The sequence below is a fragment of the Shewanella olleyana genome (genome assembly GCF_023283825.1).
GTDB lineage: Bacteria > Pseudomonadota > Gammaproteobacteria > Enterobacterales > Shewanellaceae > Shewanella > Shewanella olleyana.
In genome coordinates, this window is the sequence record NZ_JAKILD010000006.1 from 57,672 (window position 1) to 115,342 (window position 57,671).

The 57,671-nt window shown below is 40.5% G+C and carries 47 protein-coding genes and 1 pseudogene (2 of these 48 cut by a window edge); 14 read left to right on the forward strand and 34 right to left on the reverse strand.

What is annotated here, in order from left to right; translation table 11 throughout:
- The 5 genes from suhB to L2735_RS05945 form a co-directional block, all read left to right on the forward strand.
- Positions 1-351, forward strand: partial view of an inositol-1-monophosphatase gene (gene suhB, locus L2735_RS05920; protein ID WP_248983826.1) — the 3' portion only. 453 nt of this gene lie to the left of the window's left edge; the window shows 351 of its 804 coding nt (coding positions 454-804); its start codon lies beyond the left edge, outside the window; it ends in the stop codon at positions 349-351.
- 204 nt (positions 352-555) lie between these two features.
- Positions 556-966, forward strand: a complete 411-nt coding sequence (locus L2735_RS05925; protein ID WP_248983827.1) for a phosphate-starvation-inducible protein PsiE — start codon at positions 556-558, stop codon at positions 964-966.
- A 142-nt stretch (positions 967-1,108) separates the two neighbouring features.
- Positions 1,109-1,411, forward strand: coding sequence for a PilZ domain-containing protein (locus tag L2735_RS05930; RefSeq protein ID WP_248983828.1), 303 nt, complete (start codon positions 1,109-1,111; stop codon positions 1,409-1,411).
- A 156-nt stretch (positions 1,412-1,567) separates the two neighbouring features.
- Positions 1,568-2,233 carry an AAA family ATPase gene (locus tag L2735_RS05935; RefSeq protein WP_248983829.1) on the forward strand — a complete coding sequence of 222 codons (666 nt, stop codon included), beginning with the start codon at positions 1,568-1,570 and terminating at the stop codon, positions 2,231-2,233.
- 544 nt (positions 2,234-2,777) lie between these two features.
- A complete protein-coding gene (locus L2735_RS05945; protein WP_248983830.1) occupies positions 2,778-3,113 on the forward strand; it encodes a VF530 family protein in 336 nt (111 codons plus the stop codon).
- 103 nt (positions 3,114-3,216) lie between these two features.
- Here L2735_RS05945 and L2735_RS05950 read toward each other — a convergent pair whose 3' ends face one another.
- The 3 genes from L2735_RS05950 to L2735_RS05960 all read right to left on the reverse strand — a co-directional run bounded on the left by L2735_RS05950 (position 3,217) and on the right by L2735_RS05960 (position 5,176).
- A complete protein-coding gene (locus L2735_RS05950; RefSeq protein ID WP_248983831.1) occupies positions 3,217-4,029 on the reverse strand; it encodes a hypothetical protein in 813 nt (270 codons plus the stop codon).
- Positions 4,030-4,119: 90 nt separating this feature from the next.
- A complete protein-coding gene (ribA, locus tag L2735_RS05955) occupies positions 4,120-4,734 on the reverse strand; it encodes a GTP cyclohydrolase II (RefSeq protein ID WP_248983832.1) in 615 nt (204 codons plus the stop codon).
- An 85-nt stretch (positions 4,735-4,819) separates the two neighbouring features.
- Entirely contained in the window at positions 4,820-5,176 is a 357-nt protein-coding gene (locus L2735_RS05960) for a YibL family ribosome-associated protein (protein WP_248983833.1), read from the reverse strand.
- Positions 5,177-5,480: 304 nt separating this feature from the next.
- Between L2735_RS05960 and L2735_RS19980 the strand changes: the two genes are divergently transcribed.
- Positions 5,481-6,080, forward strand: a complete 600-nt coding sequence (locus tag L2735_RS19980) for a type II secretion system protein (RefSeq protein ID WP_283104558.1) — start codon at positions 5,481-5,483, stop codon at positions 6,078-6,080.
- A gap of 39 nt (positions 6,081-6,119) precedes the next feature.
- On the opposite strand, the gene nrdG is transcribed toward L2735_RS19980, so the two are convergent.
- The 3 genes from nrdG to rssA all read right to left on the reverse strand — a co-directional run bounded on the left by nrdG (position 6,120) and on the right by rssA (position 10,003).
- Positions 6,120-6,602, reverse strand: coding sequence for an anaerobic ribonucleoside-triphosphate reductase-activating protein (gene nrdG / locus L2735_RS05970; protein ID WP_248983834.1), 483 nt, complete (start codon positions 6,600-6,602; stop codon positions 6,120-6,122).
- 98 nt (positions 6,603-6,700) lie between these two features.
- Positions 6,701-8,821, reverse strand: coding sequence for an anaerobic ribonucleoside-triphosphate reductase (gene nrdD / locus L2735_RS05975; RefSeq protein ID WP_248983835.1), 2,121 nt, complete (start codon positions 8,819-8,821; stop codon positions 6,701-6,703).
- A gap of 210 nt (positions 8,822-9,031) precedes the next feature.
- On the reverse strand, positions 9,032-10,003 hold the full coding sequence (gene rssA, locus L2735_RS05980; protein WP_248983836.1) for a patatin-like phospholipase RssA: 972 nt from the start codon (positions 10,001-10,003) through the stop codon (positions 9,032-9,034).
- Positions 10,004-10,338: 335 nt separating this feature from the next.
- Between rssA and L2735_RS05985 the strand changes: the two genes are divergently transcribed.
- The 4 genes from L2735_RS05985 (at position 10,339) to L2735_RS06000 (ending at position 13,463) form a co-directional block, all read left to right on the forward strand.
- The gene (locus tag L2735_RS05985) at positions 10,339-11,724 is read left to right on the forward strand and encodes a DEAD/DEAH box helicase (protein WP_248983837.1); all 1,386 of its coding nucleotides are present in this window, start codon (positions 10,339-10,341) and stop codon (positions 11,722-11,724) included.
- 71 nt (positions 11,725-11,795) lie between these two features.
- Positions 11,796-12,233 (forward strand): DUF3010 family protein, encoded by a 438-nt coding sequence (locus L2735_RS05990; RefSeq protein WP_248983838.1) that lies wholly within the window; start codon positions 11,796-11,798, stop codon positions 12,231-12,233.
- Positions 12,234-12,396: 163 nt separating this feature from the next.
- Complete coding sequence (locus L2735_RS05995; protein ID WP_248983914.1) at positions 12,397-12,996, forward strand: M48 metallopeptidase family protein; 600 nt, start codon at positions 12,397-12,399, stop codon at positions 12,994-12,996.
- Between the two features lie 32 nt (positions 12,997-13,028).
- Complete coding sequence (locus tag L2735_RS06000; RefSeq protein ID WP_248983839.1) at positions 13,029-13,463, forward strand: HNH endonuclease; 435 nt, start codon at positions 13,029-13,031, stop codon at positions 13,461-13,463.
- 67 nt (positions 13,464-13,530) lie between these two features.
- On the opposite strand, the gene L2735_RS06005 is transcribed toward L2735_RS06000, so the two are convergent.
- The 16 genes and pseudogenes from L2735_RS06005 to smc form a co-directional block, all read right to left on the reverse strand.
- Positions 13,531-14,829: a peptidoglycan DD-metalloendopeptidase family protein gene (locus tag L2735_RS06005; RefSeq protein WP_428848294.1), complete on the reverse strand. Its 1,299-nt coding sequence runs from the start codon at positions 14,827-14,829 to the stop codon at positions 13,531-13,533.
- Positions 14,830-15,236: 407 nt separating this feature from the next.
- Positions 15,237-18,962 (reverse strand): AAA family ATPase, encoded by a 3,726-nt coding sequence (locus L2735_RS06010; RefSeq protein WP_248983841.1) that lies wholly within the window; start codon positions 18,960-18,962, stop codon positions 15,237-15,239.
- A complete protein-coding gene (sbcD, locus tag L2735_RS06015; RefSeq protein ID WP_248983842.1) occupies positions 18,959-20,320 on the reverse strand; it encodes an exonuclease subunit SbcD in 1,362 nt (453 codons plus the stop codon). The genes L2735_RS06010 and sbcD overlap by 4 nt, the downstream gene beginning before the upstream one ends.
- A gap of 61 nt (positions 20,321-20,381) precedes the next feature.
- Complete coding sequence (locus L2735_RS06020) at positions 20,382-21,143, reverse strand: TSUP family transporter (protein ID WP_248983843.1); 762 nt, start codon at positions 21,141-21,143, stop codon at positions 20,382-20,384.
- 256 nt (positions 21,144-21,399) lie between these two features.
- Positions 21,400-22,779 (reverse strand): SLC13 family permease, encoded by a 1,380-nt coding sequence (locus L2735_RS06025; protein WP_248983844.1) that lies wholly within the window; start codon positions 22,777-22,779, stop codon positions 21,400-21,402.
- A 516-nt stretch (positions 22,780-23,295) separates the two neighbouring features.
- Positions 23,296-24,210: a M14 family metallopeptidase gene (locus tag L2735_RS06030; RefSeq protein WP_248983845.1), complete on the reverse strand. Its 915-nt coding sequence runs from the start codon at positions 24,208-24,210 to the stop codon at positions 23,296-23,298.
- A gap of 225 nt (positions 24,211-24,435) precedes the next feature.
- On the reverse strand, positions 24,436-24,900 hold the full coding sequence (locus tag L2735_RS06035; protein WP_248983846.1) for a GNAT family N-acetyltransferase: 465 nt from the start codon (positions 24,898-24,900) through the stop codon (positions 24,436-24,438).
- An 88-nt stretch (positions 24,901-24,988) separates the two neighbouring features.
- Positions 24,989-26,974, reverse strand: a complete 1,986-nt coding sequence (locus L2735_RS06040) for an NERD domain-containing protein kinase family protein (RefSeq protein ID WP_248983847.1) — start codon at positions 26,972-26,974, stop codon at positions 24,989-24,991.
- 239 nt (positions 26,975-27,213) lie between these two features.
- On the reverse strand, positions 27,214-27,597 hold the full coding sequence (locus tag L2735_RS06045; protein ID WP_153915638.1) for a ribonuclease E inhibitor RraB: 384 nt from the start codon (positions 27,595-27,597) through the stop codon (positions 27,214-27,216).
- Between the two features lie 10 nt (positions 27,598-27,607).
- Positions 27,608-27,841: an RNA-binding S4 domain-containing protein gene (locus L2735_RS06050; protein WP_153915639.1), complete on the reverse strand. Its 234-nt coding sequence runs from the start codon at positions 27,839-27,841 to the stop codon at positions 27,608-27,610.
- Positions 27,842-27,946: 105 nt separating this feature from the next.
- On the reverse strand, positions 27,947-28,783 hold the full coding sequence (locus L2735_RS06055) for an NAD(P)-binding domain-containing protein (RefSeq protein WP_248983848.1): 837 nt from the start codon (positions 28,781-28,783) through the stop codon (positions 27,947-27,949).
- 108 nt (positions 28,784-28,891) lie between these two features.
- Positions 28,892-30,085 (reverse strand): HD-GYP domain-containing protein, encoded by a 1,194-nt coding sequence (locus L2735_RS06060; protein ID WP_248983849.1) that lies wholly within the window; start codon positions 30,083-30,085, stop codon positions 28,892-28,894.
- 277 nt (positions 30,086-30,362) lie between these two features.
- Positions 30,363-30,824, reverse strand: a pseudogene (locus tag L2735_RS06065) (DUF2919 domain-containing protein); the annotation flags it as partial.
- Positions 30,825-31,037: 213 nt separating this feature from the next.
- Positions 31,038-33,044, reverse strand: a complete 2,007-nt coding sequence (ligA, locus tag L2735_RS06070; RefSeq protein WP_248983850.1) for an NAD-dependent DNA ligase LigA — start codon at positions 33,042-33,044, stop codon at positions 31,038-31,040.
- Positions 33,045-33,113: 69 nt separating this feature from the next.
- Positions 33,114-34,190, reverse strand: coding sequence for a cell division protein ZipA (zipA, locus tag L2735_RS06075; protein WP_248983851.1), 1,077 nt, complete (start codon positions 34,188-34,190; stop codon positions 33,114-33,116).
- A gap of 20 nt (positions 34,191-34,210) precedes the next feature.
- Positions 34,211-37,660 carry a chromosome segregation protein SMC gene (smc, locus tag L2735_RS06080; RefSeq protein ID WP_248983852.1) on the reverse strand — a complete coding sequence of 1,150 codons (3,450 nt, stop codon included), beginning with the start codon at positions 37,658-37,660 and terminating at the stop codon, positions 34,211-34,213.
- A 186-nt stretch (positions 37,661-37,846) separates the two neighbouring features.
- On the opposite strand from smc, the gene cysZ reads away from it, so the two are divergent.
- A complete protein-coding gene (cysZ, locus tag L2735_RS06085) occupies positions 37,847-38,611 on the forward strand; it encodes a sulfate transporter CysZ (RefSeq protein WP_153915646.1) in 765 nt (254 codons plus the stop codon).
- A gap of 204 nt (positions 38,612-38,815) precedes the next feature.
- Positions 38,816-41,170, forward strand: a complete 2,355-nt coding sequence (locus L2735_RS06090; RefSeq protein WP_248983853.1) for a carbohydrate binding family 9 domain-containing protein — start codon at positions 38,816-38,818, stop codon at positions 41,168-41,170.
- A 203-nt stretch (positions 41,171-41,373) separates the two neighbouring features.
- Here L2735_RS06090 and L2735_RS06095 read toward each other — a convergent pair whose 3' ends face one another.
- Both L2735_RS06095 and L2735_RS06100 read right to left on the reverse strand, forming a co-directional pair.
- Complete coding sequence (locus L2735_RS06095; protein ID WP_248983854.1) at positions 41,374-42,606, reverse strand: response regulator; 1,233 nt, start codon at positions 42,604-42,606, stop codon at positions 41,374-41,376.
- A 20-nt stretch (positions 42,607-42,626) separates the two neighbouring features.
- Entirely contained in the window at positions 42,627-43,748 is a 1,122-nt protein-coding gene (locus L2735_RS06100) for a beta-ketoacyl-ACP synthase III (protein WP_248983855.1), read from the reverse strand.
- A gap of 363 nt (positions 43,749-44,111) precedes the next feature.
- On the opposite strand from L2735_RS06100, the gene cysK reads away from it, so the two are divergent.
- Positions 44,112-45,077, forward strand: coding sequence for a cysteine synthase A (gene cysK, locus L2735_RS06105; protein ID WP_248983856.1), 966 nt, complete (start codon positions 44,112-44,114; stop codon positions 45,075-45,077).
- A 177-nt stretch (positions 45,078-45,254) separates the two neighbouring features.
- Here the strand turns inward: cysK and L2735_RS06110 are convergent, their stop codons facing one another.
- Positions 45,255-46,889, reverse strand: a complete 1,635-nt coding sequence (locus L2735_RS06110; RefSeq protein ID WP_248983857.1) for an amidohydrolase family protein — start codon at positions 46,887-46,889, stop codon at positions 45,255-45,257.
- A gap of 196 nt (positions 46,890-47,085) precedes the next feature.
- Between L2735_RS06110 and L2735_RS06115 the strand changes: the two genes are divergently transcribed.
- The gene (locus L2735_RS06115) at positions 47,086-48,162 is read left to right on the forward strand and encodes a methyltransferase (protein ID WP_248983858.1); all 1,077 of its coding nucleotides are present in this window, start codon (positions 47,086-47,088) and stop codon (positions 48,160-48,162) included.
- 120 nt (positions 48,163-48,282) lie between these two features.
- Here the strand turns inward: L2735_RS06115 and yfcC are convergent, their stop codons facing one another.
- The 9 genes from yfcC to L2735_RS06160 all read right to left on the reverse strand — a co-directional run.
- Complete coding sequence (yfcC, locus tag L2735_RS06120; RefSeq protein ID WP_428848296.1) at positions 48,283-49,761, reverse strand: putative basic amino acid antiporter YfcC; 1,479 nt, start codon at positions 49,759-49,761, stop codon at positions 48,283-48,285.
- A gap of 245 nt (positions 49,762-50,006) precedes the next feature.
- Entirely contained in the window at positions 50,007-50,486 is a 480-nt protein-coding gene (locus tag L2735_RS06125) for an AAA family ATPase (protein ID WP_248983860.1), read from the reverse strand.
- A 152-nt stretch (positions 50,487-50,638) separates the two neighbouring features.
- Positions 50,639-51,898: a BamA/TamA family outer membrane protein gene (locus L2735_RS06130; protein WP_248983861.1), complete on the reverse strand. Its 1,260-nt coding sequence runs from the start codon at positions 51,896-51,898 to the stop codon at positions 50,639-50,641.
- Positions 51,898-53,214, reverse strand: coding sequence for a DUF4056 domain-containing protein (locus L2735_RS06135; protein WP_248983862.1), 1,317 nt, complete (start codon positions 53,212-53,214; stop codon positions 51,898-51,900). Before L2735_RS06135 ends, L2735_RS06130 begins: the two co-directional genes overlap by 1 nt.
- Complete coding sequence (locus tag L2735_RS06140; RefSeq protein WP_248983863.1) at positions 53,211-54,128, reverse strand: alpha/beta fold hydrolase; 918 nt, start codon at positions 54,126-54,128, stop codon at positions 53,211-53,213. The genes L2735_RS06135 and L2735_RS06140 overlap by 4 nt, the downstream gene beginning before the upstream one ends.
- A 1-nt stretch (position 54,129) precedes the next feature.
- Complete coding sequence (locus L2735_RS06145; RefSeq protein WP_248983864.1) at positions 54,130-54,993, reverse strand: virulence protein; 864 nt, start codon at positions 54,991-54,993, stop codon at positions 54,130-54,132.
- Positions 54,994-55,409: 416 nt separating this feature from the next.
- Complete coding sequence (locus L2735_RS06150; protein ID WP_248983865.1) at positions 55,410-55,808, reverse strand: hypothetical protein; 399 nt, start codon at positions 55,806-55,808, stop codon at positions 55,410-55,412.
- Positions 55,808-56,590 carry a class I SAM-dependent methyltransferase gene (locus L2735_RS06155; protein ID WP_248983866.1) on the reverse strand — a complete coding sequence of 261 codons (783 nt, stop codon included), beginning with the start codon at positions 56,588-56,590 and terminating at the stop codon, positions 55,808-55,810. The genes L2735_RS06150 and L2735_RS06155 overlap by 1 nt, the downstream gene beginning before the upstream one ends.
- A 158-nt stretch (positions 56,591-56,748) precedes the next feature.
- Positions 56,749-57,671: the final stretch of a methyl-accepting chemotaxis protein gene (locus L2735_RS06160; RefSeq protein WP_248983867.1), read on the reverse strand. Its footprint extends 1,069 nt past the window's final position; only the last 923 of its 1,992 coding nucleotides appear in the window; its start codon lies off the right edge, out of view; the stop codon is at positions 56,749-56,751.

Consider the following 57,671-nt stretch of genomic DNA (forward strand, 5'->3'; position numbering starts at 1 on the left):
ATGATTGGTACTGGCTTCCCGTTCAAATCACGTCAACACACTGAAACCTACATGAACATTCTAGGTGAAGTATTCCCTGTATGTGCTGACATTCGCCGTGCAGGTTCTGCTGCGCTTGATTTAGCGTATGTAGCGGCTGGTCGTTTAGACGGTTTCTTCGAAATCGGTCTTAAGCCATGGGACATCGCAGCAGGCGATTTAATCTGCCGTGAAGCTGGCGGTACTGTTACAGATTTCACTGGTAACCATAATTACCTAGCCTCTGGTAACGTTGTTGCAGGTTCGCCTAAAGTGACTTCAGAATTAGTCAAAATTATGCGCCCTTTGTTGAATGATGGCCTAAAGCGCTAATCACTCATCTAACAACATACCGTTAGAACATAAAACCGCCAGACTTAATTGTTGTTGGCGGTTTTTTTATGTCTGCGATTTATCAATGGCTTATTGTATAAATCATATAAATTTATCTTTTTTGATCTGGATCACTCAGCAAACTGGCGCCTAGCAGAATATACTGAATTATCAATTAGATTTATAACAAGAGATAACATCAATATGTCGCTCCCTATCCTTCGCCAAATAGGCATCAAAAGCCTAAAGAGTGTTGAACACGTCGTTTTATTTATTATTTCCGTTGCGACAGTGTTTGCTATCGGCGAAGAGATTCTGCATATGTTCGAAATAAGAACAGTAGAACTAGCTGATTTACTTCTATTATTTATCTACTTAGAAGTACTCGCGATGGTCGTCAATTACCTAGAGTCTGGTAAACTGCCGATCCGAATGCCGATATATATCGCCATTGTGGCCCTCGCCCGTTACTTAATTCTTGATATGAAAGGCATGGATGACTGGCGTATCCTAGCAATATCAATATCTACAATAGTATTAGCCTGTACAGTTATTGTTATTCGCTGGGGACAACTCAAACTCCCTTATCCAAAGAATAAAGATTTAGACCACTAACTAAAGCTGGTTCTATTTCGACAGTATTTATAAATTAAAGCGATAAGTGACTAACTTATCGCTTTTTTTATTGATTGTGATTAGTATAAATAAGTGCATTAATTATGCTCAATAAAAATAGCAAACACGGAGCGACGCGGCGATGTCTAATGAACCCACAGGATTTGAAGAAAAACGAAACTCACTACGAGTTGATATGGAAGCCGAGCGCATTTTATTGCATTGGATTAATGCAGAGGGAGAATCCCAAGAAGATTATGGTGTCTGCATTGATTTAGCCCGTAAAGGTATCTTGATAGATTACAAACAAGCATTTGCTCTTGGAGATTTGATCGCCATTACCTTTAACCACAACACAGAAAAACAGAATACCATTAAAGGGCAAGTTTGCCGTTGCTGTGAAGCAAACCCACAAAGTTTTCATATTGCATTGCAGTTACTTTGATACCTCGCCAATAGTAAGTTAGATTTCCATTTATAAAAATCTGATTATTGATATACAAATTTTATTACTTTTGATTTCAATACTTCTGATTTAATGAGTTATTTTCTACTATGCTTAATTTAGGCTTATACGTATCTCATCAAATAAGGGCGCGCTATGATAATACTGGTAGGTGGAGAAAAAGGTGGCAGTGGTAAAAGCTGTTTAGCTCAAAACCTCGCTGTGTACGTAACCCAAACCTTTAAAGCCAATGTATTAATGGTTGATTGTGACCCACAACGCACTACGTCTGATTGGATCCAAGCCCGAAATAACCAAACCGATTTAAAACCTATCAATTGCATTCAACTCTACGGCAAAATTCGTAACGATCTTTTGAGTTTAGGTGAACGCTTTGACTATGTCATCGTCGATTGTGGTGGCCAAGATAACCTTGCTATGCGTGCAGCCATGTCAGTCGCGAGCTACGTTATGATCCCATTACGGCCAAAACGTCGAGATTTAAAAACCTTACCACACATGGAAGACATGCTTAGTACCTGTAAGATGGTCAATCCTAAAATGGTTGCTACAGTCGTTATCAGCCAATGCCCTGCGCTACCATCACAATTCAAACGAATATTGGAGGCAAAAGATGTAGTGAAGTCATTCGGACTGACTGCACTAAATGCCGTTACCTTTAACCGTAATATTTATGATGATAGTGAAGAAAGTGGCTCATCTGTATTGGAAATAGATCCAGAGGGTAAGGCAGCTCAAGAAATTTCAGCAATTGCTGAAGAGCTTTTTGCGATTCCAGCCGACGATAGCTACGAATTTTAACGGTTAAAATAAACTACTGTTTTCCATAGCCTTATCAATCACTCAATAAGATTGATTTAACATAAGGTCTTGTCTTGCTCTGAAGTATCCTGAAACGCCACCCTAAAAATTGATCATTTTTCAGACACTGAATATTAGCCCCTTTAAAGCCTACTTAACAATAATGTTTCGTTAGTTATAGCTTTAGACTAGGGCGTGTTGATCTTTGCTGGTTGAATTTTGTTCGAGTTAAAAGTGTTTTAATTGAGGCGGATGGATCGATGCCTAGTCATCTAAGCGAAAATCATCCAACAAAGAGTAAAACACTTTTAGTCGAACCCTTTGGGCAGCGTTTGTTGACCATTTTTACTGCATTATCGACTTTTTATGTAGAATAACTACACCACAAAGTCTCTACCTTGTATAAATGGTCAACAATTCGCTGCAAAAACAACCTTGAAAGATCAACACGCCCTAATAACTTGTTCAGGCCTTTTTGTTCCGTATTCAGCTTTATTGCTGCTGATGTTATAATACCCTCAAATTAGTTAATTAAGTCTGAGTAATGACACAAGCAAATAACCCACTTCACGGCATTAAACTAGAAACAATCGTCAATGATTTGGTTGATAAATACGGTTGGGAAGAATTAGGCAGTCGCATTAATATCCGCTGTTTTAATGATAATCCGAGTGTGAAATCCAGTTTAAAGTTTTTACGAAAAACGGAGTGGGCTCGCGATAAAGTTGAATACTTGTGGCTAAAAACTAACAAGCTTCCATTACCAGCACCAAAGCCATATGTTGAAAGAAACACTAACACCAAAGATACGCCGGTAAATAAAGAGTCGAATAGCGATAAAAGTACTGAAGGGGTTAATGCGAGTATTTGGGGTAAATAAGGTAAAAGACCTTAAACTTCAGAAATCCCAGAACCACATTATAAACATATAAAAAAGGCATGAATTATCATGCCTTTTTATTAGGACTGCATGTCAATATTAACTACATCGGAAATTCAAAAATCAGTCGCCATACTTGTAACTCGCCGTCTGTTTGATAACTAATACCAAATCTGTCGGTACTAAACCAACCCCAACCAAATGGTTTTGATAAAGCCAAAGTTGCACCGATTTCGTAAGTGCTTGATGTTTGAACATCCTCATCTAACGGAGTGATAAATTTAAGCTTATTGAAATACCAGCGCCCTGCAACAAACAACCTAGGCTCTACTGTGTAATCCCCCCAATCCCAATGCTGACCAATACCAAAATCAATACCTGATTGCAGCACTGAATAACTTTCAGAGCTGTCATTAATACTGCTCTTATACCCTGCATAATAAATGCGGTTAACCCACACTGGAGAGTATTTGGGCTCCTCTAATTCATAGAGTGCAGATATACCCGTTGAGACTATCCCTACATTACTAGAGTTTGAGAAGTTGTGACCGTAACCTAAATCTAAATAGCTTTCGAGTGTCAATTGTTCATCATAGAGCCATTTATATTCAATCCCTGGCGTAATGGTCATTGTACCAACACCATCAGGTAGTTGGCCTTCGGGTAAATCATTAAAAGAATAGTCAAAGAAGCCCAATGAGATAGGTAATCTTAAGGTGAGAATATGATCTTCAGATTCTTCAATTTCAAACGCAAACGGAATATTAACAACAGCGGCCTTTTGCCCTGATGCTCGATAAATACCACTACCAATGTAATTTGCAAATGCGTAATGAGAAAGATCGGGATTATTTGCCTCATCAGCATTGCTGCTAGGTATGATAAAAAAACTAATAAAAAGCGCTGCAAATAACATTGCAACGCTTTTAGAATTGATTAAGCTAAACGCTTTCAATTTTGATAACCCACTTTTAAATGGCCACAGAGATGTTGACTTAATTAATTATTATTTATCGTCATCAACAAAATGATGCTCAGTCATCAAATGACCTAGCTCAGTTGACTTTGTTTTTAAATAATCTTCATTGTAGCGGTTTTTCCCCACCTGCAAAGGCACTCTTTCAGCAACTTTAATCCCGACTGATTGCATTGCTTTGACTTTACGTGGGTTGTTTGTCATAAGCTTAACGTTAGTGACACCAATTTGTTTAAGCATAGGCTCAATCATATCGTACTTACGCATATCAGCTTCAAAGCCTAAACGCTCATTGGCTTCTACGGTATTAGCGCCTTGATCCTGTAACTCATAGGCGCGGATTTTATTCAGTAAACCAATACCACGTCCTTCTTGACGTAAATAGAGAATAAAACCTTGACCATTTTCAGCAATGTTTTGCATCGCGGTTTGCAGTTGGAAACCGCAATCGCAACGTAAACTAAATAAAGCATCACCCGTTAGACATTCTGAATGAATACGACCTAACATAGGTTCGGTGGCGTTTAGCTCACCATAAGTTAACGCCACATGCTCTTTGCCAGTTTCTGTATCTTCGAAACCATGCATAGCAAATACGCCCCAAGGCGTTGGTAACTTAGAAGTGGCGATATATTTAATCGACATGGATAAACCTTTAAGACAACGCTCAATCCTTGAGACTTTTCATCCTTGAACTGACATTTATGTCATGACTATTTCGAATATTGGACTAGAATTTTGCTGGTGCAAAACCGGTGACAACAGTGATATTCATTTCACGGCCCATAGCTGTCATTGGATGAACAACTACAAGTCCTTTTACTGATTTTTTCAGCTTGCCCATATCAGCTTGTTCAGCTTTAGTCAGTGCGCGATTGAATTTTAGACCTTTAACTTCTTGGCCTTGCTTATTCAATTGGCGCGATTGCTGGTTTTTCAAACTTGCAATACGCTTAGTGACAGTGGCAATTTCTTTCTTAAACTGCATGATAATGGCTTTATCTTCACGAGCTTCAGCTGCAGCAAGCTTACGACGAAACTTCTCTGCTTTATCATTTAATGCTTGCAGTTCTTCTTTTAAATTCATTTTATTACCTTAATTCTTTCATGTTATCGATAGCAATGAGTTGTTTTGATATCGAACAACACTTTTTCGAACGCAAATTATATACCTAAAGGGGTTGAATTAGCTAACTTGAAAACTCGTTACAGCGCATAAATTTACCAATTTATCGGAACAGATACTGATCCATTGCCCAATGACTATAAATTGCACTATGATTACCATATTGTTTTTGTCATCTTTAGTTTCATTTCAATAGCATTCAACAAGTAAACATTCGCTCTAGCCCGCTATCTTTCTTAATTCAAAAACCTTGGACTCCTTGTTAATGAATAACAGCACATATTCCAATCATTCCTCTAACTCAGGCTTTACGTTGATTGAACTGGTCGTTGTCATTGTGATCCTCGGTATTTTGGCTGTGGTCGCTGCCCCTAAATTCCTTTCAATATCAGAAGAAGCGCACACGTCAGGCATTCAAGGGGTATCTGGTTCTTTTAAAGCATTTGATGATTTGGTGTTTGCAAAAGCAGCGATTCTAGGGATTGAGAAAAACGATCGTAATAGCAGTTCAAATTCTACTGACCTACAAGGCGGTTTTTTCCTTGATTCAGGCGAGTTTATTCAAACCATTTACGGTCATCCTTGGGTTTATAGTCAAGATGCATTGAATTATATATTAGAGGCGAGTTTGCAAGATGAAGGGGTTAACTTGCCCGATCAACAATGTGTCACCGGTGAAGATTTTTGCTTTATGTTATTTGAAGGTTCAAGCGGGCCAACAAGTATTGGCGTTCCCTACATTCCGGGGAACTCAGTGGTTGTTTATTACCCCGGATACAGCGTAAGCGATCAATGCTTTGCATACTATGTTTTTGATAGAACTGATAATGATGTCATTATTGGCGACAATATCACGGGTTGTTAACGCTGCAGTCGTGAGTTAGCTGGTCACTTTGGGCACTTCTCAATTTACAACGAGTAAATCACGGATATCGTGAATAACTTGATTACTACTGCCGCGCCATTTAAGGCTTGGGTCAGCCAAGTCCTGCTCAAATTTACCATCCACTAATACGTCTACATATGACAATATTTGTTGCTGCTTAAGTGACATTTCATCCAGTTTATAACCACTCCAAAGCCATATATCTTTATCAGGGCACTCAGCCTTAACCCGCTGAACCAAGGATAGTATTGCTGTTAGGTTTGCAGGAAATAATGGATCGCCACCAGACAAAGACAAGCCTCTGCGTTTGATTCGACTATCGTTTAAGTCAGCAATGATTTGATCTTCCATCTGTTTGTCTACTTCATGACCCGAGCGAGGATCCCAAGTCGACTGGTTATAACAACCACGACATTGATGCTCACAGCCAGAAACAAATAAGGTACAGCGAGTACCAGGGCCATTAATCACATCAACAGGATAATATTGGTGGAAATTCATCACATTTACCTTAAAGAGTCATTTTAAACGACAGTAAAACTTAAAAAATAAGGCGCTAATGAGCGCCTTATTTGATTGAGCAAGTTTAGCGAAATAGATTAAATATGCTTAACGCGACGCTTTACTTCTTCTTGTTTACCGTGGTTGAACGGTCTTGCATCAGGGCTACCTAAATAACCACATACTCGGCGTGTTACTGATACACGGCTCGGCTCATGGTTGCCACATTTAGGGCAGACAAAACCTTTACTCGTACAGTTAAATTCACCCACAAAGCCACAATCGTAACATTCATCAATTGGCGTGTTCGTACCGTAATAAGGCACACGGCTATAGCTGTAATCCCATACGTTCTCTAATGCTTCAATATTGTGCTGCATGTTAGGGAACTCGCCATAACAAATGAAGCCACCGTTGGTGATTTCTGGGTATGGTAATTCAAAGTCAATCTTGTCGTACGGGTTCACTTTCTTTTCAACGTCTAAATGGAAGCTGTTAGTGTAATAACCTTTATCAGTAACGCCTTCAACTACACCGAACTGTTTAGCATCTAGCTGACAAAAACGACTGCACAAGTTTTCACTTGGGGTGCTGTATAAACTAAAGCCGTAACCCGTTTCAGCCTTCCAAGACTCAGTAGCACGCTTCATCACGTTAATAATTTCAATCGCTTTAGTACGTAATAACTCGCTATCAAACACGTGTTCTTCAGTACCATACAGAGCATTGATCGTTTCATGTAAACCAATGTAGCCTAATGAAATTGACGCTCGGCCATTTTTGAAGATTTCAGAAATATCATCATCAGCGTTTAAACGAACACCACAAGCACCTTCCATATAAAGGATTGGCGCAACACGTGCTTTAACGCCAACTAAACGAGCAATACGCGTATCTAAAGCTTTACGAGCCAATGTCATTCTTTCATCAAGTAAGGCAAAGAAAGCTTTTTCATCGCCCTTAGCTTCAATCGCAATTCTTGGAAGGTTAAGGCTCACAACGCCTAAGTTATTACGTCCTTCATGAATAAGTTCGCCATTCTCTTCGTAAGTGCCTAAGAAAGAGCGACAACCCATTGGCGTTTTGAACGAACCAGTTACGCGCTCAACTTGTTCATAGTTAAGAATATCTGGGTACATGCGCATTGTTGCGCATTCCAATGCCAGCTTCTTCACATCGTAATTACTATCTGTCGCTTTATGGTTAACACCATCACGAATAGCAAATACCAATTTCGGGAATACCGCTGTTTTACGGTTTTTACCAAGGCCAGCCATACGTACTGTTAGAATCGACTTTTGAATTAAGCGTGACTCCCAACTCGTACCAAGGCCAAAACCAAACGTCACAAACGGAGTCTGACCATTGGCAGTATGTAGTGTGTTCACTTCATATTCTAAAGACTGAAATGCGTCATGACATTCTTTCTCAGTTTGCGCCATAGCAAATGCTTCAACATCGCTGACACCCCACTCTTTACCAATAACAAGCTGCTTTTGGTAACTCTTTTGCACAAATTCAGCTAGCACTTCATCGATACGGTTAATAGTTGTACCACCGTAGATGTGACTCGCCACTTGAGCAATAATTTGCGCTGTCACTGCCGTTGCTGTTGAAATTGATTTAGGTGTATCAATCTCAGCATTACCCATTTTAAAGCCATGGGTCATCATGCCAGCTAAATCAATCAGCATGCAGTTAAACATTGGGAAGAAAGGTGCGTAATCAAGGTCATGATAATGCAATTGACCTGACTCATGTGCCGCAACGATATCTTTAGGTAATAGATGTGATTTAGCGTAATGCTTAGCCACAATGCCTGCTAATAAGTCACGTTGAGTTGGAATAACTTTCGCGTCTTTATTGGCGTTTTCGTTAAGAATTGAGCTGTCGCTTTGCTCAACCAAACCACGAATTTCGCAATTAAGTTTACTTTTAGCTTCACGACAAATATCACGGTCATGACGGTACTCAATATAATGACGAGCCACCTCTTTATGAGGCCCTTCCATTAATAAGTTTTCAACCAGATCTTGAAGGTGATGAATTTGCACTTCTTCTTTGTTTGAGACCTGCTCTCTGATCACAGATGCAACCGTAGCAGCGTAATCTACATCCGCCATACCTGTAGCCGTTGCCATCGCAGCAACAATCGCATCCTTAATTCTAGACTCATCAAATAAAGTCCGACAACCGTCCCTTTTAATTACTACAGGCATTATTTTTACTCCATTTATGCACAGGATATAAACACTATATATCCACAGCAAGAAACCAACAAACACTAGATATGGTGTATTAGGCAATAATGAAGTCTATAAATCCATGATCTAGATCATAGTTTTACAAGGGTAAGTGAAATGAAAAATATTACTGCCAAGCTCTGCACTATTTCGAAATTCAGAGCTTGACCACGGTATTTAAAACCGCTAACGCCCCAAAGCTGAGTTGATTAAATGCGCAGTTTGGCGCACTGATTGACGGCCAGCTTCGATAGCTTCAGCCGCGCGATGAAATTCCATTGTGCCAATATCTGCCAGGTGCGGAACCAAGCAAACATCCGGTGGATCGCCCATCAATCTAGCCCGCTTATGGCGCTGCTCTAAAATGTCCATAGACTGAGACATCACCGCTATCATTCCCGGGTGTGACTTGGTTGACATCGAAAACTTTTCAGTGAGCCCAGTAATATATTCTTTGCCTTTACCCAAAATATCCATAAAGGGCGATTCCGGCTGAGTAGCTTCTTGTTGCTGCTTTTCAAGTTCGGTCGGGGCGCGACTTTTCATTTGTTGCGGCAACAAATGCATGCTATTTCGGCGATGACCATTCAAATCAACCGCGATAACGACATCCACATTCATAGCACGGCACATGGATACCGGTACGGGATTAACTACTGCACCATCCACCAACCAACGATCTGCCAATTGTACTGGCGGCAAAAATCCAGGCATTGAACATGACGCCCTTACTGCATGACGTAAATCCCCTTCTTTAAACCAAATTTCCTGGCCAGAATATAAATCTGTCGCAACGGCTGCAAACGGTTTTTTAAGCTGCTCAATATTAAGTTCGCCAATGCGGCTAGCTAATACATCGAAGACTTTTTCGCCGCTAATTAACCCACCTCTTCGCCAACTGAGATCCATCAAGCCTAAAACATCCCAACTTGAAAAACCACGCACCCAAGTTTCTAACTCATCAAGATGATCATTGGCATACGCCGCGCCAACTAATGCGCCGACAGAACATCCCGCCACTTTATCTGGATATACGCCCATCTCGGCGAGCTCTTTCAAAACGCCAATGTGAGCCCAACCTTTAGCTGCACCACTGCCGAGCACAACACCAATGCGTAATTCTTTCGTCTTGCTTGAGTCGTTGGCAACATCCGACATGTTTATCGACATCCTTAAACTGAAATTAATGGAAATTTAAATAACCTGAACTCGGGATAAGAAGTTAGTTAAACTTTTGAATTATAACACATTTCCCTTCAATCTTATTCTAGAGAGATATTTTTGCTTAGAACAAGGCAAATTTGTGCGTCAATAGCTGGCCTATTGCAAACAAATTTAACGCCGTTATCAGTAAAAATAACCTCTAGAAAGCAAGTTGTTATCCCGAGCTCAGGTTAAATAGTAAAAACGCAGCATAACTGAGCCTTAAGCTGTTGGCTATCTCAGGCTTACACGTTATAATATCTGGCTATCATTTTTTAGGGGATTTACCTTTGTTATTTACCGATTTTTCTTTAGACAAACGCTTACTTGAAAGTCTAAAGCATATGGGCATTTCTGAGCCAACTGAAATTCAGCAGCAAGCCCTGCCGATTGCCCTCGCGGGTAAAGATTTAATGGCATCATCAAAAACCGGTTCAGGTAAAACCCTGGCATTTTTATTACCTGCGCTGCAGCGTGTAATATCAACAAAAGCCTTATCTAAAAAAGATCCACGGGTACTTATTTTATTACCGACTCGTGAGCTTGCTCAGCAAGTGTACGGCCAGTTACGCTTATTAGTCGCCAACACCCAATATAAAGCGGTAAGCATTTTAGGCGGTGAGAACTTTAACGATCAAGCTAAGTCGCTATCTCGTGACCCTCACTTTATTGTTGCTACACCAGGCCGTATTGCCGACCATCTAGAACAACGCCACCTTTACCTAAACGGTTTAGAGTTGCTCATTCTTGATGAAGCCGATCGCATGCTTGATTTAGGTTTTGCACCGCAACTTAAAGCTATTAATGAAGCTGCGGATCACAAACGTCGACAAACATTAATGTTTTCAGCCACGCTTGATCATGACCATATCAATGATATTGCCGCGACCTTATTAAAAACGCCGAGCCATGTTGCTATTGGGGCCTCGCATAACGAACATAAAGATATTACACAGCGTGTATATTTAGTCGATCACTTAGATCACAAACAAGCACTCTTGCAGCATATATTGAAGAACGAACAACATAAGCAAGTGATTATCTTCACTGCGACTCGTTCTGATACAGACAGATTAGCAAAATTGCTTGCTGAACAAGGTTTAGAAACTGCCGCATTAAGTGGTGATTTAAATCAATCAGCTCGTAACCAAATTATGGATAAGTTCAGCCGAGGCCAACAAAAGATTCTGGTCACAACGGATGTAGCTTCCCGTGGCTTAGATTTATTAAACGTGTCATTAGTGATTAACTTTGATATGCCAAAATTTGCTGAAGAATACGTTCACCGTATTGGCCGTACAGGTCGTGCTGGTGCGAAAGGTGATGCGATTTCTTTAGTGGGCCCTAAAGACTGGGACAGCTTTAAGAAAATCCAAGTATTTTTACGCAAGAATTTCGACTTTTCGACCATAGAAGGTCTACAAGGCAAATTCAAAGGCTTAAAAGAAAAGCCTAAAGCAAACAACAAAAATGCTAAAACCAGCGATACTAAAGCAGCGAGCAAAAAACGCAGCACTGCCAATAAACCTAAAACCGCACCTAAGCGTGACAAACGCTTTATTACCGGTGTTGATATTGGTGATGCACCGATGCGACGTAAGGCGAAGCCTGTAAAAATTATCGAAAACGATAGCTCAATTGTTCAAGATGATGAACAAGAGCTTAGCGAAGATTAAACCCAATTTAAGCCTAATGCTGCTTTCGCTGCGTTAGGCAAAATCAAACTAGTACCAAAGTAAGGTGAAACATGAAAATTTGTGGCGTGGAATTAAAAGGTGGCGAAGCCATCATTAGCTTATTAACTTACGAAGTTGAAACATTCAATGTACCTGAGTGTCGTCAAATCTCATTCAGCATTTCTAAATCGGCTGAAACAGAATCAATCCGTGAGTTTCACTTTGCTTTCCACAAATTAATGGAAGACTACAAAGTTGACGAAATCGTCATCATTGAACGCGAGCAAAAAGGTAAGTTCGCAGGTTCTGCAACGAGCTTTAAAGCAGAAGCGGCAATTCAAATTACTGAATTACCTGTTAGCATCATCAGCCCAGTGATTATCAAAGAAGAGCTTAAGCGTAATCCGCCTCAAGCTGACTTAGAAACTTTAGGTTTAAAACGCGTGCAATTATCTGCTTTTGAAGCAGCATATGCGCAACAAAACCGTCGCATGTACGGCAAAGTCTAATATTCTGACTTTATCCAATTAGCCTATCTGTTTTAATGATTAACGTTTATCAGATAGGCTTTTTGTTATTCATCCACAACATCTCATCTAGCGAGCTAACCCCATGAGCTCAAATAAGCCTTCTAAAACACCTCGAGCTGCACCTCCTAAAGCACCGCCTAAAATGCCTATCAAGGCAAGCTCAGCTAAAGTTATCGCCGCAAGAGATACACTGGCAAGCCTTGTCACCAGTAAAGATGTTAAAGCAAAACAGCAACAACAAGCCCACCTTAAATATATTGCTGGTTACTCAACCAATACCATAGAACAAGTTAAGCGCCATATCGCCAATGACAGCTTAGAACGCTTATTGTTAAGCCGATATCCACGGGTCCATGAGATCCGCACTGATAAAGCCCTATATGACTATGCAATGGAGTTTAAGCAGCAGTATTTGAAGCAATCAGATCCATTATCAAAAGTCATTTTTGATGAAAAGATAAGCCTAAGTCATCAAGCTCTGGGGCTACATACTTATGCTAATCGCGTTCAAGGCAGCAAAGTTAAAGCCAAAAACGAAATACGTATTTCATCAAGACTTAAATATGTGCCAGAGCCATTATTAAGAATGGTGGTGATACACGAGCTCGCTCACCTTAGAGAAAAAGACCATAACAAAGCCTTTTATCAATTGTGCACCTATATGACTGCTGATTATCACCAGCTCGAATTAGATTTACGCTTACTACTAACATGTATTGAATTAGGTAAGACGCCGTATTAACCTGATTAAGTCATTATTATTGAGACGTTATTATGTATGTCGCTACTTATAGATCTGAAGGACGTAAAACTAAACGTTATAAATCAGAGAAATCTGCCCTAAAATCCATTCGTAACTGGTTAAAGCAACATGAGCAGCAAGGTTACTCTGTTGGCCTAATGGGGCCGGACATTCCCCCTACCGAATTTCATGATTGGGAATTAATGCCATTTGATGAGCCCAAAACGGTTTCGTTTTATAACAGCAAAAAATGGATTAATTTAAAAGCTGAAGCATTTGTTCGTTACGGGAATAAATGTGCTTGTTGCGGTCGCTCACCTGAAAACAATGTCATCATGCACGTTGACCATATAAAGCCACGCTCAAAGTACCCTGAGCTCGCATTAGACATAAACAACCTACAAATACTTTGTGAGCACTGTAATACAGGAAAATCTAACAAGTTTGAGACAAACTGGAGAGAATAAAAAAACCGCCTTTAATCAATGATTAAAAGCGTTTTTTTTAATTGATAAGAATAATTAAGCTAGTTGATTAACCTAAATCCATCATCATTTGTTTGCTACTGACTAATTGTTTGAATTCTGCCATTTGCTTCTTAGGTAATACAGACGCTTCCACAATACTCACTTTCATAGGGTTCGCTGGGCGACCATTAACATGGAATTCATAGTGCAAGTGCGGCCCTGTCACTCTGCCAGTATTACCTGTTAAGCCAATCACTTGGCCACGCTTAACTCGCTGTCCTTTACGTACTAAGAATTTAGACAAGTGTAAGTAACGGGTTCTAATATTATTATCGTGCTCAATCACAATATACTTACCCGCAAAGCGGTGATTAGTAATCATTGATACCACACCATCTCCAGGTGCAACCACTCGAGTACCAATTGGCGTTGCGAAATCGGTTCCATTATGCGGTGATACACGCCCAGTAACAGGATGCTTACGATGCGGGTTAAAGTGAGAAGATAGTCGGAATTGACGCTCTAGCGGAATACGCTGGAAAGCGCTGGCTAAACCTTGACCACGCTCATCATAAAAATTGCCATCAACGTTTTGAAAGGCATTGACGTTATTTCTTCGCGTATTAATTCTTACCGCTTGTAACTGTGTATTCCCAGTTGAAACCCCTTCAATGTATTGATCGTTCATCAATACATTAAAAGTATCTCCTGCGCGTAAATCTCGCGAAAAATCGAGCTTGCTAGACAGTAAGGTTTCAATGGTTTGAATGTTTGCGGCGCTGAGTCCTGCTCGCTGAGCAGATAAATAGAACGAGCCATTAATCTCGCCACTAATAATACGATTTTGCCAGATGCCTTCGATATTTATCTCTTCAACACCATAAGTGCCATCATCAAAGCGAGTGAATATCACTTGATAAGCTGGATTAAAATACAACTCAAGTTTGGTCAGGTTTTGTTGCTCGTCCTGAAAGAATTGAATTCGGTTGCCTAAAGACAATGTATCTAATGCCAGCACGTTTAAATCAGCCTCAAGCACCTTATACATGGTCTGTTGGCCAATGCCGGCTAGTTCGAATAAGTGACCTAAGGTGTCACCATTTTGAATCACACGCTCAAAATTAGGTTTGATTGGTTCAACAATTTCAAAAGTTGATGGCGTTTGTGTGATTAAGGATTCTATATCCAAAGCAACTGGAATGCGCTGAGAAGAAAACTCTTGCGGTGTTGGCCATAACAAAGCAGCTGCAACAACGAATACGCTGGCAAGTAATAGTTTTCGATGTAATGCAGGTAAGCTAGGCACTTTACTCAATCGTGCTTGTAACTCACCTCTGTTAGCTGAAAGCAATCTCGGGTCCGCCATTTATACGTAAAAAAGTAATACCTTTTAGCTAAGCCGAGTCGACAAGTTGTCAACCTACAGAATGCGTACTTAAGCACTAGAAGATATATTAGCGACCTGTTATACCAAATAAATAGCCTAATAAAAATATAAACTATCGTTTGAACTGCATAAATTTGAAGTAGACAAAGCCCGAGCGAACAGTATTTCTGCAGTCGATAAATGAAAGTAACATGCTTTGATAAAGTGTGTTATCAGAAGTTAGCGCAACCACTGATTGGTGAAACAAAGAACAAATTAACTGCCGCTTTAGAGTTAGCGAATTAAGTACGGTTTTAGCCAAAGCCATAAACCGCACTCAAAAATTATTTACAGACTCAAGAAATGGGTAACTGTCAGATCAAGTCTGAGCTACTACATATAAAAACTTAGCTTGCTGGCGCCTCGAACTTATATTCAGCTTGTAAGCGACTCACTCCGAGTCCATTCATCTTATCCACTTTGATTTGCACACTAATACGCTCTTTCATCGCTTCAATATGACTAATAACCCCAATCATTTTGCCTGAAGCATTAAGGTTATCTAGTGCATCTAACGCTGTGTCTAACGTTTGGCTATCCAAAGTGCCAAAACCTTCATCTAAAAACAGCGAATCAATACTGGTTTTATGACTGACCAAATCTGATAGCGCTAAAGCCAATGCTAAGCTGACTAAAAAGCTTTCACCTCCAGATAAAGTCCGCGTGTCACGCACCGCATCACCTTGCCAAGTATCCAAGACTTGAAGTTCAAGCGCCTCTGATTGCTTACGCTCTAACAAATAACGACCTTGCAACCTGTCCAGTTGACGGTTCGCCAACGTGACCAGATGATCCAACGTTAGCCCTTGAGCAAATTTACGGAATTTATCACCTCTTTGCGATCCAATAAGAGAATGTAAATAGGCCACATCATCATAGTCTTGTTTTGCTTGAGTCAGTTGCTGAATTAATTGCTGCTGATTAGCTCGTTTGCTCTCATCTTCTTGTAACTGATGCGTCACCTGCCATAACTGTTGCTTCACTTCTGCAAGACTCGTTTCAACTTGTTGAAGAAGCTCCCCCACTTGTTCTATGGTTTTATCAACATGTTCAAGCTGGTAATCCAGTTGACTGCCCTGAGCAGTTAATTCTAAAAATTGACTGTTTGCTTGCTCTACTAAGGTATTGGCTTTAACGATTTCTTGCTCTAACTGCTGTTTAAGTTGTTGTAGTGATTTACGTTGCTCGCTTGGCATTACCGCTTGCTCAAATTCAGCTTGGCTTGCAAACGGGCTTTGGGATAACGCCTTATCAAACGCGCTTTTCGCGTCATTTAATTCCTGAGTTAAGCGCTCAACTTGTTGCTGATTCGCTTGAAGCTGAGCAACAGCCTTATCAAGTTGCTGCTGCATACTTGCCCGCGTATCACTAACTTGAGTTAACGCTTGCTCGGCTTGTAGCAATAACTGTTGGCTTTTGTGTTTCTCATCAGTACATTGCTTATCGGCAAATAAATCAAAGCGTTGCTTAGAAATAATACCGAGCTCTGCGGTAACTTGCGCTAATTGAGTATCAGTCACGCCCAGTTGAGCACTAATATCTTGATGTTGAGTTAACAGGTTCGCCGCTTTTTGCTCGGATAACTTATGCTGCTGAGCTAATTGCCCTTGCTCCTCAATAGCTTGTAGCCATTGAGTTATCTGCCCCTCTAACTCTGCTAGCCAAGATCCAAACTGGTTCATTTCAGGCATAGTTAACCCTGCATTTTGCACGCTAGTTTGGCTATCAGCTAATAGCTGTGCAAGTTGCTGCTGAACGTCTTGTTGCTGTTGTTGAACTTGTTGCAATTTTTGCTGTTGAGTTTGGGTTTGCTGGGTCAGTAAATTTAGCTGATGCTGTTGCTGCTCCGCTTGAGATTGAGCCAGTTGGAATTGTTCAACTAATTGTTGATGTACACCATTATGCTCACGAACTTGACTAAGCTGTTGATGTAATTGCAGTTGCTGCTGCTCTGATTGCTCAACAAATTGGTTAAGTAATTGACTATCAATCACATGATTAACTGGCGCAAGGTGGTTTAAAGCTAGGCGTTCAATAATTTGCTGATACTCTGCTAAATATTGCTCACATTGTTGCTGCTGCTTTGTTTGCTGTGCAGCTAACAACTCAAGCTGGTTATGACACTGCTTAATATCAAAATTAAGCTGCTCGCCTTTGGTTTTAATAATATTTAATGCATCTGACTGAGTTTGAAAACGCACTTCAGTATCACTGACATCTATCGCTTGATACTGATCAACTAAAGGATGTTCAGTAGCGCCACATAAAGCGCACGGCTCACCTTGAATTAATTTAGCGCGCTCGGCAGTGAGATTAACAATTTGCTGCTCTTGTTTAAGCAGGTTTTGTAAATCTTTTACCTGTTGATTTTTCTCGCTCCATTCACTGCGCACTTGATTAAGCTGCAGCTCTATTTTTGCAACCTGTTCGGTAAGCTGAGTTGAGTCATTCAAGCCTTTAGTTAATTCTTGCTGCACCTCAGAGTGTAACTGCGATAATTGCTGCAACCTGCTGCGAGAGACTTGCTGGTCAATGAGGTTCTGGTATTCAGCCTGTAATGCAGACTCTGAACTTGTCCCAAGCAATTGTGTTAACTGTTGATCACTGGCTTGGCATGCCGCTGATTTAGTTTTGGCATCAGCTTGAAGCTGCGCCAAATGATGTTGATGCCGTTCAAGTTGCTGCTGATGCTGTAAGCCCTGTTGATTATGCGCCTCAATTGAAGCTATCAACTCGTTATCTTTTTCGACTAGACCAACATAGCTTGTCGCCTGCTGCTTCCACACCGCAATATGACTTTGAATCAACTGCCCTTGAGGGAAACGCTCAATCAGCTGGACATTATTGCTCTGAGCTTGCTGTATGGTATTTAATTCAGCGTGAGTTTGAGTTTGCTCACTCTCCAAACTTTGTATTTGCGTGAGCTGTTGTTGCTTGGCCTTTTGTTGCTGAGTAACCTCAAATTTCAGTTGCTCAATTTTGTTGTCTAATGGCTGAACTTGCAGCTCGATTAAGCTGATTAATTGCTGATGCTGCTGCTTTTGTTGATCACAAGCTAGCTGTTTAACATCGTGCTGAACCACAGCTTGATCAAAACTTGTTTGATGCTGCAAGCGATCATGAGTCAGTGCCTGCTGCTTGTTTTCAGCTTGAGCGTGAAGCTCGTTAAGCTTATTTAAGCTACTAAACAGAGGTGCGATGATTTGTGCAGGCTCACTCGCGGTGAATTTTGCAAGTAATGGCGCTTGCGCTGACTTTTCCGCTTCTGCTGCGGCTAAATCTTGTTGGCTTTTATCAAGCTGCAACTGCGTTTTATAGTAACTCTGCGCCCAAGTCAGCTGCTGTTGATACTGCTTCACTTGGGTTTGTAACTGAATAGATTGCTGCTCTAGTTTTTGTGCATCTGCGCGTTTATCAGAAATTTCGGTTTCAGTTAACAATTCAACGCTATCAGTTTTAGCCTCTAGCAGTTTAAGACTCTGCTTTGCTTCACTAAAGTTAACGTGAACTTGTTCTGAAATCAGGCCATAAATTTCGGTGCCAGTTAACTCTTCTAATAGTTCCGCCCTATCATTAGCATCAGCATTCAAAAAGGCGGCAAACTGCCCTTGTGATAGCATCATAGACTTGGTGAATCTGGCAAAATCTAAACCCGTAACCGATTCTGTTAATTCAGTTTTCTGTTTGACTTGGCTAGCAAGAATTTTTCCTGAATCAAGTTCTGCAAGTTCAACTTGCGCATCTTGCAAATTACCGTCAATTTGGCCTCGTGAACGACGTTGGCTCCAAAAAGCGCGGTAGCCTTTGCCTTTCACTTCAAACTCAACCTCAGCCAAACAATCACTGGTGCCGCGAGTCATCAATTCATTAGTGGTTTTAGAGATCACTTTTAAACGAGGTGTTCTGTGATAAAGCGCCAGACAAATTGCATCTAAAATGGTGGTTTTACCCGAGCCTGTCGGCCCAGTGATGGCAAACAAGCCATTTTCTTTAAAAGGTGACTGAGTAAAATCAATCTTCCATTCATTTTTCAGCGAGTTTATATTTTTAAATCGTAAGCTGAGGATTTTCATGCTTTATCCTCCCCAAGGTCAGCCTTACTCACCTTGCTAGCGCCAGTATCTAGGTTAGCGTTTGTATCTCGGCTAGTATTTGTATCTAAGTTAGCGTCAGAATCTAGGTTAGTGCTTCGCTCTTCGACTTGGGCAACCACCTGCTTAAATTGAGACTTCACTCTGGATAAGCGCGCTTGTTGCTCAGGTTCTGAAAAGTCCTCTTGGGCTAGTCTTCGCGCGAAAACATCATCCACAGACAACTCTGATAAGGTTTCGTTATCTAATTGCTCTATTTGCTGCTGACGCTGACTGCGAGCACGTTTAAGCTGCAAAACCTCCACGGCTAAAGGTTCAGTAATATCCGCAATACGAGTCTGTAAATCGCTTAAAAAGTCCTGCTGAGCCACCTCAATACTTAACCAAGTTGTTTTTTGAGGAGTCATTGATTCAGCATCACTAAGCTTGCACTCAAATTCAGTTAAGGCTTGTTCAATATCCGCTAAACTGCCTTTTAAGCTTGCCATCGCTTGAAAACGTGGCACTTCGATGGCTTTAACGTCTGCAAGGCTCGCCTGATTAAATTCGGCTAAAAATACACTCTTCTCACCTGACAACTCATCAAAACTGAGTGGAATTGGCGAGCCGCTATAGCGAATATGTTCAGTCTTTGCGATTTTTTGTGGTCGATGAATGTGCCCTAATGCGATGTAATCTGCATCAGGAAAAAGCGTTGCATTAAACGCATCAAGACTACCAATATAAATATCTCTGACTGATTCACTGGTACTCGCGCCCACTGTAGTCAAATGACCTGTGGCAATAATAGGTAATGCTTGAGGTTGCTGCTTATTAATGCGCTGAGCCTCACTGAAACATTGCTCATATAAGGAGGCAATTTCATTACCAAGCTTTCGCTGTTTATCAGTGCTCGACTCACCCGATTGACTAAGCACTAGATCACGGGGACGTAAATATGGCAAGGCACAAACGATGGCACAGGGGTTTTGCTGCTTATCATTAACAACCACTATGTGTTCACTTACATCATCTAACGCACCAGGAATAACGGTGGCATTAAGGCATTCCAGTAGCTGCTTAGACTCACCGAGCGTCGCAACCGAGTCGTGATTACCACCTAATACAATAAGCTTACAACCTGTCGTTTGGATGTCGACAATGAACTGATTATAAAGGCAGCGAGCATAACTTGGCGGCGTGCCTGTATCAAAAATATCACCAGCAATAATCAGCGCATCCACATCATGAAGCTGTATTTGCTCTAATAACCACTGCATGAACAATTGATGCTCTTGGGCGCGGCTTTTTCCGTAAAAGTTCTGACCTAAATGCCAATCCGAAGTGTGAATAATGCGCATGAAAACCTTTTTAAAATCGTAATTTGAATACTTGATCTAACAATCCGTGTATATCGAACCATTAACCGTATTGAGCCCATAGTAATTTAAAGCTCATCAAAAATGACATGGTCACAACAAGAGGCTTAATTATCTTCACGCCTTTTGACATCACTAAACGCGAACCTAGAGTCGCGCCGATGGCTTGGCCTACCAGCATAATCAAACCTAAAACAATAAAGACTTGTCCACCAATCAAAAAGAAAATCAGTGACGATATATTGGTAGCAAAATTAAGGATTTTGGCGTGAGCAGTGGCTTTAGCTAATCCGTAGCCTGCAAGTGATACAAACGCGAGCGCGAAAAAGCTTCCGGTTCCAGGTCCAAAAAAACCATCATAAAAACCCACGCCTAGCGCTGCGGTAAAAGCAAACATGGTTGGGGTTAACACTTGTTGTTTATCATCCTCGGAAATCTTTTTCGAAAATAAGAAATAACAACCAATAGCTAAGATTAAGAAAGGTAGTACAAGCTGTAAAATAGTCACATCAATCATCTGCACTATGATGGTACCGACAGCAGCGCCAACAAATGCACAAATAATGGAAAGCCTTGCTTGCTTTAGGTTAATCATTCCTTTGCGAATGAAATACAAACTGGCAAAAAAGCTACCACCACAGGCTTGTAGTTTATTGGTGCCAAGCGCAGCCGCTGGAGGTAAGCCCGCCCACATTAAAGCAGGAATAGTGAGTAAACCGCCGCCCCCAGCTATCGCATCAATAAAGCCAGCGAGAATAGCGACAAAGAATAGAATGATAGCGATTTGTAAGGTCAGTTCGAACATGGGAATTTTCTTGAATTATTATTTATAGGCCATTAGACCTGCTTTAAAAGTAAAATTCAAAAGCTATCTTTAACAAACGTAAGATTGGCTAATTTATAAAACTAATTGCAAGAAACCATTAACAATTTTACCGTTTTATTAAACCACAAACGTGAAAAAGCAGCCGAAGCTGCTTTTTACTTTTCTAATACTTTTACTTTTCTAATGCTTTTACTTTTTAATGCTAGGGCTAAGTCCTTAAACAATTAAGCGTAAATTAAAATCCCCAGAAAAAATTAGTAATTAAGAAAAGAATAAACATACTGATAAAGTTAATGATGATACCTGCTCTCATCATCTCAGATTGTTTTATATACCCTGAGCCAAACACAATGGCATTAGGTGGTGTAGCGACAGGCAACATAAAGGCACAAGACGCCGCAATACCAATAACCACAGATATCATGACTGGCGAGAGTCCTAATGGCTCGGCAATGGCTGCAAATACCGGAACCAATAGTGCTGCACTTGCTGTATTACTAGCAAATTCAGTCAATAAGACCACAAATGCAATGACGGCAATCACAAACAGCGCCATGTGAGCATTACCAAAAATATCCGTTACAAAATGCGCTAAGAATACACTGGTGCCTGTCGCTTTAAGTACCGCACTCAAGGTTAAACCACCGCCGAATAAGATAAGCACACCCCAGTCAGTTGTCGACTCAATTTTTTTCCAATCAACTAACTTAAGACCAGCAAGAACAACAACAGCCCCTAGCGCCACAATGGTATCGAACTTACTAATGCCACCTAAAGCCTGAGAAAGCGGTTTACTGAATATCCAACAACATACGGTAGCTAAGAACACCACTAAGGTTAGCTTGCCACTCAATGTGAGTGATTCAGTCTCGGTTTTAATTTCACAGCGTGCTGATAAGTCCGGCTTTAAAAAGATGTATAAAGCTATCAACATCGCAGGCAACATTAAGGCAACCGTAGGCAGGCCAAAGGCTAGCCAATCACTAAAGGTCAATCCGAGTTGAGCGGCTGCAATTGCATTCGGTGGACTACCCACTAAGGTACCAATACCACCAATGTTGGCAGAGTAAGCAATACCAAGCAGTACAAACAAGTAAGTGGTTTTATGATCTTTAAATTCAAGTTGATGCAATATACCTAACGCTAATGGCAGCATCATCGCTGCTGTCGCGGTATTACTGATCCACATAGACAAAATGGCCGTGACCATAAAAAGTAACAAGCACGCAATACTGAGTTTGCCTTTAGAAAGTAGCAGCACTTTCTGTGCGATAAGTTTGTCGATTCCCTGATGATTTAATGCAGCCGCTAAAACAAAGCCCCCAAAGAATAAATATATAATTGGGTTAGCAAAATTGCTCATGGCTGTTTGCGTATCAAACACATTTAAAAAGACCGCGATAATTGGAATCAAAATCGCAGTAATACTGATATGAATGGCTTCAGTTAGCCAAAGTACTGCCGCAAATATCAATAACGACAGACCAGTATTAACTCCCGGTTCAAACGGTAAAAAATTGTATAGCAAAGCGAATAGCGCAATATTGCTAAACAAGATAATAAAGTCTTTTTTATTCTTCTGTGCTGTAGATGACTTACTCGGTGTGTTTTCCATTAAAGCGCCCTCCCTTATTTTTTATTGAGAACAATGTAAAGCACACAAGCTGCTAAGATAAAGCACTGTTTTTTAGTTAATTTATTACTTTTGAATCATGCAAAGTTGTGAACTATCGCACGCTTAGCTATTGATTCGAGATCTATACGAACAGAAACCATACTCATGTTGTGGTAATTAAGTTCCAAATAAACACTTTTAGGTATTTGCCCCAGTAAAACTGAATGTTTAGTTCCTTTCAAAAACTGTGACACACCTCTAACAACACAACAGTCCAATTCGTGCACATACACCTTAAAGGCGATAACGTGAGCAAGATCTAAATAGAAGGCATAAAAAAACCTACTATTTAAGTAGGTTTTTAGTTTAGCTTTCAATGAATTAAAGGGTTTGTTCAAAATAAATTAAAACTGCCCCTTTAGGTTTTCAATAACTGCAACTGTAAATTGCAGTCACACAGTAATGATTGAATTAACCAATTTAGAATATCAATTGCAACGAAAGCTTAAATCGATATTACTTACCCAATAAGTAATCAAGGCCACTACAAATTGCTGCGACTTGCGCCAAAATACAATTTTCATCGTCTGATAATGGACTATCTGGGTATACCTCTGTGGTGGTTTTATATTGCGCTTGTGTTAAGCCAGCACACAAGCCAAGTTCTCCACATGGATAGTTAATGACGCCAAACTGAGCTAAGTCCACACCAATTAATTTACCGTCTTCATCAGCTGGGGCAATATGAGTCACTTGCTCAACGCCTTTGATAATAGCGCGCTGAAATTCTGCCTGCGGGTTTTCTGTATCGCCCACTAAGTAGAAACCGTCTGGAATATTCCAGTTATGATTGACGATGCCATCTCTTGCGGCTAATGCGGGTCTGAACTCAGAGTTATCGGTATCGGTGGTTTCGTGCAAATCAATATGCGCCAGCACGTCAACATTAAGTTCAGCCATCACCTTTAATAATGCAGCAGACTCTTCAGCAGGACTATTTGGATAAAATGAACGGTTTGGATCAATAGCATTTGGGTTCCAGCGGTTAATGGTTTCATAACCCCAAGGACTGACACAAGGCGCTACGATGATATTAAAGTGCTCAGCATACTGCTCAGCCTTTGTTTCAACGAAACGAATCGCACCTTGCACTCCGCTGGTTTCATAGCCATGAACGCCACCAGTAATTAATACAACGGGTTTATTTTCATCCCAAGCAGATTTAACCAGTAATAAGGGGTATCTAGATTCATCGTATGAAAGTGCGCCGTACTGGGAAATGCTAAAGCGATCTGTTAATGCATCAATTTTGCTGACCACTTGTTGCTGATAACTGCGTTTAATTTGTTGTTGCGACAACCATTGTTTTTTATTTTCATCTGACCATTTTTGACCAGTCTCACCAATACCGTATGGCTTACTCATTTGCATATTTATCCTAGTTGTCATTATTGTTTTGGTTATTCTAACACTATTGTTTTTTTAATTAATTGCACTAGTCCCAATAGCAAGCACCTTTCGATTGCTACTGAGATTAGCGCATTTACTAAAGCTAGCAACTAAATCGAGTAACTAAATCGAGTAACTAAATCGAGTAACTAAATCGAGTAACTCGAATTAGCAGCTAGAGCGAGTAACTTGAACTAGAAACTTAAGTTAGGCGAATGGAAGATGATCTTTTACTGATAAGCTATATGAGAAGAAACGCGTGTCTTTTACAAAGCCAATCTTTTCATAAACGGATTGCGCGGGGAAATTAACTTTTGCCGTACCTAAATCTACCCGCACAGCCTCGATTCCTCTAGCAAGCTCAATAGAACACTGAATGAGTTTATTAGCCACGCCTTGATTTCTTGCATCAGGGTTGACAAATAAATCATTAAGAACGAGAACCTTACCCAATTCAACAGACGAGAAAGTTTGATAATTAAGTACAAAGCCGACAACTTGCTGTTTATCGTCATAAGCGGCAAAAATAAATGCGTCTTGGTTTGTTAACCGCTCTGACAAATAAGCTGCATACTCACTAACAGGTGAGTTGACACCATAAAACGTCATGTATTGCGTAAATAAAGGCAAAATGTCGTTAAAGTCGGTCAAAGTTATACGGTTAATAATCATCACTTCCCTCATTGATTGTTTATTAGTTATCGTTTTTTGCTAGACCTAAATCCCTATCCTCATGCCTAAGCCTAGCAATAAATAATCGTTACAGCCCCGAGTTCTCTAGCTCTATTTCATCTAACCCTAACTGTTTTGCATAGCTCATGTTAGGCACAATTCTTAATTCAAACTTTAAAATTTTATGACACGCTTCATAAAACTCTTCGCCTAGCCACTGTTTGTCGTATTGCAGCAATGCTCTGAGTATTGCGTCAGATCCCGAGCCTTGTTTAATTGACTCAGGCGCCATCGCATCAATAAAGCTAGCAACCAGGCCATAAAGGTCTTTTTCTGCTTCGCCTTCAACAGACCATAATGTTGGATCGGCATATTGCGCAGCATAATGACTCGCTGCAATATCAGAGCCAATACCAAAGTTAACCAAAGTGGCTTTTTCATCACGGCAAATAATATTCTTAGGGCAAATCGCCCCATGATGAATGTCTAAACTGTGAAGGTACTGTAGTGCTGTTAAAAGTTGCACAAACCATAAACGAGGTTGACCCACTTCAATGGTAGCGACTTCATCAAGGCCAACGCCTTGTACCCAATCTCTTGCTATGAATAGGTCATCAGACTGAGGCAACTGACCAAAGGCCAATACACGCTCTACATGGGGATGATATATTTTCGCTAAACTACGGTAAATGTTACTTAAGCTGTGCCATTGGTTATCAACATCTTGATAAACACTGACACAACAAGGGTAATTGCCTTGTAAATGCATCGCTCGCCATAATTGGCTGCGTGAAGTGGCAGAAATAAATTTATCTAAGCGATAGTGATGATCAACCACTGCGCCTTTTTCGACTTCAATTTTCTGCGGTAAGGTATCGCAGACTCCTAAATCAATCAGTGCTGATAAATCACAACGAATGGCATCTAAATCAATTGTGCTACCTTTCGCTGCTGCGCGATACCATTGATAAATACGTGGTTGTAGAGTTTTTTCAGCTAAGTCCAAAAATGCGTTAGCGTATGCCTTGATGTCTTCACTGGTGTTCAATGAATCTTTAATATCAATGAACTCTACGTCAGCGTCTTCAGAAATAAAAATACAGTTATCAGCCCAGCCACCAATGGTATATCCACGACGATGGATTTGCTGAAGACCTGTCACGCTGCGGCGCAGTATTTCGAGTAGTTGATAAGTGGTTTGTTTTTCAATATCAAAGATATTTAATGGCACACCGCGGGGCATTCTAATCGGCAGTACCACTTGTTCGCCATCTTGAATTAACGGTGCACAAAACGGCACACAACTGCAGCCCGACAATGATTGAATCCGCTTAAATTCATCGCGGAGCTTTTGTTCATGGGAATTAGCTTCTATCGCATCTTCAAACTGACTAGTCACTAAAATTTTTAGTAACCAAGGTGCAGTCCAACCACCAGGGTTATATTCCGACTGCCAAACTTCTAACCCTTGCTGTAAGAACAAACATTTAAGCTTAATAAAGTCTTGGATTTTATTGTTGCGCTGTTCGACAAGTGCGACTTGGCCAATGGTATCCAGCACCATTTCTTTTTGCGTATCAGTAACAGGGTGGATATGCGGCGCAGTTAAGCCCCACTCCTTGGTCAGTGCAGCAATAATTTTAGCAGGGGTATAAATGCTCAGTTTGCCAGTGTCTTTTTCAACGAGGATTTCTTCGCCTTTACGACCCGTGACAAATACCATGCCTTGACACCATGGGGCGTAGACACCTACTGGGATTTTATTTTTTAATTTACCCGCAAGCACACGAGCCACATAGTTAGCTTTCGACAAGCTATTATCTACATGTCGACCATCTAAAGACCAAGCGTGAAGCCCAGCATTTAAGCGGCCAATATAGCCTTTAACATCGACAACATAGACACCAAACTCCCCTACGACCAGCGCATCAACTTCCATTGCTTGGCCCGTATGAGTTGGAATTTCTACATTAGTGAGGAGTAAATAATCTTCAGGAAGTTCGTCGGATAACAGGGAAAAAGCCCAACGTTCGGCATCGTTAACAGGGGTACCAAAGCTAATATGTCTTGCCATTTAAAATGCGACTCCATTAATCATTATTATTATCTATAAATCATTCTGCATATGGCTCCATCCTATAATAGAAAGACACAAAAAAACCACCTTAAAGGTGGTTTTTGTTTTCAATTGCTTAACAGTCAATATATTGCTATTACTTAACTCAACCAATTAGTTGAATTAACAGTATTTAATTAGCGAAAGTCATTTAGGCAAATAACATATACTGTCGACAATTTCTTAACTGCAAATGATTAATGGGTATGTGAATGACCATCTTCAGAGTCATCAGCAAACTCATCATCACCATCTTGATGTTGCATTACGCCCCACCCGTCAGTCATGCCATCAAATTCTTGTGCAAAGGTATTAAGCTCAATTTCTTTAGCGACTAAATCGTCATAAGTAGGCACCATGTTTAAACAAACAATCAGTTCCCACTTTTCGATTTCTTCACTGAAGTTTAATTCAAGCTCACCATCAAGATCAGTTTGTGCGAGTGCTTCTAAAGCAGACTCGGCATCACGCTGGTCATCAAAGATTAAAAAGAAATCGACATCTAATGCTACCGATAAATCGATACCAGAATCAGCCATTGCTGCTAACATTTTACCATTATCATCATCAGGGAATTGCATTATTTTGTCCTTATGCACTGGCAACAATTTTAATTAGCTCGCCATTAAATTCAATGACATCGCCCACAACACATTTTTTACGCTTGCGAGTATCAACTTCGTTATTCACTTTAACGAAACCTTCAGAGATAACGTGCTTGGCTGCGCCGCCGCCATCCACTAAACCTTGTACTTTTAATACTTTATATAACTCTACAAACTCATCACCACTTAATAGTGGGAACTCTGCAACTTCGCTGCTCATTTAATATTGGCCTTTACTCATAAATATGTCGGCTATTATACCTGAACATGAATTAATACCAATCTTAAAACCCACCAACTCATGTAAAGGCTAACTCAATTCCTATTAGCAGGCATCGAGCATACTGACAGGATCAGGGTGAATATAGTTGAAACCCAGCTGTTGGCAAATTAAATCACCGATAATTGTTTTACTCGGCATAATTTGTTGATTAAATTCAGGCTCATCTAAACTCAGATGAAGCGCCGCTTGGCGATAAAACTCTGCACGCGTTGGGTGCTTAGGAGCGGCAAGATTATAAATACTTGCTAATTTTTTCCCTTTTGCCGTCGCGGCGAAAATAACACTCACCGCTTGGATGCAATCATCTAGATGAACTAGGTTTACCGCTACATTGCCACCAGCAATATCTTGCCTTCCTGCAAAAAATTTCCCTGGATGCCTTTTGGGTCCAATTAAACCTGAAAATCGGATTATGCAAGCGTTCTCCATCGCAGCGAAATATGATTCAGCCTCAAGTAATATTTTACTCTTATCATCATATGATTGAGCATCTGCTTCATTCATGTCTTTATCGGTAGAGGGATAAACCCCTGTGGTGCTGATAAAAATAACTCGCTGATATTGGCGGTTACCAATAAGATTCTTTAAACGCTCAATATGATTAAGGTATTGACTCTCACCTCGTCTAAGTCCGGGAGGGATATTCACAATAAGGGCATCTGCTTCAAACAATGAAGATAACCGTTCAGATTCTTGTTCAATTACTTCATCATTGAGTTGGCTTAAATTAAGCTGATAAGCAGTTATTCCATACTGACTTAGTTCATCACAGCCTTGCGCTGTTGTTTTGGTGCCAGCGACTTGGTAACCATCACTTACTAACTGCTTAGCTAGAGGTAAACCAAACCAGCCGCAACCCACAATTGCTATTTTGTTCATTCATTATTCCGTAATAAATTAATTTGAAGTATCTGAAAATCAATCAAAAATAGAAAAGTTCATATTGCTAAAAAGCTAGGCTTTCCCGTTAACGACTCTTTTATATGGCTATTCTTGTATATGGCTTAAGTAAAAACAGACAGGGCTTTGGGCTTGCAACGTACTCAGTAGTTTTTCAGACAAGGTTTCAACTTTGATGGTTTCAATAATATTTACGTCTTCGTCAGTTAAACAGCGAAAAGACGCTTGGCCGCCACGATCGTTACAACTATATACGTGAGGTTTTTTCGAGTCACGTGATGTCATCATCACTTTGGCAATGCAACCGTCTGATAACTTAACTATTGAGCCTGGTGGATATATTCCAAGGACTTTAACTAACACTTGAATTAAATCTTTAGCATGCTTACCTGCACGAGTTTTGAACAAGATCCCCAGGGCCACGTGCGGAGAACCTGTCTTCATCAACATATCAGTATAGTCATTTGCCAGTGCAGCGATTTGAGTAAGCTTGGGGATTTTAATTTCAGTCAGTTTATTAGGATAACCACTGCCATCAAGAAACTCATGGTGGTGTAGTACGATATCCAGCATTGGCGCTGGAAATAGCCCACTCCTATCAAGCATTTCATAGCCAAGATTAGGATGAGTTTTCATATAATTGATTTCAACGGTTGTTAAATCGGTGCGTTTACGTCTTATCGCATCAGGGATCTTTAACTTACCCACATCATGAAACACACAACCTAAGGCTAAATCTCGTAACTCACTGTGACTGAGTCCAATATTATTTGCCATCATCATCGCTAACACGGCTACTGACACCGCATGCTGAGTGATACTTGGCTCTTTATCTACACTGGTCACGAAAACTATTTCTGGTTGTTTGCTTTCTGCCAAATGGGTCATTAACTGCTCAACCACAGTGGCTGATTCTCGATACGATACTTCTGGGTCACTGACGACTTTACTATAAGCAGGCCTTAAATCACTGGCAGCCTTATTAAATCTTTGCTGACTAGAATGAACGGACTTTTTAATTGCCCCTTGGATATCAAACTCTGGAACCACTTCTTCAACTACGACTTCTTCTGCCACATCATTGCTTTCCAACAAATGCATACCATCTATAACGGTGACATAAGTAATATCTAAGCTATTAATTAATTCTATCTCTGCCTGAGAAGTAACGGGGACTTTATTTCTGAAAAAAGGATTATTGAACCACGACAGAGGTAGTTTGACCGTTAAGCCAACCACCAGTCGCGACAAGGGTATATTAATTGATTCCGTTTTTGACACTATGACTTACCTTCGAAATATCCATTTAATCTACTGGTAATAATAAACAGGCAAATTGAACCTGATCATTTTAATCTTTTACATTTTTGTCCGCTCTGTCATCGATATCTGGTGTCAGCGATTGAGACAACGCACTACTGTTTCTAGGTCGATGGTAATGTTTAATATGATGGTCATCGACTGCTTGTTCAAGCAATTGTTTATTATTATCAGCGTCATTATCTAACGCTTCAGCTTGAGCTCGCTCTTTTGCATTCTCAGCTTGCTGATAATTGGTTTCTTTCTGCCAATCATCAAAGTAATAGTGCAGCCGCTTAGATTTCAGTAAATAAATACATGACCAAAAGATAAATAATGCATCTAATGCAAAGCTAACACGAAACAAAAAATCATCATGCATAAGCCGTTGATTTAATATTATGGCATCGACTATTAATAATAGCCAAAGTGCATATTTAATCTTATTAAATAAAGGCCTAGCAAATTCCGGTGCTCGTTTTCGCTCAGCAATAATCAGCGCATAAATTACAACCGCGCCAACACCCGCAATTAAGGCCATTAAAAAGTCACTTTTGTCAGGATAAAATAACCTAACTAAACCTGAACGGTCACTAAACTGAGTGAGTGATGCCGCAAACACACACCAACCACGGGCAAGAAATATCAGTATCAAATACAAAAATATGGGCGGTTTAATGTGGCCTTTCTCATCAAGCCAAGTGATATTACTGAAATTCACTGAATACCTATTATTAACGATTTCGATTTGAAAAAATCTGTCACTGTTTAATACACATGAGGGCATAACCTCATAAAAAAAGCAAGATGCCAAATCTAAACAGTAATATCACTGTAAATAACTCCCATACCGACTAATTTCCGGTGTAGGAGTTATTGCTCAGGGGTTACTAATCAAGAGTTATTAGTCAAAGTTCTTACTCAGTGTATTGGATTAACCATTTAATAAAGCTAACAGCTGGTCTTCATCCATGATTTTAATCCCTAAATCTTGCGCTTTTGCTAACTTAGACCCTGCAGCTTCACCCGCCACAAGACAATCAGTATTTTTAGAGACACTACCAGCGACTTTGGCCCCCATAGCTTGCAGCTGCGCCTTTGCATCATTTCGGTTTAACTGAGTTAATGTGCCAGTTAATACCCATGTTTGGCCTTTAAGACTTAACTCTGCTTCATCTACAGATTCAATGGCAGGCCAATTCACCCCAGCTTCAATGAGCTTGTCGATCACTTCTAGGTTATGTGGTTGAGCAAAAAAGTGCGAAATATGCTTAGCGACAATTGCGCCCACATCATCAACTTCAATGAGTTCATCCACACTTGCTGCTTTAATTGCTTCTAAGGTTTTATAATGACTAGCTAGGTTTGCAGCGGTGGCCTCACCGACTTCACGAATACCTAAAGCATAAATAAAACGCGATAAAGTCGTCGTTTTAGCATCATCAATTGCGGCTATTAACTTAGTTGCCGACTTCATTGCCATACGCTCGAGCATGGTCACCATTGAAGCGGTGATGGTAAATAATTCTGCTGGGCTTTGAACTAATTCTTTATCGATTAATTGCTCTACAACTTTGTCGCCCATCCCATCAATATTAAGTGCTTTACGTGAAGCGAAATGCTTAATTGCTTCTTTACGCTGCGCTTCACAAAACAAGCCGCCACTACAGCGAGCCACCGCCTCACCTTCAAGACGCTCCACTAAACTTTGACACACAGGGCATTCAGTCGGAAAGGTTATGTCTTTGGCATCTGCTGGGCGTTTTTCGGGCACAATGGCCACAATTTGCGGTATGACATCACCCGCTCGGCGAATAATAACGGTGTCGCCCACTTTAACGCCTAAGCGAGCAATTTCATCGGCGTTATGTAATGTTGCATTCGATACAGTTACGCCCCCAACAAACACGGGTTTAAGACGGGCAACAGGAGTAACAGCCCCTGTTCGGCCTACCTGAAAATCAACGTCTTCAAGTAATGTCATCTCTTCTTGAGCAGGAAATTTATAGGCAATCGCCCAGCGAGGTGCACGGGCAACAAAACCTAAAGTGGTTTGCTTAGCGATATCATTGACTTTAATCACCACACCATCAATTTCATACGATAAAGCCGAACGTCTTGCCATGATGTCAGCGTAATAGGCAAAAACTTCAGGTAAAGTACTGCAGACTTTCACTTCTTGGCTTAATGGTAGTCCCCAATCTTTTAACTGATTTAACTGACCGAAATGACTATCAGCCAGTGGAGTCACTTCCCCTTCAACCACACCCAATGCATAAGCATAAAAACCTAGTGCGCGAGTGGCAGTAATTTTACTGTCTAACTGGCGTAAGCTACCTGCAGCTGCATTTCGTGGGTTAACGAAAACCTTTTCACCTTTACTTAACTGGCGCTCATTTAACGCATCAAAAGCGGCTTTAGGCATGATAACTTCGCCGCGAACTTCTAATAGCTCAGGAAAGTTGTCACCACGAAGTTTTAACGGTACTGAATTAATAGTACGAACATTATCAGTAATATCCTCACCCACAGCGCCATCACCACGGGTTGCAGCTCGCTCAAGTACACCATTACGGTATAAAATACTCACAGCTAAGCCATCAAGTTTTGGCTCACAGCAATAACTGACGGTATCGACTTTATCGGTAATTCGTTTATTAAACGCTTCAAAATCAGCTTCTTCAAATGCATTATCTAAACTAAGCATAGGTTTAAGGTGAGTAATTTGATCAAACTTAGCCAGTGGCGCACCGCCTACCCTTTGAGTCGGAGAATCACTGTTCACGAGCTCTGGATGCTCAGTTTCAATGGCGATTAAGCGTTGCATTAATCGGTCATATTCAGCATCTGGAATGCTCGGCGCATCATCAACGTAATATCGGATGTTGTGGCTGTGAAGTTCAGTACTGATCTGCTGTAGTTCGTTTTTAATGTCTTGCATAAAATCACTCATCTAAAGACAAATAAGGCCGCAAGCGCGGCCTCATTTAAAAATTGAATCAATTAAGGTTTATGATACAGCCCTAATTCTAGCTAAATATTGTTGTTTATTGCTTTCTGTCCACGTTAAGCGCTTATCATCCATCACTTCTGCACCTAAATCATCAGCAAGTTGCTGTGCTGAATTAAGCATAATAGAGAAGTTCATTAATGGATCGCCGTGGCAAGGTAAGGTCATAAATAACACCACACCTTGAGTCTCAAACTGCTCCATGTTGTCAGGGTCAAACACACCTGGCTTTAACATGTTAGCCATTGAAAACAGCACTTTACCATTTCCAGCATTATCTAAATGGCGGTGGAAGATATCCATGTCGCCAAACTTAAAGTTTAATGACAATAGGCATGGCAATAATTCAGCACCATGTAATTGCTCACCTTCGCGGGCAACCACGTGTAGCACTAATACATCTTGCGGATCGCCTAATGGCTCTTCTTCCTTTACTGGCTCTGGTGATACAGGCTTGGCAACAGCCGCAATTTGTTCTACCTGAGGTTCAGCGCCAAAATCAGAGGAGGTATCTTCTACGATTACTGGCTCTTGCTCTGTAAAGGTCTCTGTAGGTTGCTGAATAATTTCAGCCGCAGACGCTGCTGGCTGAGATGACTCGAAACTATCTTCAGCAAAAAGCGCTTGCTGAGTAGGAATATGTGGCTCAATGGTTGGCTCTTTAGTTTCAATGGCAGGTTCTGCAGCAGCAGTTTGCAATACAGGTTCTGTGCGTCCAGGGTTGTAGCTTGGAGCTTGAGCATTTACAGCAGATTGATTCTGTAAACCGATACCTTTTTTAGAGCCAGCTTCATTGACTTCAACATCGTTATGAGCAGACATTGATTGCATTGTTGGATCTTGAACTGTATCACTGTCTGGTTCATTTTCATTTTTAACGCGTCTGACTTCACCAATACCGTCAGCATCAAAACCTTGAGAATCGCGCTGTTGTGATTGTTCTTTATAAAACCCTGTCATTGGGTTGTCTTTGAGGGTTTTAGGTTGTTGTTTACGAATTGACCAAAAACCATGAACTAGTACTGCGATAATTGCTATTGCACCTAGTACAAACAAAACCAGTTGAAAATCTTCCATTGGTGACCCTGTAATCCTGTTTATTCCGCGTCGGCAAGTGCCACCGCTTCATCGATATCTACTGCGACTATACGTGAAACTCCAGGTTCATGCATAGTGACACCTATTAATTGATCAGCCATTTCCATAGTAATTTTATTGTGGCTGATATAAACAAATTGCACACTCTGTGACATCTCTTTTAGTAAGCGACAAAAACGCTCAACATTGGCATCATCTAGAGGTGCATCGACTTCATCTAGCATACAAAAAGGTGCTGGATTCAGTCTAAATATGGCAAATACTAATGATAAAGCGGTTAACGCTTTTTCTCCACCACTAAGGAGGTGAATTGTACTATTCTTCTTACCTGGTGGTTGCGCCATAATTGTCACACCAGTTTCAAGTAAATCATCATCAGTTAGCGCAAGGTAAGCCTTACCTCCACCAAAGACTTTTGGGAACAGTTTTGATAAGTCAGCATTCACCGCATCATATGTGATTTTAAATCGACTTCGAGTTTCCTTATCGATTTTACGAATAGCTTCTTCAAGACTCGTTAAACCTTTATTTAAATCATCATCTTGATTATCTAAATAAGCTTTACGTTCGCTCTGCTGCTCAAATTCTTCAATTGCGGCAAGGTTAATCGCGCCTAAATGACTGATCCTAGCTCTTACTTTATCCAGATTTTTTTGCCAAACACTGACTTTGGCAGCTTCAGGGATCTGTTTTAGCACCGCCTGAATATTAATTTGTTGTTCTTCGAGTAATTGGTACTGACCATTGGCCTGACCTTTTAAACCTTCACGACGTAACTTTAACCCGCTGAGCGTTTGAGTCAAGTTTTGAAGGCCACCAAGCTGTTGTTTTTGAATCAATACCGCACTATCTAGCCGAGTTTGTAACTCTGCCTGTTGGGTGCGATTTGAATTTAACAATTGTTGCTTTGCTTGCTGGATGTCTAATTGCTTTGAGAGTTGCTGTTGCAGTTGCTCAAGCTGTTTATCACCTAAACTTTCGTTACTTTGTTGCTGAGATAAGTTCAGCTGATTAATTTGTTCAACTAATCGTTCGCATTGCTGTTGTTGTTGAGCTAATTGAGCTTGAGTAACTGCAACTTTAGTTTGTAAATTTTGTAATTGCTGACGAATTTGTCCCACTTCTCTGTCATGTTGGCTTCGCTTGGTTTTAAATTCGCGCAATTGATTACTTGCTGTTTGCCAGTCTTGATTCGCTTTTTGCTGCTCAGATAATTGTTGTTTATGCAGATTATTAAGCTGCTCTGCTTCAAGCGTCAATTGCTCAATTTGCTGTTTAGCAACTGATATTTGCTGCACACAACTTGCCACTTGTTCGTCAAGAGTGACTCTTCTGCGCTGATTTAGCTGTTGCTGCTTTAGCAAACTTTGGCTTTGGGCATCGAGCTTACTGCACTCGAGTTGCATTTGATGACATTTAGCTTGAGAAGCTGTCATTTGTGCATGGACATCAGCCACTTGTTGAGTCAATTCACTCACAGACACTTGTTCACTCACTAACTGAGTTTGTAATTCATCTATTTGACCAGATAACTGCTGACGCTCATTTTTTAAGGCAAGTTCTGACTGCTTGCCTTCAGTTTTGCTGATAACAAAGCCGTGGCCCACTAAGTAACCATCTTTACTGGCAACCATAGTTGAGTCATCTTTTAAGCCATTAGCGAGTAACTGTTTAGCTTGGTTGATATTTTCTGCCCAAGTCACATTAGATAACCAAGGGCTGAGATTAACCGGTGCACTGAATTGCTTAGTTAAACTCGCAAGTGAAGCATCAATGCTAAAACCTAGCTCATCACTAATCTCATTAGAATTAAGGTCATTAGCAACAAGGCTCTGCACTCTCGTATTTAATACACCTTGAAGCACCAGCTCTACAGCTTGCTCCCAACCAGGGGTGACTTCAACAACCTGCCAAAGCGCTTGGCTGTTGTCAGGTTCATTGTTGTTAAGCCACTGGTCAATTAATTCATGTCTTGCTGTTATTGATGTTAAGTGCTGCTTATTTTGCTGATATTGCTCACTCACTTGTTGCAAATTAGCTTGTTTGTCTTCTAACTCTTCAGTGAGTTGATGCTTTATCTCATCTTCGATTTCAAGTTGTTGCGTAAGGCCACTAATCTGCGCATCTAACTGGGTTAATTCAGTTTGACTATTTTCATCACTATTGTGTTGCTGCTCAGTGTTTAACTCAATTAATTGCTGTTGCTGCTGAGATAACGATAATTGTTGATGCTGCAGTTTATTCTGGGTTAATGCCGCTTCCATTTTTGCGTTAGAGGCCGCATCTGATAACACACTTAAATGTTGTTGTAAGTCGGCAGCACTCTCATCGATATCATGCAACTGCTCATCGATGATTTGCAGCTCATCCTCGCTAAGCGCTAGGGTTGGCGTTAGCTTAGCAAGCTCAGATTTTAGCTGCTGCTCCTGCAGTGTCAGCGTTTGTAATTCTTCATTAGCGGCCTGTTGCTGACTGATAAGTTCTTGTAGCTGCTTTTCAAGTTGTGAGTCTTGCTGCTGCTGATGCTTTAATTGCTGTTCGAGTTTAGCAATTTCAGTGCCTGCTTGATAAAACTGAGTCACCAAATTTTGTTCTGAATCTGATAAATCAGCTAATTGCGCTTTTAATTGGGTCAGCGTAAGTTCGGTGCTTTCGCCATCGGCATTGGCTGATGCGATATTCACATCAAGTTGCTGCATTTCTTTATCAATCACATCAGTTTGATTTTGCAGTTCTTGATAACGCATCACTAGCAGCTGAGAATGTAAATCTCGTTCTTGCTGTTTTAACTCACGATACTGCTTTGCAGCTTGAGCTTGTTGATCTAACTTTTCTAATTGGCTGCCAAGTTCTAACCGAATGTCATTTAGACGCTCAAGGTTTTCTCGAGTATGACGAATACGGTTTTCAGTTTCGCGGCGTCGCTCTTTGTAACGAGATATTCCGGCGGCTTCTTCAATAAAGACTCGAAGTTCTTGAGGCTTAGATTCAATGAGCCTTGAAATGGTGCCTTGCTCAATAATCGCGTAACTACGTGGGCCAAGCCCGGTGCCCATAAATAGATCGGTAATATCTTTGCGGCGGCATTTCTGGCCATTTAAATAGTAATTAGAATCACCTTCACGGCTTACTTGACGCTTAACTGATATCTCTTGATAACTGGCATACTGGCCGGATAATCTGCCATCGAGGTTTTCAAAACTAAGCTCAATACTGGCGACTGATACAGGCTTACGGGCGCTTGAACCGTTAAAAATAACGTCCATCATCGAGTCGCCACGTAAATGCTTAGCACTACTTTCCCCTAGCACCCAACGCACGGCATCAATCACATTGGATTTTCCACAGCCGTTCGGACCGATGATGGCCGTTAAAGGTTGGTTAAAGGGAATTTTGGTGGGGTCAACAAACGACTTAAAGCCAGCAAGTTTTATTTGTTTTAATCGCATTTTGCTTGTGTGGTCGTCCGTAAGGATGAAAGATAATCAATTAGTCTGACAAAGACATTTTACTAACTTTACCAATCACGCTGCATTTTGTAACGATTTTTATGACTTAAACACACTTTAAGGCTTGTTTTCCGACCAATGCATCACCACAATCAGTAATAAGCAGTTTTTTCAAGGACGTATTAGATGGCAGTCAAACCCGTAAAAAGTGGCGTTAACTATTTTATTGATGGCTTTAAGCTGATAAAACAGCCAGGCCTTCGCACCTTTGTATTCATTCCTTTAATGGTTAACTTGGTCTTATTTTCAACCGCTATTTATTTTGCCGTAGGCAAATTAGATGAGCTTTTTGGCTGGATGAACAGCCAAATTCCTGAATATCTTACTTGGCTTAACTTCTTTTTATGGCCGCTGGCGATAATCAGCTTATTAGTGGTGATGTCATTTGTATTCAGCTCAGTGATGAACTGGATAGCGGCACCATTTAATGGCTTATTAGCTGAAAAAGTCGAAATGCATCTAACAGGTAAGTCATTAAACTCTGGCACGACTATCGACTTAATTAAAGATCTGCCCCGTATTCTTGGCCGAGAATGGATAAAACTTAAATACTATTTGCCAAGAGCATTAATCTTCTTAGTTTTATTTATCGTTCCTGTGGTTGGCCAAACCGCTGCGCCAATTTTATGGTTTTTGTTTAGTGCTTGGATGATGGCTATCCAATATTGTGACTTCCCGTTTGATAACCATAAGGTGCCATTTAACGATATGAAATTCGCCTTAAGTCAAACGAAAGGTACCAGTTATACCTTTGGTGCAACCGTGACTTTATTCTCAATGATCCCGATTGTTAACTTCATTGTAATGCCTGTTGCCATTTGTGGCGCTACGGCTATGTGGGTGGATAAGTATCGTGAAGCCTATAAACATCCTGAAATCGCCCCAGAATAACCTTTAAAACCGACTAAATAGAATTGACTAAACGCCCTAACTTCCAGTTGGGGCTTTTTTATATTTGTTAGCACCAAACCTTCAACAATAACCTTCAGCAACAAGCGTAGTAACAATTTGAAACTATTATCACACAAATAATTAACGACCTTTTTGTAAGTTTTTGCGACAATTGCTCAAACAACATAAAAATCAGCGTGTATTGTGAACAAAATCTTTTCTATTCAGACTCTTTCAGCTGGATTGTTATTGGCGGGAAGCACTTTATCAGCCCCTGTATTAGCCGGTAATCCACAACAATTCAATGTCACTATTCCAACCTTATCTGCAGGTGTTGAGATAGATGGCGACTTATCAGAATCACAATGGCAACAAGCCGCAAACGTACAGCTTAAATATGAAACCTCACCAGGTGAAAACATTGCAGCCCCTGTGACCACTGATGCCAAAATTTTTGCCACAGAAACCAGTTTATTCGTTGCCTTTATTGCTCATGATATTGACCCAACTAAAATAAGAGCAAACTTACGCGACCGAGATAATTCTTGGGGTGACGATCAAGTGGGTATCAAGCTTGATACGTTTAACAATGCACGTCTGGCTTATCAATTTTTTATCAATCCTTATGGCGTCCAAAATGACTCAATAGAAAATGAGCTTACTGGGCAAGAAAGTGATGCGTGGGATGGTATTTGGTACAGTAGCGGCAAACTTACGCCACAAGGTTACCAAGTTGAAGTTGAACTGCCTTTAAGGTTATTTAACTTTGATGACAGTAAAGACATCCAAACTTGGGGAATTGAATTAGTCCGATTTTATCCTCGTAATGAAACCCATAGAATATCGAGCCACAAGATTGACCGAAATGTGTCATGTCAGTTATGTCAGCTTGGGACGGTGACTGGTCTTGCGGGGGCTCAACAAGGGCAAGATATTCAAATAACTCCTTCATTAGTTGGCTCACGTAACAGTCAACGAGAGTTAAACCCAAATCAGCCTTGGGAAGACGACGATAACGTCGAAGTCGGTCTAGACCTGCGCTGGGGGATCACCCCAACAACATTATTAAACGCCACTATCAACCCTGATTTCTCTCAAGTTGAAGCGGATTCAGGCCAGCTCGATGTGAATAACAACTTTGCTTTGTTTTATCCTGAAAAGCGGGCTTTTTTCTTAGATAACAAAGATTACTTCGATACCCAACTCAGCTTATTACATACCCGAAATATTAGCTCGCCTGATTATGGGGTGAAGCTTACCAGTAAAACAGATGATCACACCCTCGCTGTACTTGCCGCCAATGATGAGCAAACTCAGTTTCTAATTCCTGGTAATTTAAGCTCTGATGTCGCCACAATCGAAGAGGAAAGTTATAACCTCGCCGCGCGTTACCGGTTTGACCCGAGCAAAACATTATCTTTTGGTGGTCTAGTTACTGCAAAACAATCAGATAATTATCATAACTATGTCGCCAGTGTTGACACTAAATGGCAACCCACAGAGCAAGACACTTTTACTGCTCAATATGTGTTTTCTGATACCGAGTATCCTGAAGACTTTTTCCAGCAGTTTTGTAATGGCGATGATTGCTCAACGCCACCACAAGAATGTGAAACAGGTAATTGTGATTATAACGAACGTGTTCTGCGTACCAAAAAACAAGATAACTTTTCAGACACTATGTACCGCATAAGTTATGACCATGAACAACGTAACTGGCGCGCCTTTTCTCGTTTCGAGTCAATTGGCGAAGATTTTAGAGCCGACTTAGGTTTTATCGAACGCATTGATGCCAGTAAGTTTGTCGCTGGCGGTAATTACTATTGGTATCCAACAGATAGCTTTTTTAACAAAATTGATTTTGGTGGTGATTGGGATATTACCCATAATCAAAATAATGAAAAAATAGAGCAAGAAGCCGAAGCGGCAATCAGGCTCAATGGTGGTTGGCAGAGTTACATTGCCAGTGGCTATGTTCATAAAGACCGAGTGGGCCGTCGCGAAGACACGTCATCGTTAGCAATTGATGACAACACCACCATGTATACCATTGACTTGATGTGGTTTTATACTAACTTTGTCCCGCTTGAATCGTTAAAACTTGAGTTAGATGTGAACTATGGCGATGACATTGATTATGCAAACGATCGCCCTGCCACTGTCACCATGTTTAATCCTGCTTTTGAGTGGAAAATCACTGAGTCGGTTATCTTAGATGTGAACCATAAATACCAAGCTTTGGATGTTGATGAAGGCCGTTTATTTACCGCGAATTTAACTGACTTGCGCCTTAACTGGCAAATCACCTTAAACAGCTTTTTACGTTTAACCAGTGTTTATACCGATATTGAACGCGACCCAGATTTATACAAATATCAAACGCCAAATGAGCAATATCAACAATTAGGCAATGAAATTTTATACGGTTATAAACTCAATCCACAAAGTGTATTTTATGTCGGTTATTCAGATGGGTTAATTGCAGATGATGATATTGACTCATTAACCAAACGAGATGAAACCTACTTTATGAAGGTCAGTTATGCTTGGTTGCTGTAGTTTTAGATTTAGATTTAGACTTAGACTTAGACTTAGACTTAGACTTAGTTTAGCTGTTCACCTCGACAAATTAAAAGCTTAACCACGGCTCATCAACTCAACTTTAAGTAGTTGAAGAGCCTATCAATAAACTTAAAATATCAGTGAACTAAAAAGGACTGCTTAGCAGTCCTTTTAAATGTGTGTTATTCAAATAAAATCCATTAATAAATAACCCGATTACGCCCCGCTTCTTTAGCTTCATACAGCCCTAAATCAGCGCGATGTAATATGGTATCTAGATTAATATCGGTGTTTTCAGCGCTGGCAATTCCGCAACTAAAGTTAACAGTTAATTCACCAGCGTCTGTAGCGAATGGCTGCGCAGCAAGTTGCTGCCTAAATTTATCCATCACAGTAAATGCGCGCTCGCCGTCGAGGCCTTTAAATGCCACCACAAACTCTTCACCACCAAAACGGGCGACGGTAAAGTGTTGTCCAAATACATTTTTTAAACGCTTAGCAAATTCAAACAACACCTGATCGCCCACATCGTGGCCGTAGGTATCATTAACGTTTTTGAAAAAGTCGATATCAATCAAACCTAAAGCAAACTGCCCTGCTTCACTGACATCTTTTTCATGTTGTTTAAAGAAGTAACGACGAGTATAGGCCTTAGTCAGGTAGTCTCGATTCGCTTGCTCCCAAAGGCTGCGCAGCATATCGAGTGAGTCTAAGGTATTTAATACTCGGCAATGGAATTCTTCATGAACAAAAGGTTTTTGTAAAAAGTCGTTGGCACCATTTTTAATGAAACGCGCAGATAAGCTTTCATCAGTGTCATTTGATAAACCAATAATGGCTAAATCTTCTCGGCTGAATTTTTCACGCACTTTAAGAATTAACTCGAAACCATCAACATTAGGCATGTTGTAGTCAGTGATGAGCAATTGAATATCAGGCGTTTCGTTTAATACTTGAATCGCCTCTGCACCATCACAGGCTTCAAGCACGGTAAATAACTGTTGCTCTAAAAGCACTTTAACGAATTTACGACTCACAACAGAATCATCTGCTACCAACACTTTTACATGTTGGTTTTGATCTAAGCGAGCCACCAGTTTCACTACATACTCATAGCTAAAGCGATTTTCTTTTAGTACGTAATCAGCAATACCCAGTTTTAGTAACTTTTTACGCTGACGAGAATCTAAGTTTGAAGATAAAACGATACAAGGAGTTTGATACGACATCAGCACCAGTTGAGCGATTTCGCCATCTGGTGCATCAGGAAGGTTTAACTCAGCCACAACCACAAAGTATTTATGCTGTTCCAATAACGCATTAGCTGATGACACATCAGCTGCTACGTCAACTTCACAATGTAAGTCTTGCATTAATAAATGCCGAAGGACTTTAGATACAGCTTCGTTATCTTCAACAATCAGAATTCGCAATTAATTCACCCATTTTACTATTAGGTCTTTTCGAGAATGATGCTCCCAATAGAATAGCCAGCACCAAATGAACACAGGAGCCCTAAATCGCCGGTTTTAAAATCTTGATTATATTTATGAAATGCAATAACCGACCCGGCTGATGCAGTGTTAGCATATTCATCTAATACCACTGGAGCCTTACTTTTTATAACATTATCACCGAGAAGTTTACGAACTACAAACATATTCATATTAATATTCGCTTGATGTAACCATAAGCGTTTAAATTCATTAGCTTGTATCTGTTCTTGCGCTAGCTGTTTATCTAAATGTTGGTAGATCATTGGCAACAATTCTTTGAATACTTTACGGCCTTGCTGATGAAATAACTTATCAGTATTTTGCGCAGTATCTGGATCGCAGCGATTTATATGACCAAAGTTACTACGGATATTGCTCGAATAATCAGTAAAGCACTGACTTGATAGCACATTGAATGCATGTTCAGATTGCGCTATCGATGCCTTTTCAACCACCACAGCTGTTGCCACATCACCAAAAATAAAATGGCTGTCTCGGTCACGGTAATTCACTTGTGGAGAGCATATCTCAGGATTGATCACCAATACACGCGAAGCCGTACCTGACTGAACTGCATTCACCGCATTCACAATAGCAAACGTTGCCGAAGAGCAAGCTACAAGCATGTCATATGCAAAGCCTTTGGTTCCCATCGCTTGTTGAATTTCTATGGCAATAGCAGGATATGAGCGCTGAGTATAAGCACAAGCTACAATCACTAAATCAATATTTTCAGCACTCAGCTGTGCTTGTTCTAAGGCTTTTTTAGCCGCTTTAATGCCAATTTCTGCTTGCATTGATAACGCATCAGATGGCGTATCTTTAATCAGTGGCATCATCACTTTTGGATCAAGTATGCCGTCTTTAACCATCACATAACGATTTTTAATCCCAGACGCTTTTTCAATAAACTCTGCAGAAGAGTGAGATAACGCCGTGACTTCCCCCGCTGAAATTGCAGCTTCATGTTGTAAATTAAACTCATCAACATACACGTTAAAGCTTTCTACTAACTCTTCATTACTAACACTGTGTGGAGGTGTGTATAAACCACTTCCAGAAATTACCACTTTATTCATATTATATCTGCCGTATCTATATTCATTAAAACAACAACTTATCTTAAAAACTCAAACTAGAATGACGTGGATTGACTCTTATTAACTATATAAGGCGTCAATAGACACAGATAAATTGCGCTTTTGTAACGTCAGTCTATTACCTTCTAAACTAATCACTAAGCACTAATTATTGATTTAGTGATGGTCAGACCATCCAAGTTCCAATAGCATGCTTAACTAAGACATTGTTATATAAGTAGATGCTTTATTATTATAAATGAGTTTAGTTTAATAACTAAAAGGAATAACGAATAACAAACTATCACTGTTAAAGCCCCCTAAACCGATTATCATTAGACAATGCCAACATAGGAGCAAACCATGAGCAACATTTACGAAGACAATTCATATACGCTAGGTAATACCCCACTAGTGCGCCTTAATCGAGTAAGCAATGGTAAAGTGTTAGCCAAAGTTGAAGCACGTAATCCAAGTTTTAGTGTTAAGTGTCGTATTGGCGCAAACATGATTTGGGATGCTGAGAAAAAAGGCACCCTAACTAAAGAAATTGAGCTAGTCGAGCCAACTTCTGGTAACACAGGTATTGCGTTAGCATATGTTGCTGCTGCACGTGGTTACAAATTAACCCTAACAATGCCAAATACAATGAGTCTTGAGCGTCGTAAATTGCTTAAGGCATTAGGTGCTAACCTTGTGCTAACTGAAGGCGCTAAAGGTATGAAAGGCGCGATTGATAAAGCTGAAGAAATTCGTCTATCAGATCCTGCTAAATATCTTATCCTTGGTCAATTTAGCAATCCAGCTAACCCAGAGATACATGAAAAAACCACAGGTCCAGAAATCTGGAATGATACTGACGGTGAAGTTGCTGCATTCGTAGCAGGTGTGGGTACTGGTGGCACAATTACTGGTGTAAGCCGTTACTTAAAAAGCAAAAACAAAGACCTTGTTTCTGTTGCCGTTGAACCTGTTGATTCTCCTGTCATTGCACAAGCAAAAGCAGGTCAAGACTTAACACCTGGACCGCATAAAATCCAAGGTATTGGTGCTGGTTTCATCCCAGGCAACCTAGATTTAGACATGGTTGATCTTGTAGAAGCTGTAAGCAACGATGACGCAATCGCAATGGCACGTCGCTTAATGGAAGAAGAAGGTATCTTAGTCGGTATTTCATCAGGTGCAGCAGTTGTAGCCGCAAACCGTATTGCTGAAAAGCCTGAGTTTGCTGGTAAGAATATCGTTGTAATCCTTCCATCTGCCGCAGAACGTTACTTATCATCAGCATTATTCGCTGGTGCATTTGGTGACAGCGAAAACGTTCAATAATCATTTATTGAAATAGTTAGCTCAAATCGAAAGCCCAGCAATTGCTGGGCTTTTTATACCAGAATAAATTGTTTGCCCCACGCTGTAACATGAATAATTTGGTGCATAGTTTAGTTAGTAAATGGCCTAGTTTGTAAATAGGCTACTTACTTAGTGAATAAATTAAACTATAAGCCGTTAATGAACATGACCATGGTCTAAGCCACCCTGAAAAAACTCTTCATCGACTAAATAATCATTTTTCCAATTCTCTATCGATAATGGTTCAAAACGGCCTTTATCTTGTATTGGGAATCGAATAGGTTGTCCTGGATTAACCCCTTTCTGCACTTTTGAGTCTTTAACAACAACCGTTCCATTTACGATGACAAATGGAATACCTGATGTTGGCAAAGTTCCTTTTGCATAAGTGGCATTGTCTTTGACTGTTTTTGGGTCAATGATGGTGATATCTGCAATCATACCTTGTTGCATGCGCCCTCTTATCTTCATTGATTCGAGTCCAGTTTTACCTAAATAGTTGGCTTGGTTATAACTCGAGGCAGCCAATATTTGCATTAATGGGATCCCTTCTTCACGCGCTAAACGCAGACAAGTCCCGTGTGTACCTGCCAATCTAGGGTGAGTATTAGGGATATCTTCGTAAGGAGTGTCCCATACTGGCTCATCATCCCAGCCGCCAGGTAACATCATTGCGTCACTAGCAAATGTCACCCCAGGTAGGCGGCACCAATCTGGAATCGCTTTAGGATCCATTTTATAAAGTACCACTTGTGTTGCTGGTGCTTCAGCCAATACTTGTTTATATTTTTTCATGGTGTAAAAGTTGCCCGTTAACGGGTCTTGCATGGTTTCTTCATATTTATTCCCCAGTTTTTCCACCCAAGTTTCAGGTTGAATGAATGCCGCATTAATCGTTGTTTGCCCTGCAGCATAAGGATAAATTTCGCCCCAAACGTTATGCCCTTGGGCTCTTAACTTTACCAGCAACTCTTGCACTAACTCCCAACCAGGATTGTTATAATGATTAATAATGGCTGGTGTGTTTAATGCGATTGCATTAGCTAGAATTTCTTGTGCGCCATTGGCCTCGGTGGTTGCTGTACCGGGTGTATACCTAAGATGGACAGCTGTGGGCCGTCCATAATTTGCACCAACTCTTTGTAGTTCGTACATTTCTCTGGCTGTTGCCCCTGGCATGTAACCCACTGTTGATGCAACGCCCAATGCGCCTTGCCTTAGCCCTTCATCAACAATGCTTAGCATCCGATTACCCTCATCAAGATTAGCAACATTCTCAAACCATGCGGTACCAGAAGATCTGCCTTTTACCACAGACCAAGATGCATCTAATAAGTCTTCATCAGGTAAATTTTGCATCACTTTAGTTCGGGCAAATTCATGACCAGAACCTGTACCATAATTGACTTGGCTCTTATTGACGTGCATTTGATACCAATCACTTACTCTTGGCCCGTATACACCGGCCTCTAAATCCATCGCAGTAGTCACTCCATCTCGGAGTGCTAGCTTGTAACCGATGGGGCGAGTCCAATGAAAATGAGTGTCGATAAAACCTGGAGCAACAACCAAACCTTTAGCATCAATCACTTCTTTGCCTTTAATAGTTTCATCAGTGATCAGCATAATTTTATTGCCATTAATGCCAACGTTTGCGACTGCATCGAAGTTAGTTTCAGGATCCATCACCCGCCCATTTTTGATGACAAGGTCATAGTCTTGCGCAATGGAGGTTGTTGATACCAACATACCCACAACCGACATACATAGTAATCTTGATAAATGACTCATTTTAATTCCAATCCTTACATTCTTTAAAAACATTCAAATAAAAGTATTTGGCGATTAATCTATGGGTTTAACCCCCTTGTTTAGCGCTAGCTAAACTAACTATAGTAAAAGGAGTAGAGCTGGATCAACTTCTTATTTCATCGAGTTTGTTAACATCACCGTACTTTAATCTGACACCTAGAAATTGACTCACTTTATGTCTTTTTATCAATCCCCTAAAAAAATCTCCGCGTTTGATGCAAAATTTGAAGCCCAAAAAATTGCCTTTGCACCTGTTAGCTTTCAAGTCGCTCGCTGTCTTAGTCAATTCGGTATTCTTGAACAAGTCGATGCCACTGGCGATGAAGGTATGACATTACAACAACTCGTTGAGGCAAACGAATTATCGGAATATGCAATTCATGTGTTGCTGGATATGGGACTGAGTATGGGACTATTTTGGTGTAAGGATGACCATTATCGTTTAGACAAAACAGGTCACTTTCTACTCCATGATGATATGGCTTCTAAGAATTTAAACTTTATCCATGATGTCTGTTACCAAGGTTTATTCGAGCTAGAAGCATCATTAAAACAAGGTAATGCTGCTGGATTAAAACATCTAGGGGATTGGGAAACCATATACCCAGGATTAAGCCAGCTACCCGAGCAAATCAAACGTAGTTGGTTCGAGTTTGACCATTATTACTCAGATCATGCATTTGACAGCCTGCTTCCACTCATTTTCAAATCCAAACCGCAACACATTGTTGATGTCGGCGGAAACACAGGCAAATGGGCATTTGCCTGTACGAGTTTCGATAGCAAGGTCAAAGTCACCATTATGGATTTACCAGGGCAGTTAGCCGTGGCTATGGAGAATGCACGCACTAATGAGGTTGCAGAGCGGGTACTCCCTTTTGAAACCGATCTGTTAGATGACAAAAAGCCTTTTTACCAAGGTGCAGACTTATACTGGATGAGTCAATTTCTAGATTGTTTTTCTAAACAACAAATCGTGACTATTTTGAAACGCACGGTAGCAGCAATGAAACCTAACAGTGAGCTATGTATTTTAGAAACCTATTGGGATAGACAACCCTATGAAGCTGGCGCTTTTTGCGTTAACGCAACGTCGCTTTACTTTACAGCAATTGCGAATGGCTACAGCCGCATGTATCACAGTAAAGATATGTTAAAGATGATCAGTGAAGCTGGACTATATGTAGATGAAGATATCGATAATATTGGATTAGGGCACACTTTATTGCGCTGTAAGGTAAAACCTATCTAAATTTTAAAAGCGGCATATCATCGTGCCGCTTTTCAATTATTCATTTAACCTTTAAAACTGAAGCCTAAGCTCTGATAGTCACTTACATTAGTCACTTACATTAGTTAACCACTTTAGTCGCTAGCTGAATCCTAAGTAATGCGCCGACACCACAATGATGCTTGAAATCACAAACAAGCCGAGTATAAAACGCCAGATAAACTTAAACCAATTGCCCCAATCAACACGACATACTCCTAACGTTGCCATTAATGAAGCAGAAGTGGGTACTAATACATTAGTAAATCCGTCACCTAACTGAAAAGCCAATACCGCCACTTGGCGCGTTACACCGACAATATCTGCCAGTGGTGCCATAAGCGGCATGGTTAACGCAGCTTGACCAGAACCTGAGGTGACAAAGAAATTAAACACTGACTGAAACAGCAACATAAACCAAGCAGACAAAGCGGTAGGAAGCTGGCCAATCACATTACCCGCACTGTGCAATATGGTATTCAACACGCTAGGCTCAGTCGCACCAGCGCCCCCCAGTAACAGTAAAATGCCTGACGCACACCCAACCAGAACCGCAGGCTCGAGCATAGTCCCAGCACCTTGTTTAAAGCTGACAGCGACTTTATTCATATCGATATCATTAAGCTTAAATACCACGCCAATGATGCCAACAATAATACCCATGGTAAAAAACTGACTGGCGATTTCAGGAATAAACCACGCATGTGCTACAACGCCCCAAATCACCCAAACAATGGTGCCAACAATTGTAAGTAGCACCAAAATATCACCAAGATTAAAACGGCTCTCTTTTACACTGCCTTGCTGATTATCACGGAAAAACTGATCGGTATGATAGCTAAACGACTCAGTAGGGTTACGCTGAACTTTACTGGCATATCGCATAGTGAAACCTATACCAATGAGTGTAAAACCGAACCACATCACTGAACGTACACCAGCACCTGATAGCACTGGAACACCCGCAATCCCTTGAGCAATAGCAACACTAAATGGGTTCATCCAAGAGCTGGCAAAACCGATTTGAGTTGCCACGTACGTTACCATTACCGTACAGATAGAGTCATAACCTAAGCGGATCATTAATGGACAAATAATAATGGCAAAGGCAATGGCTTCTTCGCCCATCCCAAATACCGCACCTCCTAATGAGAACAAACTGAATATCACTGGGATAAACAGTTTTTCGTTGCCCTGAGTCTTATCGATTAAGCGTAAAATACCGTTATCAATGGTGCCCGTTGCCATAACGACACCAAATGAGCCACCGATGACTAGCATAAACATAATCACACCAATGGCACTGCCCCATTTTGAGCCTGAAACCATGCCCTCAAAAGCAAAATTGAAAAAACCAATTTCGCCATTTCCTTTGAATAATGAAATGGGATCAAGTTTAGGCTCCCCCGCTTCATTCAAAGCATACTGAAATGAAGTTGGATCAATAACACTGCGGGTTTTCTCAACACCGTCGATGACATAGTGTGCGTCTTGAGTAGAGAAAGATCCAATGGGAACAACAAAAGTTAATAGTGCGGCCGCTAATGCGACAAAGAATATTATAACCAGTGTATCTGGCATTTGGCGTGTGCTGTTATTGATATTTGAAATACAGCTATTTGGAGAGGTTGGAGTTTGATCTGGGGAATTCATTCACAGTCCATTTATAAGTTATTGTTTTATGGAATGATGCCTGACACAGCATGTGTATCGGCAACCATTGGCATACTACAATAGCTAATGGTAAATTCCCATCACCCTAACTGTCATATCTATCAAAATTAACAATCCATTTAAGGTTAGCTGATTGCTATTGGTTTAAAAGATTATCGATTCGAAGTGAGCATGGTTTTAGTGCCTACAAATTGCTCAAATAATCTCTCATGCGCTACTTTAGAGAAGGTATCACTACGGCTGTCATACTGGGAAATCCAATCGATTAGCATAGTTAAATTTTCATCTTGCGCTTGTTTGCTGGCATATTTATGAGGTTCCCAAGGACGACTTTTAGCATTATCGATGCACGCTGAGATGGGTAGATTGAGAAAAATAACCTCATCGGTTTGAGGAAAGACTAATTCAAGCAAGTCGCTGTAACAGCCTTCAATAACCCATGATTGATGAAGGTTTAAAAACTCATCAATTAAGATTTTTGAATCTGCTATTGGCATTCTTTGAGGAGGATTTACCGCCAACCAAGCAATAGTGTCTAAATCTAGGTGCGCTAGATTTTTGTTAGCAGCAAATTGTTTAGCGAGTGTCGATTTACCCGAGCCTGAATTACCAAAAATGACCACTTTACTCACAACTTCTCCTTACAAGATCACCTTACAAGAGCAACTCATTAGGGCATTTCACAAAAGCCCCCTCATAGCATCGCTTAATTAAGCAATATATCCCAAAAAGTGTTTTAGATTAGCATATTAAATTTGGCAGATTAACTCATTCTAAGTGGAAATTAAAAGGCTTCATTTACATTAAAGTAAAAGCCAGTATCATTGTCGCCAAAAGCTAAATCTAATCTTAGGTTTACTCGTGGCTTAACTTCAAATCGATAGCCTATACCTGTATTAGGTAGCACACTTGCCGATGTCAGTTCGCTAAACTTATCCGAAATTACCCCAGCACCAACCCAATAAACCAAACCGTGACGGCCAGATAAATTTTGGCGATACTCTACTTGCGCTAACAACATTTGCTTATCACGATAACGTCCTGAAGTATAACCACGCAGTAAGTCACCACCACCCGCTTTTGAGAGTTGATCCCAAGGTACATCGCCATGGGTAAATCGGCCACGCACCTGCCAAGCTAAAACATCCGATTCAGCAATTTGATGATAACTACTGTAAAGTGCATTCACAATTTCGAAGTCGGTTTTACTGCCCAAGTCTTTACGGAAAATACCTGTATCTATTTGAGCTATTATACCTTGTTCAGGATTGAGCACATTGTCTCGGCTGTCGTAGTTAACTAATAGATTAACCCCGACGCTTCGTGACGTTTCCAGTAATGGATCAATGTCGACATCTGAGTCAAGTACATCGATGTTACGAGTTTCAGCATAATTAAAATCAAAACCTGCGCCGACAAAAATATGCGAGGATAACCGATGTAAATACATTGGATTCACCCGAACTAACTGACCATCAAAATCAACACGGTTGTCATCTTGATGGTTTTCATCATAACCAACGCCATAAAACACATCAGGAATATCAAATATTTCTGCAGTTAAATAAACCCGCTGATTATCTTCATTTAGGAAGGTTTTATTTTCAAGTGAAACACCTAACGCACCATTAATCGATGCTAAACCATTAATGACCAAAGATGACAGCTGGCTCACTTCATCAGTGGGATCGACTTGATATAAGCCAACTGCTGAAATACCGACCCCTAAATCCATTTCTGGATTATAAAAAGGCCCTGGCAGAAAACTAAAATCAATCAATTTATCTGGATCAAACTCACCATCAGCCCCAAGCTTTTGTAAAAAGTTTTCCATCCAGCCCAGATCTTCCTCATCTTGAGATAGCTGTAAAGTTTGTTCTACTATCTCTTTTTCATACGAGACTTGTTCGGCAGTCGCAGTATTAGCAGCAACCTTGTCATTACCAGTCTTTTCAACAACACCTTTCTCAGAAGCCAATGATTCAGTTGAAACCAATAGCCCCACAAATAAAAAACCGATACTAAAACGAAGGAATAACGTCATTAAAGATCACCTTGTGTGGTCTGTTCTATCGCTAAAGGTAAGTCTGGATTCAAACTTAAATGCTCATTCAGTAATTGCTCATCCAATATTTCGTTATGACGGCTTATAGTTAAAAATGAATGTTGATTAAAACCATCTCGCCACAACGACGTGGGTATATGTTCAAAATTCGATTCAAATTTGGCATCTACATATAACCACTGCTTAGCCACCTCATCGATATTGATGCCGTGGACTGTATTGGCCAAACTTAAATCATGAGCAACTTTTGGGGTTTTATACACACCCGCAACATCGGACCAAATATCACTGTTTTTCGCCATATCAATCGGCACTAAATAAGGAGATTGATGATCGCCCAACTCATAATGGCGATTAAGTAACATAAATTTATTTGGCATGGGTTCATTGGAGTCCCACCAATAGCCATCGATAACATTAAAAAGTGCATTGGTTTCATTGGCTGAAACGGGTTCTAACCAATCAATTGTTGCAGCAACCCAAGAGGTCATATGATAATTGAATTGCTGGCGGGTCATCGCTAGATTATTAGTGATTACTGCTAGCGCAATTTTAGCGCCTAGCATATTCGAGTAGAGATCTTCAGGTGAGTAAGCCGATACTGCCTCTGACCACGGTCCAAAACTGCGATAACCGTGATATTGTGCAATTTCGTGCGCTTCAGCCATTGAATAGGCTAGACGTGCTGCCATTGCTGCAGACAGTTCCCAACGTTGAGTTGCGGTTAATCCGTTGACTTCAAAACTATCAATTTCAATGGTTCGAGGTCCAATTTCAAATGGCAATGCAATGGATTTCTTTTCTCCAAGGTTAGGATGAATTTGGTAAAACAGTGCGACAGCATTATCTGCCGTGTCTCTCACATGGGCTAAATCTATAAACCCACCTTTTCGAGTATAAACAATGCCATTATTTTCACCACTTCGTCCCTCATCTGGTGCCGATTTTTGGTGGCTAAAACTGCCTGCTTCGTAAGCGTGAGCACCTAACTCTTCCAGCGAAATAGTATTGGCATGGCGATAGAATGGAATCGTCATTGCCCCTAATTTCACCTTTTGAGCATTACCAAATGCACAGCAAGGTCGAACACTTGTCGGTAAAGTCATCGCAGCTTGTTGTGGCAATGCAATATCACGTAAAAGTACGGGATCAGGTTGATTGTCTAATGCTGTACTAACAGCTGAATTCGATGGCGTAGCGCTCACTTGCCATTCGTTACTTGAGCATGAGGTGAGTAATGTCACCATCAAACCTGTACTAAACAATAAAACGGGAATTTGAGAATTGAACATCATTGTATAAAGTCTCTGATCATTTGGCTGATTGACTCGGGGAAATCATTACTTAAACCATGAGATGCCTCTGGAATAACTATGATTGGTGCATTTAAAAACTCAGAAAATTCTATGCCTTTTTCAAGCGGAAACACACTGTCATTTTCCCCCCAAATTAATAATGAAGGCGGAAGCTTACCTTTTAAATCTGCAGGGTTAAGTTGATCTCGATATGCAGGTAACGTGGTAATCAGTGACTTTTTCTGTTCATGAAAGTCGGCAAAATAGGCTTGATAAATTTGTTCATCAATAAAACTTGGATACCATGGATGATTAACAAACGTATGTTCAAGTAAGTGTCTTACACCTTCTTTATTCTCAGGCACAAACACCGCTTCAGGCACACTCTGCCCAAAACGTTGACTCATGGCATTCATGTCTTCATCACCAAACACAATACCTGGGCTTGCCAATATAATCGCTTTGTTAACTTTAGGCTCATTGATCATTAAGTCGAAAGTAATAAATCCACCATAGGAAATCCCCACCACATTGACACTATCCAGAGCTAGCACTTCAATTAACTGCTGAATAGATTGAGTTTCACTGCTTAGATTAGCCGGGGCATTACTGAATGATGCACCAAACCAAAGTAAATCCGGCACAATAACATGATAATCAGACGCAAGATCTTGCATCATTTCGTACCAGCTGGTCATTCCAGTGCCACCAAAACCATGAAGCAAGATAACTGCAGAAGCACTCTTATTTCCACCCTGCCAATAGTGCAACTCACCTTCACTTTCTAGCGACAACTGATGCGGTTCAAAACCCGCTTTTTTCAGTTGACTTTGTTGATAATTATCCACCATAGACACTGCTGAACAGCCTCCAAGGAAGAAAATAAAGATACTAATAACCAGTAATCGTATCAAATTAGAACCTATAACCTATGCCAGCCATAAAGCTTCTACGAGTTCCAAAACCAGCTTCTAACAGTAAATCAAAACCCTTACCTAAGTTGATTTGGCCACCAATTAAGCTATTCCACTTATCTTCGAGATGTTGGGTAACTTCAAACTTACCATCACCTAAAGGAATACCGATATCTGTTAAATAACCACTAAAAGTTTGCTCAACGTTTTGATACATAGCACCGACCCAAAACTGACTTTCATGGCCATAAACACTGGTACGGTATCCCACGCGTGGTGAGACAACAATTGAGCTAATTTCACCATCTATAATATCAAGGTCAGTATTGGTGTAATTAATATCTAGTAAAGCAAACCAATTGCCAATGCCGCCTACGATTGTGCCACCCGCACCGTATGTAGTCCCTTTAAAATTTAGCTCAAAATCGAAAGGGTCAGAAATAACTGGCGGTAAAGGCCCCGGCATTTCTACTTCAACTTGAACATTGGCAATACTGCTCCCTCTTGTTTGGCCAATCACGCCATAAAGGTTTAGAAATGGTAGTACCCACATATCAGCTCTAAAAGTGATCGTCTCTGAGTCCTGCATCGCTTCATTACCTTTAATACTGACTCTGTCATCAATAATATCACCAAGACCTGAAAAGGTAACACCATCAACCACTAATGGCTGATCCATTGACATATAGTTAATGGTAAACCCATAAGGTTTTGGTAGCTCATGACCTAAATCTATCGCTTCTTGAGCCCAAATAGGAAATGTGCGCTCATATTTTTGCGGGACTTCAATAGCGTCATCAGCAATGACAAACTGGCTGTAGATAGTGATAATAAATAGAAAAATAACGACGAAAACTCTTAGCATTTGAACAATAAATCCTTAAACAACTCAAATTGAACCTTTGGGTTGAAATTAACTATAACAACCCCGCATGCAATTAACTTTAGTTTAACAGTTGCAGATGAAATATGCAGCGGAATTTTCGGGGGCGAGGATGATAGAAAGGTAATATTAACTTAAACTTAAAAACGTTTAAATTAGAATATCTCTAATAAAACAGCTTGCTCTTCCAACAAAAAGTTAACAGGAACAGTGCAGACATAACAGTGGAGATAAGCGGTCAGACAAACACCTCACATATGTAACACAGATAACATTTGGCAGCTAAGTCATAAATCACAAGCAAGACAGGACAAAAATAAGATATTTAAGTATAAACAATTGGATGTCTGCTCAAACTGAGGCAAATACACTTAAAATTTAAATTGCACACTTAAACATTAAAAGTTGCAACTGATTTCGCCAATGTCATTTAAAATGAGCACTACACGCTTATTTATTTCAAAATTGGTCACATAACCACACTTCCCTTTCAGGGTATCACCGCTGTTGAGTTGTAATTCATATTCATACTGGCCATCAAGCTGCGCTAAATCATAGTAAATAGTATTTTTACTCGATGTATTAATCTCACCAAAATCCAAGCGAGTTAACGGTAAATTGATTACAGCAGAATCAATAACGAACTCAGAATTGTTTTTGACAGTGACACTTGGGCTAACGTAAAAATAGCTCAAATACATTAATACGATTAAGGTAGTTAAGCCCGCGGCCACTTTGATAAAAAGTCTGCCCCAGCGATTACCTATACCTAGCCTTTGTTGCGATTCAAATAACATTAGCTCTTAGTTCCTTTGATAGAAAACACCAAAGGGATTGATTGGCCTTTTACTATGGAATGAAATTGGTTTGGCTGCTTTTCAACAAGGTTTTCAAAACAATTATATGGACTAAATGGAAACTCATTAACCGCATCAATGCGGATCCCAGCTTTAATGAGGGCATTAATCACTTCACTTAACGAATGCGCCCATGTCACCATTGTTTGCTTATCATCTGAATCGGTTTCGGTTTCAGTTTTAGTATAAGAGCCTTCAACCACGACATCAGGTTCGGGATTGTGAAAATACGGATAGCCATCTAATACATCTTGCACCGGATGAAACTCAGCCATATAAAAAGTGCCACCGGACTTTAAGTTATCGCTAATAACCTGCGCCCAATGAGTTAAAGATGGTAACCAGCAAATGGCACCAAACGAGGTGAAGACAATATCAAAGCTATGCTGACTTGAAGCTGAATAACTATACACATCAGCACACACAAACTCTGCATCGATATTACATTGCTTTGCTAAGTCGCAAGCTTTGTTAATCGCGGCATCCGATAAATCAACACCGGTCACTTTGGCGCCTAACCGCGCCAGTGACAAAGTATCTAATCCAAAGTGGCATTGAAGATGTAATAAAGATTTACCTTCAACGTTAGTCAGCTCTGCAGACTCAATTTCAGTTAACGATGAATTACCAGCCAGAAAACTTGGCACATCATAAAAAGAGGAATCGAAATGCACTTTGGCACGTTCATTCCAAGCTTGTTTATTGATATTGAGGTAATCCATTGCTTATCCACTATATTATTTATTCTGTCAGTATATTAGCAAAGTAAATTTGAGATTCACATTTTCAACTCAGGTTTAGAATGCGATTGTTCATAAAAAAACCGACCATGTATCGATCGGTTTATTATTAACTTGATTGTAGCTATCTAGATTGAGGGTTATTGGGTCAAGGTAAACTTTTGTACTTGCTCAGACATGGCCGCTGCATCTTCTAACAAGGTTTCGTTAAGCTGACTCAAGGATTCTGCAATTTGTTGTGTCTGGCTATAAATTTCACTAATTTTCATTGCGTTCTGATTCACTTCTTCAGCCACAGCCGCTTGCTCATGAGTAGCTGACGCAATCTGTTGATTCATGCTATCAATGACGTCAACATCTGCAACAATTTGCTTTAATTCTTGGCCTGCATGCTCGACTTCAGCCACACTTTCATCGGCACTAACCATGCCTCGCTGCATCGTTTTAACAGCCAGTTGTGCGCCAGACTTCAATCTGTCTGTCATGCGTTTAATATCATCTGTTGATGACTGAGTTCGCTGGGCTAGCGTTCTAACCTCATCGGCAACTACAGCGAAGCCTCGACCTTGCTCCCCCGCACGGGCAGCTTCAATTGCTGCGTTTAGGGCCAATAAATTTGTCTGCTCTGAAATAGCGCTTATCACATCCAAAATAGTCGCAATCGATTGAACATCTTGATCAAGCTTTTCAATGGCGTTAGAGGCATCATTGATTTCGTTTGCAAGATTCTTAATAGAGACAGTGGTTTTTGAAACTTCAGAGTTACCAATATGTGCTTCTTTATTGGCAGAAGTCGATGCATCAGAGGCTTGCACTGCATTGGCAGCAATTTGAGTCACCGTCGCGCTCATTTCTGTCATCGCTGATGCAACTTGCTCAGCTTCAAGATAACCCAGCTCAACATCTTGTTTCATGGTATGGGTATAACCATTAACTTGCTCCACCACAGTGACAACTTGGGTCGCACTCTGGCGCACTTGCAAAATAATGGTTTCAAAATCACTCATCATAGCGTTAAACGCATTTGATAACTGACCAAATTCATCCGCTGACTGATGCTCTA

Excerpts from the sequence above, each read along its gene's own strand:
- L2735_RS05925 (WP_248983827.1), top strand. The coding sequence starts at position 556 with ATGTCGCTCCCTATCCTTCGCCAAATAGGCATCAAAAGCCTAAAGAGT.
- L2735_RS05930 (WP_248983828.1), top strand. The coding sequence starts at position 1,109 with ATGTCTAATGAACCCACAGGATTTGAAGAAAAACGAAACTCACTACGA.
- L2735_RS05935 (WP_248983829.1), top strand. The coding sequence starts at position 1,568 with ATGATAATACTGGTAGGTGGAGAAAAAGGTGGCAGTGGTAAAAGCTGT.
- L2735_RS05945 (WP_248983830.1), top strand. The coding sequence starts at position 2,778 with ATGACACAAGCAAATAACCCACTTCACGGCATTAAACTAGAAACAATC.
- L2735_RS05950 (WP_248983831.1), bottom strand. The coding sequence starts at position 4,029 with ATGTTATTTGCAGCGCTTTTTATTAGTTTTTTTATCATACCTAGCAGC.
- ribA (WP_248983832.1), bottom strand. The coding sequence starts at position 4,734 with ATGTCGATTAAATATATCGCCACTTCTAAGTTACCAACGCCTTGGGGC.
- L2735_RS05960 (WP_248983833.1), bottom strand. The coding sequence starts at position 5,176 with ATGAATTTAAAAGAAGAACTGCAAGCATTAAATGATAAAGCAGAGAAG.
- L2735_RS19980 (WP_283104558.1), top strand. The coding sequence starts at position 5,481 with ATGAATAACAGCACATATTCCAATCATTCCTCTAACTCAGGCTTTACG.
- nrdG (WP_248983834.1), bottom strand. The coding sequence starts at position 6,602 with ATGAATTTCCACCAATATTATCCTGTTGATGTGATTAATGGCCCTGGT.
- nrdD (WP_248983835.1), bottom strand. The coding sequence starts at position 8,821 with ATGCCTGTAGTAATTAAAAGGGACGGTTGTCGGACTTTATTTGATGAG.
- rssA (WP_248983836.1), bottom strand. The coding sequence starts at position 10,003 with ATGTCGGATGTTGCCAACGACTCAAGCAAGACGAAAGAATTACGCATT.
- L2735_RS05990 (WP_248983838.1), top strand. The coding sequence starts at position 11,796 with ATGAAAATTTGTGGCGTGGAATTAAAAGGTGGCGAAGCCATCATTAGC.
- L2735_RS05995 (WP_248983914.1), top strand. The coding sequence starts at position 12,397 with ATGCCTATCAAGGCAAGCTCAGCTAAAGTTATCGCCGCAAGAGATACA.
- L2735_RS06000 (WP_248983839.1), top strand. The coding sequence starts at position 13,029 with ATGTATGTCGCTACTTATAGATCTGAAGGACGTAAAACTAAACGTTAT.
- L2735_RS06005 (WP_428848294.1), bottom strand. The coding sequence starts at position 14,829 with ATGGCGGACCCGAGATTGCTTTCAGCTAACAGAGGTGAGTTACAAGCA.
- L2735_RS06010 (WP_248983841.1), bottom strand. The coding sequence starts at position 18,962 with ATGAAAATCCTCAGCTTACGATTTAAAAATATAAACTCGCTGAAAAAT.
- sbcD (WP_248983842.1), bottom strand. The coding sequence starts at position 20,320 with ATGCGCATTATTCACACTTCGGATTGGCATTTAGGTCAGAACTTTTAC.
- L2735_RS06020 (WP_248983843.1), bottom strand. The coding sequence starts at position 21,143 with ATGTTCGAACTGACCTTACAAATCGCTATCATTCTATTCTTTGTCGCT.
- L2735_RS06025 (WP_248983844.1), bottom strand. The coding sequence starts at position 22,779 with ATGGAAAACACACCGAGTAAGTCATCTACAGCACAGAAGAATAAAAAA.
- L2735_RS06030 (WP_248983845.1), bottom strand. The coding sequence starts at position 24,210 with ATGCAAATGAGTAAGCCATACGGTATTGGTGAGACTGGTCAAAAATGG.
- L2735_RS06035 (WP_248983846.1), bottom strand. The coding sequence starts at position 24,900 with ATGATTATTAACCGTATAACTTTGACCGACTTTAACGACATTTTGCCT.
- L2735_RS06040 (WP_248983847.1), bottom strand. The coding sequence starts at position 26,974 with ATGGCAAGACATATTAGCTTTGGTACCCCTGTTAACGATGCCGAACGT.
- L2735_RS06045 (WP_153915638.1), bottom strand. The coding sequence starts at position 27,597 with ATGCAATTCCCTGATGATGATAATGGTAAAATGTTAGCAGCAATGGCT.
- L2735_RS06050 (WP_153915639.1), bottom strand. The coding sequence starts at position 27,841 with ATGAGCAGCGAAGTTGCAGAGTTCCCACTATTAAGTGGTGATGAGTTT.
- L2735_RS06055 (WP_248983848.1), bottom strand. The coding sequence starts at position 28,783 with ATGAACAAAATAGCAATTGTGGGTTGCGGCTGGTTTGGTTTACCTCTA.
- ligA (WP_248983850.1), bottom strand. The coding sequence starts at position 33,044 with ATGCAAGACATTAAAAACGAACTACAGCAGATCAGTACTGAACTTCAC.
- zipA (WP_248983851.1), bottom strand. The coding sequence starts at position 34,190 with ATGGAAGATTTTCAACTGGTTTTGTTTGTACTAGGTGCAATAGCAATT.
- smc (WP_248983852.1), bottom strand. The coding sequence starts at position 37,660 with ATGCGATTAAAACAAATAAAACTTGCTGGCTTTAAGTCGTTTGTTGAC.
- cysZ (WP_153915646.1), top strand. The coding sequence starts at position 37,847 with ATGGCAGTCAAACCCGTAAAAAGTGGCGTTAACTATTTTATTGATGGC.
- L2735_RS06100 (WP_248983855.1), bottom strand. The coding sequence starts at position 43,748 with ATGAATAAAGTGGTAATTTCTGGAAGTGGTTTATACACACCTCCACAC.
- cysK (WP_248983856.1), top strand. The coding sequence starts at position 44,112 with ATGAGCAACATTTACGAAGACAATTCATATACGCTAGGTAATACCCCA.
- L2735_RS06110 (WP_248983857.1), bottom strand. The coding sequence starts at position 46,889 with ATGAGTCATTTATCAAGATTACTATGTATGTCGGTTGTGGGTATGTTG.
- L2735_RS06115 (WP_248983858.1), top strand. The coding sequence starts at position 47,086 with ATGTCTTTTTATCAATCCCCTAAAAAAATCTCCGCGTTTGATGCAAAA.
- yfcC (WP_428848296.1), bottom strand. The coding sequence starts at position 49,761 with ATGCCAGATACACTGGTTATAATATTCTTTGTCGCATTAGCGGCCGCA.
- L2735_RS06130 (WP_248983861.1), bottom strand. The coding sequence starts at position 51,898 with ATGACGTTATTCCTTCGTTTTAGTATCGGTTTTTTATTTGTGGGGCTA.
- L2735_RS06135 (WP_248983862.1), bottom strand. The coding sequence starts at position 53,214 with ATGATGTTCAATTCTCAAATTCCCGTTTTATTGTTTAGTACAGGTTTG.
- L2735_RS06145 (WP_248983864.1), bottom strand. The coding sequence starts at position 54,993 with ATGCTAAGAGTTTTCGTCGTTATTTTTCTATTTATTATCACTATCTAC.
- L2735_RS06150 (WP_248983865.1), bottom strand. The coding sequence starts at position 55,808 with ATGTTATTTGAATCGCAACAAAGGCTAGGTATAGGTAATCGCTGGGGC.
- L2735_RS06155 (WP_248983866.1), bottom strand. The coding sequence starts at position 56,590 with ATGGATTACCTCAATATCAATAAACAAGCTTGGAATGAACGTGCCAAA.